Below are 56,492 nucleotides of genomic sequence, written 5' to 3' on the forward strand. Positions count from 1 at the left end.
ACACCATCACACCTACTGGCTCCCGAACTCACCGAAGAACCACTGGCTCCCCAACAGACCGAATCCGTGGCTCTACTTCACCCCGGTGAAAACACACGGTCGACCCGGCTGAGGTGGATGCCCCTCGTCGGTGCGGGCGAGCCTGGCGGCGGCCGCGTAGTACGGCCCTCAGCGATCCTCCATTGATTTGCCCGGCCGCCACATGAGTACGCGTACTCACATTTGGCCCGCACGCAACCTCCTGTCGGCGTACACCTGTATCTGACCTGTACGCCGACACCTCCGCTGTCTGGAGGGCGGGTGTCGGCCCAGCAGCAGAACCTCGATCAGCGCCCGAGTACCCTCACGCTCGCCGTGGGCCTTGCGGGCGGCCGCCCACCAGGCGTCATGGACCGGGGTGAAACGGCCTGCGGAACGGGCCTGGTCAAGCGCGGTGGCCCCGGGCAGGGCGCCGGCGGCCCCGATCGAATAGAGCAGGGGCCTTGGGTCAGGGACAACGCAGCACATGGATGACGCGTTCTGACGTGGCCCGAGCGCGCGCCATGAACACGGCGTCCCAACTCAGTCGGCCTCCATGGCGTCTGCCCGCCTCGTCAGGTCCGCCGCGATGCGATCCCAGTCGGTCCATGCAGCCACAAGTTCTCGGCAGCCTGGCGCATCAGCGCTGGCTCATCAGGTCGCTGCAGGAGCACCAACCGGTAGGACAGGTTGCGGACCCAGACCGGCAGACGACCATCGACCACGTGCGGGCAGAGCTCCCGGAGCATGGCGAGGATCGAATCCGCGTCAGCGAAAGTCAGTTCCTCGACGAAGTAGTGCTCCCGGTGGCCGAGGACGCACTCAGGTGTCGGTCCGAACTCGTTCCCGTAGAGACAGCGCGCGTGCTCCGTCAAGGTGCTGTGCATGTCTTGGAGCCTATGACGCCTTGATCCGCCGGAACGACCTTGGGCCGGTCCGGGCGATCATCTGCAGGGCGTCTCGGTGGTACTTTGACAATCGCGGGAGGGGTGGGAAAGCAGGTGGACAGAGACCGGCGGCGTGCAGCTGTCCTGGCGCTCCGCGAGCTCGGACGAAGCCACGACTACCGTGACCGGGCGGATGCCGGTCACGGCCTGGCAGGCTTCGCCGAGATGCAGGAGGCCCCCGGGCCATTGCTGGAGCTCGTGCTCGACCCCGGTGACACCTTCGTCACCCGGGTGACCGCGGAAGCCGTGCTTCGGCGAAAGGACAGGATTGGGCTGGCAGTAGTCGCCTCCGCACTGGCAGTTGCCGACTCCAATCACAGCGATTGGATCCACACCGCAGTCCTCGATGTGTTCAGCATCTTCTCCGAGGACCGGGACAACGCGATGCATCTGTGCGAGGAGATGCTGCGGGACACTGACGACCGCGTTTCCCTGGGGGCTCGTCAGCTGCACGAAATCCTGGCCGAGATCGACCCCGTTCTTCGCCCCGTGTAGCACGCGGTGGACACTGCCGTGAGAGCGCAGGTGCTCGAATCTCCACCCGGGCATCCTGCCGGGCCGGCTCCACGAGCGGACCTGCACTTCGCCGGCTGTTGATCGGGAACGCGTCGGCGCTCAGTGTGCTGGCTCGGCGCTGGTTCGTCCGGCATCGCGACGAAAGTCAGTGGCCGGCATGTCCGCACTGTTCTGGGGGCTCACCGTGCTGGAGATCACCCACTACAGCCGCCACCGCGCCCACGTGTAGCACTCCGGACAACGGCCGACGAACGCCGCAGCAGGCGGCCCGCGCAACCCACGCGCGGGCCGCCTGCCGTCTCCGCCCGGCCGCCCCGCCCACGGCCCGCCGGTACTGCGCCGGCCGCCGCGGCCCCGGGGCCGCACCCGCGCCGGACGGCTTTCCGACCGATGGCCGGACCTGGCCACCGCCGTCTGACCGTCCGGCCTCCCGCGCTGCTCTGCCGGCCTCGCGTCCGAGGCCTGTCCTTCGGACGGTAGTCGTGCGGGGGCGTGTGGTCGCGGCCGCTCCTAGCGTCGGGAGCATGACGGAGGAGAACACGGCGGTGGTGGGGGTGCGGTCGGCGCAGGAGGTGTTCGCCGCCCTGGAGGGGCTCGACGCGCGGTGCCGGCCGTTCACCGAGTACGAGCAGGGACTGCTGGAGGCGTACCGGTGGGCGGTCGGCGCGCGGATGCCCGCGCCGGTGACGACCGCCGCCATGGCAGGCCCATCGGGGCCGCGCCGGGGCGCAGCTGCTGGCCGAGTGCCAGGCCGCGGCCGTGGCGCTGCGCACCGGAGCGGCTCGGACGGAGGCGGCGCGGGTGGCGGATGCGGAGCGGATGCTGGGCTCCTACACGGCGCTGGCCCGGTTGTGTGGCCACCATGACGACCGGCCCTGAGCGGCGGCGACACCTGCCGCCGGTCCGGGCCGGTCGCACGCCAGAAGGAACCGGGTGGTGCTGGCGCCCGGTGTGCCGGTCGGCGTCGTTCACCGGGCCGTCGCGCGCATTTGCGTTGTGCACCGCCGGTGCGGGCGGTCGCGTGCCCCGGCAGCCGCGGCGCCCGATAGCCGGCGCGCGAGTCTTCCGTGTTCCGCGCGGCGCAGGGGTGCCTGGTTGCCGGCGCGGGCTGCGGTTGGTCAGTTGTGGCCGGTGCGGGTGAGGGTGTCCGTAGGGAGGCGGATGGCGGCTTCGGTGTCGGCGAGTTCGTCGTCCGTGGGCGGGGTAGCGCCGAAGGAGCGGCCGCCGGGGGCGTCCAGGGCGCGCCAGTGGAGGACGGGTGCGAGGTGTACCCCACGGTCCCAACCTGGGTGCCCACGGTTGTGTCGTCGAGCGCACCATCGCATGGCTCCACGGCTTCCGCCGCCTGCGCATCCGCTGGGAACGACGCGACGACATCCACCAGGCCTTCCTCGGCCTCGCCACCTGCCTGATCACCCACCGGCACTCCAACGCCGTTGTTAGGACCTCTTAGCCCGATGAACTGAACCGCCACCAGGGACGTTTTTGCTCGCTAGCCTGGTCCTGGCCCCGCTTCTCGGCCCGTGCTACCTGGCGCCGCGCCGACTTCAGATTCGATGTGAGCGGGTAGACGTGGTCGCCATCGCGTTCTCCGATCTCGATCGCGTGCTCCAGGTAGGGAATCGCCTCGTCGTATCGCCCGAGGGTGTAGAGGAGCTGTGCGACGTCCTTCACGGAGCTCTCGCTGCCCGCCTCGGCAGCCTTCCGGAACCAGTCGAGGGCCTCCTCGAACTCCTCTCGACAGTCTGACTTCCGTGCCCCGGCAAGTTCCCGGAACTCGGCCTGCCGCCGGATCAGGATGCCCATGTCCGCGCAGGCAGTCGGATCCCCGAGATTGGCGAGCGCATGCGTCCACTCGCGCGCTTTGGCCTCACGCTGCGTCAGCTTGTACAGCATCACTAGGAGCCTCATCGACTCTTCGTGGCCCGCTTCGGCCGCGCTGACCAGCGGGAACTCTGCCTCGCTCCATTCGCGGGCGTCGTACTTGACCTTGCCGTACCGGAAGCAGCTCTCGACGTCGTTCGACGCTACTGATCCCGGGCCGTAGTTGTGCTGTGTGACCTGGTTGTTCTGAACGCCGGCGCCCTGGTTGAACACGATGCCGCCGCGATCGGCCGCTGCGTCCTGGTGAATCTCGTGGCCCTCTTCACCGCGTGCGCTCACCTGCCGTGCACCTCATTGTGCTGAGAGCCTGACCCCTGGTTGAACACGATGCTGCCGCCGCTCGCGTTCACGGTCTGGACGACCTGGGCGCTCTCTTGCCCGCCGTGCTCTGCGCAGTCCCTGAGGATCGTGCGAAGGTCGTCAACGAGGCTGGGGTCCTGGGTGAGTGCTCGTCGGATCCTGCTGCGCCACTCTGCGGCGATCTCGTCACGCGTTTCGCCGGATTCAGTGTCCTCCACCAGACGCTGGCGCGATTCCTCGAGCTCCTCGACGACGGCGGAGGGATCGTCCGAGCGCCGCGACAGCAGCCTGGCGAACCGGTCACGGACGCCGGACCAGAGGTCACCCATCATTACACTGACAAGGGTTTGAGCGGCTGGCGTGATCAGCTGCGCGATATCGAGTTCGGCCATGTACTGCCCCTGTGTTTCGGACCGGCGGATGACTGTCTACGTGGCCATAGAGGCCTGATGCACAATCAGAAACCTATCGGGCTCCGACGGGTGGTGTAGCGGGAATGCGCGAGTTGAACGGTCCGCTGTTCACGGCCTTAAAGCCTGCATGCGCCCGCACCGAGCTGGACGACTCCGGCCCGTTGCGGGCGGGCCGCTGCTGCTCCTGGTGGTGACCGACACGTCCGGCGCTGACCACCCGCACGATGTTCACGGGAACGGAAGTCGCGGGCAGGTGCGGCGCGGCATAGTGCGTGCGTGACTGCGACTCCCGCCCGCCTGGACCTGCCCGCACGCCGACGCCGCCATGCCCGGCTGATCGCCGCCCTGACTGCAACGGTCGGGGCCTGCGCTTCGGCGGCGCAGGCGCTGTACCAGCCAGTCGCCGACGCCCCGCCCGGGCAGGAGGCGGTCGTGGTGGACCCTCTGCCGGTCGTCTACCTCGGCCACACGGCGGCCCCGCTGCTGGAGGCGGCCCGGGTCGAGGACGAGGCCCGGGGGCCGGCCGCCGTCGCGCGGGAGCGGGCCGGACGCCTTGCCGCCAGGCCCGTTGGCTCCGCAGCGGCACGGGACGGCCGGCGGCAGACCACCTGCGGCTCCGCTCCGCCTCCTTCTACAGCTCCGTCCACCCGCACGCTCGCCCGCCCCGGCCGCCGAGCGGGTGCCAGATCGGTGCGGCCGGTCCGCACTGGACCAGGTCCTCGATCCGGGCGACGCCGGCCGGGACGGCGGCCAGCATCGCGGCGACGGCCGGGTTCTCCTCGGCGGCCAGTCGCAGGTCCGCCACCGCCGAACGCACCGCGGAGGCCGCCGTGCCGGCCAGGACCACCAGTAGCCGCGGGAAGGAGCGCCAGCGCCGCTCCCATGCCCGACCTGAACCGTCCTCGCCGGGTCTGCTCCCAGACCCGGGCGCAGGCCGCCAGCTGCGCCGCGGTCTGTTCGTCGCCGGTGCCGGGGCGGTGGCGTTCGATGAACGCCCGCAGGCGGTGCCGGTCGTCGCCTCGGCCTGTGGTGTAGGCGAGGTGGGCGGTGGGCCGGTACACCCCGCCCTCGCCGGCGGGCAGTTCCGGGTGGGGGAGGAGGTCGAGTGGGCCGCAGGCCTCGCCGTGGGTGCGGGCGTCGGTGACGAAGGCGGCGTGGATCCGGCCGACGTCCAGCAGGTGCTCGCGTCCGTGCCGCACCGTCGGCTTCTCCGAGCCGGACACCGGGGAGGTCGGGCGCAGGGCTTCGGGGAAGGTGACGGCGGAGCCGGCCGCGGTGAGGTGCCAGGCCTTCGCCCGGCCGGCCTGCGGCAGGGTCACGAACTCGGCCAGGCCCTCGGCTGGAGCCGGGCCATGCGCTTCTGGGTCTGCTTGATCCCGGCTGCGCCGCCGTGCAGCTGGTGGAGCTGCTCGGCGGTCGCCAGCGCGAAGCGGTGGAGCGTCACCAGGACGTCGTGGTCGGTCTCCAGATCCCCGTACACGAAAGTGCTCCTTCATCCCGCCGTTGTGAACCGCACCGCTCGCCCGAAGACGGATCAGGACCTGGCGCGGCGGGACGGGCCGCCGGCCCGGCGCCGTCGGCGCTTCGTGGGGGGCGGGGTGTGGGGTCGCCGGGTGGTGCCATCGGTGGCGATCAGGACACGAGTCCAGTCGGTGATCAGCTCGACCAGTTTCTGGACACGTGCGGGCCCCGTGCTGTTGAAGGAGAGCACGAGCAGGGATGGCGCGCTGGCCAGCAGCACGACAAGCAGCAGCATCGCGCTCGCCAGGATGGTGGTCGTGCGAGCGGGCCCGAACAGGGCTCGCGACAGGGACACGGGCAGCATGAACATTCCTCCCGGAAACGTGCTCGGTGAACGTCCCGGCGCTGACCGGCGGGACGTTCACCGAGCCTGGGTGCCAGAGGGGCGGTTGCGGAAGGGGAACCGCTCCGGAGACATTCGGTGTACCCAAGTAGGCTGCTGCGCCAGCGGGTTGCCGACCGGGAACCCGGGTTCGTGGCCTGGCCCGGGCCACCGATGGGGAGGAACGCGGTGCAACCGGAAAACCACAGTAGCGACGTCCAGGGAGAGGAACCGGCCGGAAGCGAAATCGTCGCGACGCCGCATGCCAAAGCGCAGCGGGCCCTGAACACGCACATCGAGCAGATGCTGCAACAGGCCGGCATGAAAACGCGCTCCGAGTTCAACAAGAGGCACGGGATCCCCAAGTCCACCGCGTCCCGCTACGCCAACGGCGGGCGCACCTGGCCGTGGCGGTTCATGGAACTCCTGATGACCGATGTGGAGAAAGCCGCCGGCGGACCGCTGACGTTCGACGTCCGCGAAATCACCCTCAGTCTGTACGGCGCCGTGATGGAGGTGAGCAACAACGCCGAGTTACGCGAGATCTTCGACCTGGTGAGACAAGGCCTGGGCAAAGACGCCGCGCTGTCCCACGCCTACTACGAGATCTGGATATTGAAAAGCCATCTCGAGCGGCTGCACCGGTCCGGGCAGACGACGCCGACCGCAGCCCACCAACGACTGCGCACCGCGGAACTGGCGGCCGAGCGTCTCGGGGCCGAACGGCACCTGATCCGGGCACAGGCCGCGCAGGCAGAGCAACTGCTGCCTCGAGAACTCAGGTTTCTCGACGACCCTGACCTGCGGGTTCCCGCCCGGGAACAGGTGCCTCCGTGGTGGCCGCAGCCCGTGCCGGCCACCCCCACGGCACGGTTCCCCCAGCACGAAACGGGCCGCACCACCTGGCCCGGGTCCGCGACGGCTTCCAGGCGGGCTCCGTGGATCCTGATCGGCGTGCTGCTCGGCCTGCTCGGCGCGGCGGGAATCTGGATCACCCTGCTTCTTCACGGCATGGGTACGCCCAGTACCGTTCAGGCCGCCCCACCTACCGGACAGCCGGCTCCCTCCGGCCTCGCCACCACCGCCCCGCAGCCAGCCGTGACCACCCCGGCAACCCCGACCGGCAACCCGACCCCGTCCCTGCCCTTGTCCCAGCCCCCGGCCGCTTCGCAAGCCGATGCACCGGGATGGACAGCCCGGTACCGGGACTCGACCATCAACGTTCCGCCGCCAGAGGGGATGTGTCAGCAAGCCATCATGGACTTCAATCCGGCTCGCGGGGCCGCGTTGGACCCGGATGACGTCATGAGTGTCGTGAACTCCCCGGCGGACCTGACGATCCGGCAGCCCTGCTACACCCTCAATTCGGTCACCATGGTCTACCCGAACCTCAAGGCCTGGGGAACGTCCTCGGCGCAGGAACCCGGTCCGGACCAGTGCCGCGACAACGCCATGCGCCAGGGAATGCCCAACCCCGTGCCGCTCAGCAAAGTCACCGTCGGCTCCGCCTACTGCGCGATCACCGCGAAGGACTCGGTGGCGTGGTTCAAAGTCATAGCCAAGCCCGGCAGCGACCAGCAGGGGATGACCGTTACCGCCACCCTGTGGACCCGGAACACCTGACCGTTACTCGGTTCCGCATACAGGACCGAGTAACGGTCAACTCCGCGACCTCCGAAGCACCCGTGCCTGGGGCCGAGAGCAGGCGGGGCCCGCGCCGACGGGAAGCTGACCGACCAGCAGACCGCGCTCCTGGACGCGCTCACGCGCCATGCCGAGACCGTGATGGGCTGACCCGCCCCGCAACCAGCAGCTGACCTGACCCGCGGGGCCGCGTTTTGTGAGCTTCAAGCAGCAGCCGTTTGTCCATCGGTTTGAGCGTCGATGGGCGGTCCGCGGGGCCGTGAATGCGTGAGAAACGACGTCGCTTCGTGGGATGGCCGCCGCCCGTGAGGGCGGCGGCCATCGAGGCGGGGCCTGCAGGTGTCAGCTTGGCCAGCCGTTTCAGCCGACCCGAGTGGGTCCTCGCGTCACCTTCGCCAGAACAGGTGGTGCGTCACGCCGCTCGGGCTGGGCACGACCTCCAGGTGGAACCGGTCGAGCAGCTCGTCGGGGCACTCCCAGAGGCGTAGTCCGGACCCGAGTTTCACCGGTGAGACCGCCACGTGCATGGTGTCGACGAGGTCGGCGTCGAGGAACTGTCGGATGGTGGTGACACCGCCGCCGAGTCGGACGTCCTGGCCCTGTGCCGCTTCCCGCGCCTGTTCGAGGACCGCGGCCGGGGCGCCGTCGACGAAGTGGAAGGTGGTGTCGGAGAGCGTGAACGACGGACGCGTGTGGTGGGTCATGACGAACACCGGCGTGCGGAACGGGGGCTCCTCCCCCCACCAGCCGCGCCACTCATGGTCCTGCCAGGGCCCGCGCTGGGGCCCGAACTTGTTGCGGCCCATGATCTCGGCACCGATGTTGTGTGCGAAGTCTCGCGTGAAGTAGTCGTCGAGGCCCCGGCTTCCCCCAGGGTCGGTGCGCATGGGCCAGCTCGCCGTGGCTCCGGCCCAGGCGAACAGCCTCTCGGGATGGTCGTGGCCGAACGGACTCTCAAGACTCTGGTGCTCACCGGCACCGATTCCGTCACTCGAGACGTTGAAGTTCATGACTCTCAGCAGTTGATCCACGTGGTTCCTCGTCGGGTTGTCGCGTCACCGTGCGGCGAGCCGCCGCACATCATGACGTCGAACGGGACGCGACCGGATCGACAGCGGCCCACAACTTTTTTTCCAAGGCGCGTCAAGAAGCAGCCCTGCTGCTCGGCGGCTCAAAGACGGGTTCTCAGCTGGCGGGCTGGTGTCCCGGTTCGCCCAGCGCGAGAGCGGTCTGCTCGGCGGCTTCTCGCAGTCCTCGGTGGTGGAGGAGGGCGATGGCCCTGGGCAGCAGAAGGCTGTTCTCCGGGGCCGCGTGCGGATTGGTGTTGACGGCGTTGTACGTGAGGTGCCGGAGGCCATGGCGAAACGGCCATTCCGGGATCAGGTCCAGGTCGTGGAGGCGGCGCAGGAGTGCTGTGGCGGGGACGCCCCAGGTGTCCTTGGCGAGGGCGATGCGCTCGGGTGTGGCGTTGCGGAGCATCGCGGCCAGGACGGCGGTGCGGGGCATCAGGAAGGCGGCGGCGAACCGGGCGGCTCGACCACTGCGCTGCGCGCCGACGTCCTCGGCGCGCTCGGCGTCCTCAAGGTCGCCACTGCCGACCAGCTCCAGCGCCTGCTGCGTCCTGGCGCGGCGTTGAACAAGGCGGTTCGGCAGGCGCTGGGCGATCTCGCGCTGCACGGCCTGGTCGCCTCGGACGGCAACACCAGGGACCGGCACAAGGCCTGGCGGCTCGAAGGCGCTGCCGGGCTGGACGCGGCCGCTGCGGTGCTCGGGATGGTCCGCTCGGAGATGGGTGGCACCGCCCGGGGCGCCGGGCGCTCCGGTGCCCAGCACGCGATGGCCGTCAACGAGACGATCGCCGCGTTCGTGCGCGGCGGCAGCGCGTCCGGGGCCGCGGGCGGGGTGGGCACGGTGCGGTCCTGGTCGACCGAGACCGAGTTCCTGCTGCCGGGCGGGCGGCGCAAGGTGCGTCCGGACGGTGTGTGGCAGGCCCCGGAGATCGGGGTGCCGGTCCTCATGGTCGAGGTCGACCGCTCCACCATGGCCCCGGCCGACGTCGCCGCGAAGTTCTCCCGGTACCGCGAGCTGTTCCGCACCAAGATCCGCGACAACGACCCGGCCCTCGCCGAGAAAGAGCCGGCCGACCGGACGGTGCACTGGTGGCGTCGCGCCTACCCCGGCACCCACACCCGACCGCGACACCCGCCCGTCGCGCTGGTCGTCACCGACGCCGGGGCGGTCGCGCTGGCCAACCGCCAGGAAGCGGCGCCGACCTATCGGTGGAGACGTGGGGCGGCCGGTGGCGCAGGGAGGTCCGCGACTACAACGAGGACGGCTGGCGCGAGTACGACGACGCCGTGCCCATCATCGCCACCACCCTCGAGCTGCTGACCGAGCACGGCCCGCTCGGGCCGGTGTGGTGGCGCTACGGCCGCGCCGGACGGCACTCCCTGCTCGACGCGCTGGAGAACCCGAACAACCGCGCCGCCTACGACCAGCGCCAGAAGGCCCGGGAGAAGAAGGCCCGCCAGGAGCACCGCGATCTGATGCGGACCCTGGCCTGCGTGGACTGCGGCGACGTCCCCGAAGAGGAGAGCACCTACGAGTACGGGGGCGGCCAGTGGACCCGCCGACCCGGCGGCCGCTGCCGGCCCTGCCACCAGGAACACACCGAGGGGCTGGAACGGGAGGCCGAAGAGCGGCTGGAGGCCGCCCGGGTCGCGAACGCGTTGCTGCGCCCGTGTTGGACGTGCCGGGGCTCGATCGGCGGGAAGGAAGGCTCGGTGCTGGAGCTGGGGAGGAGGCTGGACCGGATCGGCTGGAGTGCCCGCAGTGCGAGCGGGACCGCGCCGAGAAGGATCTGGGTCGGCTGGTGCTGCCCGCTCCGACCAAGCGCGAGCAGGTCGCCGCGCTGGTTTCCGCCCCTGATGATCCGTGGGGTGGGAGGTGCGGGTGCTCCACGCGAAGCTCTACCCGCCCAGGGATCGCAGGGTGTGACGTGCGGTGTTGGGGGTGGGCTCGGCCCTCGAGTGGCGCGTTCGGGGGCCGAGCAGGGTGGGGTTCAGCCGGGGATGAGGCCGTCGTCGCTGAGCATCTGGCGGACTTCGTCGAGGCTGGCGTCGGGTGCGGGGAGGATCAGTTCGGAGGGTTCGAGGGCGTCGTCGGGCAGGGGGGTGCCCAGGCGGCGGACGGCGTCCAGGAGGGTTCCCAGGGCCTTCCGGAACCCCTCTTCGTCGCCGCTTTCCATCTCTTCCAGGAGCTCGTCGTCGAGCTGGTTGAGCTCGGGGAAGTGGCTGTCGGCGAGCTTGAATTGGCCTTCGCCCATGATGCGCGTGATCACGCTGGTCTCCCGTCTCTGAGTGGTGTTCCCGCCAGGGTGGCGGAGCACTGCCTCATCCCATCGCTCTTCCACTGGTGTGGCTGCCGTGTTCGCGCGTGGCGGACCCTCTTCACCCATACGAGCCGGATGGTGTGACCTGTTGGTGGTTGTGGGGGTGGTGGGCTTGAATCGCGGGTTGTCTGGTCCTTTGGTTGGGCCTGTTGGGGGTGGTGGTGGGGGTTGGTGGGGATGGGGTGTGGTGACTGTGTGTGGTGGTGGGTGGGGTCGGGGGTGGTGTGGGGGTGCTCGGCGGGTTGATGGGTGTTTCGCCCGGTGATCGGGCGTGGATTTCTCGTCTTTGGTTTTGCTGGTGGGTTTCCCGGTGGTGTTCTGAATTCGGGTTGGAATGGCCGGGTGTGGGGTGGTGGTGGGGGTCGGTGTTCGGTTTCTGCCGGTCATTGGGCTGGGCTGGGCTGGGCCGGGTCGGGTCGGTAGCGGTCGGGGCGCCGGGGTGGTCGTCGCCGTCGCTCGCCGCTGTCCGGGGCCGCTCGTCGACGCCCTGCTCGGTGTCGTCGGTGTCCTGCTCGCCGCCGTCCTGGCCGCCTGGCCCCGGTCCGGCTCGGTGCCGTCCTCGCCGGGCCGGTCAGGGTGCCTCGCTCGTGTCATCAAGCGTGGTGGCGGTCGGTCGTCCGGCCGCCGTCCTCGCCCCTGCCGCACCCCGCCGTCCGGGCCGCCCTCCGGGCGAAAACCCTGCGGGTCGGAGCGGGTAAGTGTGCCAGGATCGCCTGCCGTGGAGACTTGGGATGAACTGACTGTCACCGAGCAGGTGCTGGTCCGGCGCGCTGTCGCCGACTTTTCCCCGCGCGGCAGCGCGCGGCATGTCACGGCCGTGCTGCGCTGGGCGGGCTCGCCGGAGGAGCAGCCGCAGCGGGTGCCGGAGCTGGCGCAGGCGGTGCTCCGGTTGGTCGCGGGCGGGTGGTTGACGGTGCGCCGGGCCCTCGATACCAGGTTCGTCCAGAAGGACAGCCCGGAGGTGACGGGCACGGAACTGGAGCAGCTGGTCGCCGACCCGCAGACGTGGGTGTGGCCGTGGGACGAGTGGTCCGGTTTGCCGGCCCTTTCCCTGCGGGCGACCGATGAGGGGCACCGCCGCTGGGAGGCCCGGGCGTATGCTCCGGACGCCCAGCCCACCATCCATCAGGTGGACCTGACGGATGACGAGGAGCGGGTCTGGGTGTGTGCGATGGAAGCGAGCGGCTGGCTGACCGGACCGTTCGGGATCCTCGCCGATCTGCCGTCCGGGCTGGAGGGCGAGGAGCTGCGGGCGTACGTGGCGGCGGACCTCGCCCCGCTGGTCCGGCTCGTCCGCGAGGGAGCGATCGAGGTGCTGCACGTCGCGGAGCCCGCCGCCGAGGGCACCGTCGTCCCGCTGGAGGACTTGCTGGACGCCTTCAGTGACCGGGAGTTGCGCTGCGACGACCGCGACGACTGGGGCGTCGGGTTCACCTGCATCCTGATCCAGTCGCTGGCGAACGCGCTCCGCTAGTGCTCTGACCGCATAGGTTCGCCGGGTTGGCGGTGGCACCGTCCGGACCGGTTGGATGTGGGGGACATCCGAGATTCGGGGAGGCATGGTGGCGGAGCCGGTCAAGGTTCGGAGACTGACCGACCAGGAGGGCCAGCAGTTACAGCGGATTGTGCGGCGCGGCAGTACGAGTTCGGTGCGCTACCGGCGGGCGATGATGCTCCTGGCGTCGGCCGGCGGGAACCGCGTGCCGGTCATCGCCCAGCTGGTAGCGGCCGACGAGGACACGGTGCGCGATGTCATCCATCGCTTCAACGAGATCGGTCTGGCCTGCCTGGACCCTCGCTGGGCGGGAGGCCGTCCCCGCCTGCTCAGTCCTGACGACGAGGACTTCGTCGTCCAGACGGCCACCACCCGCCCGGCCAAGCTCGGGCAGCCCTTCACCCGCTGGTCGATCCGCAAGCTCGCCGCCTACCTGCGCAAGGTCCACGGCCGGGTGATCCGCATCGGCCGTGAGGCCCTGCGCTGCCTGCTCGCCCGACGCGGCGTCACCTTCCAGCGCACCAAGACGTGGAAGGAGTCCACCGACCCAGACCGGGACGCCAAGCTCGACCGGATCGAGCACATCCTGGAACGCTTCCCCGATCGCACGTTCGCGTTCGACGAGTTCGGCCCCCTCGGTATCCGCCCCACCGCAGGCTCCTGCCGGGCCAACGAGGGTCGGCCCGACCGCCTTCCGGCGACTTACCACCGCACCCACGGCGTGACCTACTTTCACGGCTGCTACTCGATAGGCGATGACACCTTGTGGGGCGTCAACCGCCGTCGCAAAGGCACCATCAACAGTCTCGCCGCGCTCCGATCGATCCGGGCTGCCCGCCCGGACGGTGCCCCGGTCTACGTGATCCTGGACAACCTGTCCGCCCACAACGGCAAGAAGATCCGCTGCTGGGCCCGCAACAACAACGTCCACCTGTGCTTCACCCCGACCAATGCCTCCTGGGCGAACCCGATCGAGGCGCATTTCGGACCGCTGCGGCAGTTCACGCTGGCGAACTCGAACCACCCCAACCACACCGTCCAGACCCGCGCGCTGCACGCCTACCTCCGTTGGCGCAACGCCAACGCCCGCCACCCCGACGTTCTCACCGCCCAGCGCCGCGAACGTGCCCGCATCCGCAGCGAGAAGGGCATGCGCTGGGCGGACGAGCACTGGCTACCGCTGCCTGACCAGTTGCCGCCGATACTTCCTCCATGGGAAGCAGCAGGAAGCCGTACTGGCGCACGTTCGGGACTCCGAAGACCCTCGTGCTCTACCGCACGCCAGACCGGTGGCGGTTCGCCATCTACTTCGAAGCACCTGGCGGCACCGCCGACGGCGCTCTCGATCATCCCGCGCCCTCATGCGAGCCCGAGACGGCACAGGCTGCACTCCACCGCAGGGCCGAAGAGCTGACCCACCGACAGCTGGAAGTCTCGTGGCAGCCCACCGATCGACCGGACTGGTGGACCGGAGTTATCACCAAGGTCGGACCAGTCTCCGATGTCGATCGCTGAGCCGCCCTCGACAAGCACGCAGCAACCCGGTGAACCTATGCGGTCACAGCACTATGCGCCGCCGCATCCCGTATTTCACGGCGGAGCGGATCCTTCAGGGAGCCGTCAACTAACTACTGCCTGATTCGGCCCTGCTCCGGCCTGTGACGTGGTAGATGGATTCCGTGGGGATGACGGAAGTAACTCTGGCAGCACTGGATGCGAAGTTGGCGGCGATGCTGCCGCACCTGGACGAGCGGCAGCGCCGCTTGTATCTGGCTTCCGAGGCCGAGGCGCTGGGCCATGGCGGAGTCGCGGCGGTGGCCCGGCTGGCAGAAGTGTCCGAGTCGACCATTGCGCGGGGACGCGACGAGCTCGCCGGCGGTGCGCCGGTGCTGGGACGGGTTCGCCGCCCCGGCGGCGGACGCAGGCCGACCGCCGTGACCCTGGCCTGGTGCCGGCACTCGAGGCCCTGATCGAGCCGCAGGAGATCGGCGACCCGGTCTCCCCACTGCGCTGGACCACAGCCTCGTTGCGTGACCTGGCACGGGAGTTGACCACTGCAGGCCATCCGGTCAGCGCCACGGCCGTGGGCAAGCTGCTGCGCTCGATGGGCTTCAGCCTCCAGGGCATGGTCAAGACTCGTGCTGGGAGCCAAGTCCCTGACCGTGACGCCCAGTTCCGGCACATCAACACCAGGGTCGAGGAGTTCCTGACTCAGGGCTTGCCGGTGGTGAGCGTGGACGCGAAGAAGAAGGAGCCGATCGGCGACTTCGCCCGGGCGGGCCGCACCTACCGCCCCAAGGGCCGGCCGATCACCGCCCCGGACCACGACTTCCTGGACCTGGACACCCCGATAGCCATTCCCTACGGCGTCTACGACCTGGGACGTGACATCGGCTGGGTCAACGTGGGCGCCGACCGCAACACCGCGGCCTTCGCGGTGGAGTCCCTGCGCCGCTGGTGGAATCGCCAGGGGCGCCTCGACTACCCCGGCGCCACCCGCCTGCTGGTCACCGCCGACTCCGGAGGAGCGAACTCGGCGGACTCCCACCTGTTCAAGACAGATCTGGCAGCCTTCGCCGACGAGTGCGGGCTGAGCGTCACGGTCATGCACTTTCCGCCGGCGACTTCGAAATGGAACAAGGTCGAACACCGGCTGTTCTCCCGGATCACCCACAGCCTGCGCGGTCAGCCGCTGACCAGCTACGAAGTGCTGCTGCAGACCATCTCGGCCACCCGCACCAGCACCGGGCTGACCTCCAGGCCGTCCTCGATGAGAACGCCTACCCCACCGGTCGGACGCTCACCAAAGCCGAGCGCACGGCGATCCTGCAGCGTGTCGAACGCGACGACTTCCACGGGGAGTGGAACTACACCCTCGCCCCACACGACCCCCAACAGGCACCGTCAGTCGAGCCGGAGCAGGCGAAGGCACCCTCGATCCCGGCCGAGGCCACCTTCCTGCTCACGCATCCGGCCCTGACCGGCATGTCCCGCGAGCAGTTCGACCGACTCGTGGAGGAACTCGAGCCCTTCCGCCGGGTGCTGGCCGAGGCCGAGCGCGAGAAGAGGAAGGGCATCAACCGGCGCGGATACAACCCCGGGGTCGGCTTCCTCGACCACCGCCACCGCGTGCTGGTCGCCGTCCTGCACCACCGCAACACAGTCACCCTGACCCTGGCCGCCCAACTGCTCGGCCGAGTACCCACGAGCCTGAACTACCACGCACACCGCACCAGGCCACTGCTCGCCTTCGCCGCCCCGGACATCGCCGCAGCCCTCGCCCATCCCCGGCGGACCCGCCCACCCCGCACGATCGAGGCCCTCCAGAACGCGATCACTGACCACGAGAGCAACATCAAATCAGGCAGTAGTTAGTTGACGGCTCCCAGGTCCCTACCTGCTGGTCGCCACTCCCGCGGAGATCGCGGACGCCGGTGCTGGCACGCTGGGAGTGCTGCGGCATCTCCTATGCCTGCGTTCAGGAGCGCGACATGGCAGCGTTCGCTCCGATCATCGAGCTGCTGGCCGACTGCCGAGATTTCCAGGAGAGGCCGGCGCGGCGGCCGTCAGTGATGATCAATCGACCAGCTGACGGCCCTGCTCGAAGAAGGCCAGCACGCCGTCCACGCCGCCGAGCTCGCGAACCGTGGCCACCGCGCCGAACGGCGCGTTCCAGTACTTCCCCTGCTGCCGGGTGTGCGGGCCGACGTAGGCATACGGCTCAGCCTGGAAGTCGTCGCCCTGGGAGACCCCGTAGTTGACCGCGGCCACGGTCACGCCGATGTCGAAGTGCTCGGGCCAGATGACCGGATCCGCCCCGGGAAACATCCGGCGCAGTGCGGCGTCGCCGACCGCGAAGCCTTGCGCGATCCAGTGCGCCGGCTGCGGATCGGCTTCGATCACGTCCTCGGGGCCGACACCGGATCCGCCCTGGTACAGCCCCGCGGGTGCACCGACCGTGACCCCGATCGCAGCCGCCAGCGCGGCGCAGGTGGTCCGTTCCAGGAAGAGGCGCTGTCCGGACGCCACCAGATCCGCACCGACGACCTGCATGTTCGGCTCGGCTCTGGTGGCGAAACCTCCGAGGGAGGCGCGCAGCCTGATCGTGCCACTGGTTCGGAACTGCGGTCCGGCCAGGACCAGCTCCGCGACCGCGTGCAAGGCGCGGCGGGTGCGTACAAGCGATTCGATGTCCATGACGGCATGCTCTCCCACCGCAGCGAGCGGCTCCCGTGCCGGCGCGTTCCCCACCGCTCACACGCCGAATCACACGCCGAACGCCTTCGGTGCGACCGGAGCGGCAGACCCTGATCCGACTGGACCCGGCGCCGAGTCGACCTCGGCGATGAGCAGGGCCACGTCGTCATCGTCGTCGTCCGCCCGCCGCAGGGCGGTCAGCAGACGGTCGCAGGTTGCTTCCAGCGGGAGCCTGGGCCCGCGGAGCAGGCCGATGAGGGCATCGAGGCGCGTGTCGATGGCCTGGTCACGGGTCTCCACCAGGCCATCGGTGTACAGCAGCAGCCGGTCACCGGGCGCCAGCTCCACGCAGGCGGACTGGAACGGGACGCCTCCGACGCCCAGCGGCGCGCCCGGGGGCAGCTCCAGCAGCACCGGGGCCCGCCCGGGGCGGTCCAGCACGGGGGGCGGATGGCCGGCCAGCGCGATGCGGCACCGCCTGTGGTGCGGGTCGTAGACGGCATAGACGCAGGTGGCGGTGGTCTCGTCGAGTTCGACGGTGACGCGGTCGAGGTGGTGCAGCACCTGAGCGGGGGCGAGGTCGAGGTCGGCCAGAGTGCGGGTGGCGGTGCGCAGCTGGCCCATCCTGGCGGCGGCGTTGATGTCATGGCCCATCACGTCGCCGACGACCAGGGCGGTCTTGTCGCCGGCCAGCGTGATGGCGTCGAACCAGTCGCCGCCGGCCAGCGCGGCGCGTCCCGCGGGCTGGTACCGGGAGGCGACCTGGAGACCGACGGGCCGCGTGGGCACGTGCGGCAGCAGGTGGCGCTGCAGGGTCAGTGCCGTGTTGCGTTGACTCTGGTACCAGCGGGCGTTGTCGATGCACACGGCGGCGCGGGCGGCAAGCTCCTCGGCCAGCACGATGTCGTCCTCGCCGAACGGCAGCGGATCGTGCACGCGCTTGAGGTCCAGGGCGCCGAGCACTTCGCCGCGGGCGATCAGCGGCACCGCCAGGTAGGAGTGCAGGCCTGCTCGGGCCAGCACGGCCGCGGCCTCGCCGTCTCGGGCGATGCCAGGCAGGTCCTCGCCCGTCACGCGGGCCACGAGCACTGGACGGCCGGTGGTCACGCACCGGGTGACCAGGCGGTCGGCGTCGTACTTGGCGATCTCCCCGACCGGATCGGCGGCGCGCAAGGCGTCGGAGGGGTAGGCCGCCGCCACGGCCAGGGCCCGCAGGGTCACCGGCCCCGCGACCGGCCCGTGTGCGGGCGGGCGTCCGCACAGGACCGAGTCGAGAACGTCGACCGCGGCGACGTCGGCGAGATCGGGAATGACGAAGTCGGCCAGTTCCTGGGCGGTCCGGCCGAGGTCGAGGGTGGTGCCGATCCTTATGGACGCCTGGGCGATCAGTGCCAGTCTCTGGCGGGCGCGGGCGGCCTCGGCGGCCGCGCGGTGCTGCTCGGTGACGTCCACCACCGAGACGGCCAGGCCCATCACCCGCCCGGCTGAGTCCTCCAGCCGGAAGTACGACGCTCGCCAGGCGTGGTCGCTGTCCGGATCGGCACGCGTGCGGCCGACCGTCAACTGATCCACCAGCGGCTTCCCGCTTGCCAGTACCCGGCGCATCGCGGACTCGACGACCCCGGTGTCGAGGAACGGCAGCGCGTCGCGGACATCGCGACCGAGGTGCTGCTCGGCCGGCAGGCCGTTGATGCGCTCCAGTGTCGGGTTGACCAGGACGTACCTCAAGTCGGTGTCCAGCACCGCCACCCCGATCGGGGACTGGGCCACCAGCCGCGCCGACAGGGCCAGATCGCGCTCGACGCCACGTAGCGTGGCCTCGTCGGTGGCGATCCCCAAGGCATAGAGGCGGCCGCGCTCGTCCTGCAACCGCATGTTGCGGAACTCCACCAGCCGGGTGCTGCCGTCCTTGTGCCGCACCGGGAACACCCCCGCCCAACGCCCGCCGCCACCCATCACCTCGGCGAACAGCTCGAGAATCAGACCCCGGTTCTCTTCGGCGACCAGCAGCTTGGCCGCGTACCGGCCAAGCGCCTCCTCGGCCCTCCAGCCGAAGAGATCCTGAGCCTGCGGGCTCCACAGGACGACCCGCCCATCCGCGTCCAACACCGATGCGGCCACACCCAGCAGGTCCAGCAGGCCACCGGGCTCGGACGCCGCAGCCCGCACCCTGCCGACCAGGGGCTGGCCCGCATCGGAGGCGCTCATTCCCGGCCTTCCTTCCGCCCGCCCGATACTGGCGGCCTCGTCCGATCCGGCCCCGTCGCTCGACCTCGCCTTCCGTCTCGGTGCCCTCTATCGTCTCTCCGCGCAGGCCCGCTGGACAGCTCAGGCAGCCCCGCCCGCCAGCAGGTGCACGATTTCCCTCATCAATGACGGGCGTGATCTCGGCTTCTCCCGCAGCCGCTTGCGGACACCGCCCGCTACATTCTGTCCCCGTCGGCGACCGCACAACGGCCGCCAGGCGGAGCGCTCTGCACGGCCCCGCGGGCGTAGGGAGCTCACCATCCGACCCTGCGGCGCCTCGCGTGCGCAGGGGCGACGCCAACGAGCCAAGCCGCCGCCCACGAGCTCCATCTGCATGAACAGGCGGGACCCGCGGTTCAAGGCACGTCAGGGCTGATCGACCGAGTGGTTGGGCCGCGGGCAAGCCCCCAGACCCCCGTGGCCCTCGGTCGGCAACAGCCCCGCCTCTGCCCTGCGGCACCGCTTCGCCCTGATAGCTGGCTTCGCGTCGCTGCCGGCGTTGGCTGCAGCGCTGGTCGGCCCTGTCCTGGGCGCGGTGCCCGCACCCCTGCTGCCCCTGGCACTTGCGCTGACTCTGCTGGTGGGTGCCGCGGCGTTCGCCACGAAGCTGCTCGGCACCTACTTCGGCCCGGTGGGCGTCCCCTTGGCCACACTCTCGCTCCTCACGGTCGCCAACTCGACGAGCGGGGCTACTACCGGGGTCGACCTGCGCCCGAGCGCCACGGATGCCGTCTCGGGCCTCCTGCCCCACTGGCGTCGGCCGCGTGGCCGTCGCTCTTGACGGAGGCAGGCTTTCACTCGCTCCGATGCGCGGGTTGGTAGTCAGCTGCGCGGAAGCAGCCGTGGAGATGGTCGTTGATCACACCCACGTTCTGCATGAACGCGTACACGCTCGTCGGGCCGACGAAGCGGTACCCCTGGGCCTTCAACTGCCTGGCGAGGTCCTCCGCCTGCGACGTCGATGTAGGCAGCTCGGCGTAGGACCGGGGAGCCCGCTTGCGGGTCCTCTCATAGGACTTCGCGAGCACCAGCAGGCTCGGCGAAGCGAACAGAATGACGTGCGCATTGCTGATGGTGGCCTCGATCTTGCTGCGGTTGCGGATGATCGAGGCGTCGTCCACCAGATGGTCGACATCGGCGTCCGTCATCGCTGCGACCTCTGCGACGTCGAAGCCCCGGAACGCTTTACGGAACGCGTCCCGCTTGTTGAATACGACCTTCCAACTGAGCCCGGCCTGGAAAACGCCGAGGGTGAGCGCTTCGAACATCGCTGACTCGTCACGAGTGCGGGTCCCCCACACCTCGTCGTGGTATCGGCTCAGCGCGGTGTCCTCGGCGCCCGCCCACGCGCAGCGCGGCTCCCCGTCGTATCCAATGATCACGTCGCTGCTCATCCGGCCCTCCAGCCTCTTGCCCTGCGCCTGATGCCAACCCCCGCCGACTCTGCTCTCCGCAACGGGACCCAGTTCCGACCGTGCCCGTCCACGAACACCCTCCGACGAAACGCAAGCCACGTCATCCCGTGCAGTCGTCAGCAGCCGACGTCACCACGCGTCCGCGGGCGCGTGAATCGGGTGCGTTTGGCGGGTCGGCGTCCCGCTGTGCCTGATGATCACGGTCGAGGTCGAGAGGATTCCCGCGCCCGGGCCCCCAGGTTCGGCGACCGGCGCCGAAGAGAGAGCGAAGCGGTTCGTCGCGCCGGTCGTGGCCACCGCAGGCACCATCGCCGTCATGCACGGCAACGTGGAGGCCCGGCCGTTCGCCTGGGACAAGCTCTGGCCAGGGCAAATCCCCGACGCCCCGGTGACTGCGGTCACCGTCCCGGACAACACCCTCCCCCTCGAAGGGCACGATCTGAACCTCGTCGAGGTCGGCCACACCGACACCGAGTAGACCAGCGTCCTGCACGTCCCCGGCCTCGGACTCGTGGTCGCCGGCGACGCGCTCTACAACGGCGCCCACATGTACATCTGCGAGTCGGCCGGAGGCGGCCTGGACGCCTGGCGCAACGCCATCAGCACCGTCGAGGCCCTCGCGCCTCGGTACATCGTCGCCGGCCACAAGAACAAGGACCTCGACGACGATGCCACCCGCGTCATCGCCGAGACCCGCCGGTATCTCGACGACGCCGAGGCGGCGCTGGAGGAGTGCTCCTCCGGGACCGAGTTCTTCAACACGATGGTCGACCGCCACTCCGACCTCCCCTACGGCAGGACCCTCCTGTGGGTCGGTGCGAAGACGATCTACGCCCTGCGCGAGCCGGGGGCCGACCCCATCGCCGCCGCTGGGGGCGGCTGGTTCTAGCAGCGATCGTCCCGTACCACGCGGCAGGTCGGCGGTGCCATCCGGAGTGCCGGGCCGGGAGCTGCCACACGACTGCACCCCACACCTGTTCGCGTGATATCGAGGAACTCGGTGTGGCGATGACGTTAGGACAGCCTTGTGGAGAGGGCCGCTTGCGGCGTGCGTCCGTGAGCAAGGGCGGAGGTTGGCATGAGCAATCGATTCGAGACGGCACCAGCGTCTCGCGGACGCGCCGAGCGGGTGCACCCCACGACGACATATCTGATCGTCCTGCCGGGCGGGGGCTACGCGTCGCATGCCCCACACGAGGCGGAGCCGATCGTTGCGTGGCTCTCCGCACTGGGCCTGTCGGCGAGCGTCTTCCGGTACCCGCTCCACGTGCGGCACCCCGAACCCCTCCTGGCTCTGAGGGCCGAGATCCTCCGCAGGCGCGCACAGGGGGCGGATCGCATCGGGGTGATCGGCTTCTCGGCCGGCGGGCATCTTGCGGGCCTGGCCGCACTCGCACCCGGCGACGATCAACGTGAGTCCGTCCAGTTCGCCGTCCTTGGCTACGCGATCACATCGATGGAGACCGAGACCTACCGACCCGCGCGGTTGATCCTGCTCGGGGAGAACCCCGCACCGCACCTGCGCCGCGCGACATCGCTCGACGCGCTGGTGACCACGGCGTCTCCGCCCTTCTTTCTCTGGCACACCGCCGAAGACAGCTACGTCCCGCCGGAGCACACCTACCGGCTCGCCTCGGCACTGGCCGCGCACGAGGTACCGCACGCCGTGCATGTCTTCGCCCACGGCCCGCACAGTCTCGGTCTCGCCCAGGGTGCCGGCGATGCCGCCACGTGGACGACGCTCGCGGCATCCTGGATCGCCGAACAGCTCCACCCTCAGGCCAACAACGCGTCCTGAGCAGCTCCCTCGCCGACAACGGCGGTCATCGCCTGGAGCACCGCGCTCGTCCCGCTGCGCGTGAACCCGGCCCTCGCCGTGTAGGCCCCCGTTCGACCCGGCACCACCGGCACAGCCGACAGACGCGCGCAGGCCTTCGAGGCCCGTCGCCGTGTCGGTGCGGACCTGCCATGCGAAAGTGCGGGCTGTCCGGTTGCCTGGTGCGGAGAGGCGCGTTCGCGACTTGCGACGGTCTATCGGGAGCCGAGGCTCAACGGCTCTTCGAAACGGCGGGGTTGAACGTCTCGCGGTAGGTGCGCGGTGGTACCCCGACGTGTGCTTTGAAGAGGGTCCGGAAGTTGGCCGGCGTGCCGAGGCCGCAGCGCCGTGCGACAGCTTCGACCGTCAGGTCGCTCGATTCCAGGAGCTCCCGTGCGAGGCCGAGCCTTGCGTCGAGCAGCCAACGCATGGGCGGCCGGCCGGTGTCGGCGTGGAAGCGACGGATGAGCGTGCGGCGGGACATGCCGGCCTGGCGCGCCAACTGGTCGACGGTGAGCGGCTGGTGCAGGTGGTGCAGGGCCCACTCGTACACCGGCGCCGGTCCGTCGGAGGCGTCCGGGGCCACCGGCAGGTCGGCGAACTGGGCCTGACCGCCGATGCGGTGTGGGCGGTGACCAGCAGGCGGGCCCGCTGGTTCGCCAGACGGGCGCCGTGATCGCGACGGATGAGATGCAGAGACAGGTCGAGGCCCGCGGCGACGCCGCCCGAGGTCAGCACCTTGCCTTCATCGACGTACAGCGCCTCCGGCTGCACCGTCACGTGCGGGTACTGCCTGGCCAGCGCTGCGGCGTACCGCCAGTGCGTGGTAGCCCGGCGGCCGTCGAGCAGGCCGGCGGCGGCGAGGGCGAACGCCCCCAAGCAGGTGGACACCATTCGGCTGCCGCGGGCCGCCGCCCCCGCGAGCGCGGCGGTGACCGCAACCGAAGGCGGGTCTGGCTCCAAGTACCCCGGGACTATGACGGTGTCCGCGGTCTCAAGGGCCTCCAACCCGTCGGCGACGGACAACACCGGGCCGCCGTGCATCGGGACCAGCCCGGGCCGTTCCGTGCACACCGTCAGCGAGTACGGCCCGTCCGGCCAGCTCCCGAAGACCTGCAACGGAATCCCGATGTCGAGTGCGAGGACGTTCTCGAGCGCCACCACGAGCACGTGGTGGTTGCCGCCCATGGGACCGGAGAGTCAGCCGTGTTCCGCCGAGCCGGTGAGCCGGAGCTTGCGCTGGGCCCGCTGGTAGAACGTGGTGTGGCCGAGTCGCACGACGCGTGCGGCGGCGGGCAGCATGGTCACCTCGACGACATCGCCCGGTGAGACGTGGCCGACCAGGAGGCCGTCGGCCTCGATGGCGAGGTCGCCGCTGTTCGGCAGGACTTCCAGGTCGAGCCGCTCGCCGCTGGAGAGGAACACGGAGCGGTTGAACGCGGCATGTGGAGCCACGGGGGTGATCAGCAGTCCCTCCGCGTTGGGGGAGACGATGGGGCCGCCGGCGGAGAAGCTGTACGCGGTGGAGCCGGTCGGCGTGGCGACGACGACCGCGTCGGCGGTGTAGGCCACGAAGGGCTCGCCCAGGACCCGTACGGCGACCGCCGCGGACTTGTGTCCCGGGCTGCGCAGGAGCACGACGTCATTGAGTGCCGTCTCCTGGGCTGCCCCGAAGCGGGCATGGACGCCGGAGCGGACTTCCACGGTGAAACGGTGGGCGTCGATGGCATCCAGTGCGGCAGGGAGTTCCGGTATGTCGACCTCGGCGAGGAAACCCAGGCGTCCGACGTTGACGCCCAGGACGGGCGCATGGCCCCCGGTCGCGAGCCGCATGGCGCGCAGCATGGTGCCGTCCCCGCCGAGGCTGATCAGCAGGTCGGCGCTCGTGGTCATCTCCTCGGCTTCGACCGGAATGGCCTTGCAGCCGATCCGGGCCACCTCCGCCGCCAGCCCCAGCACCTTCGTCCCCCGGGCCCGGCTCCAGCCGACCACGGCCTCCACGGTGGGCGCGCAGGTGCGCTCGGGGTGGAGTACCAGCCCCACCGTGCCGATGAATCCCATCCGGGGCACCTCGATGTCGGCCAGGCCACTGTTGCTCCCTCCAGTCACGCACAGCCGGTCGCCACCTTCAAGGTCACCGCCGGGCCCATCGTGATCACGCCGGGCCGCATCGCCTCCCGTCGGCACGGCTCGATCGGGTACGACGGACCGCCCGCTGCTGCTCGTCACGGAATCTCTGTGCGAGCCGGCTGGTTGGGATTGGGACAGACAGTGCCATGGCTTCGGTGTCGGTGTGCCGAACCGGCGACCGGCCGAGCCGTGATCGGGAGGCGTGTCCGATGACTGACAGCCCAATCCGGGGGATTGATCCCTCCGCGCAGCCGAGCGGAGACGGGTGTGTGGAGTGCCTGGCGGGAGACGGGCCGGGGTGGTGGTTCCACCTGCGGCGATGCGCCGCGTGCGGGCACATCGGCTGCTGCGACTCATCACCCTCGCAACACGGCACGAGGCATGCCCGAGAGGCGGGGCACCCGTTCCTGGCCAGCTTCGAGCCCGGTGAGGCGTGGTTGTGGAACGTCGAGACCGAGCAGTACTACGAGGGACCGGAACTGGCACCGCCCGCCGCGCACCCGGCCTCGCAGCCGACGCCCGGCCCGCGAGGCAAGGTCCCTGCCGACTGGCAGCTGCACCTGCACTGAGGCGCTCAGAGCGGCGGAGCCGGCAGACGCGGGTCCGTGACTCCACCCGGGCAAGCGAGGTAGTCGACGTCCCAGCCGGAGCGGACGGCTCCGGCCTGGTACGCGCTCTCGTAGAAGGCGAGTACGGTCGCTCTCGGATCGGCCTCCGTACGGGCCGCGGCGTAGCGCAGTACCGCCAGGTGGCTGTCGTTGAGCACGATCCACCGGGCCGATGCGGGCCTGAGCGGGTCTTCGGCCAGATGGGCGGGCTCGGGAGTGGTGTAGGAGTAGAAGGCCGGTTCGCCCAGGTCGGCGTCCCCGAACCAGAACCCGAAGCTGATCAGCTCCCGGGAGTACGCCTCGCGGGTCACCGGGTCCACCTGCGGTGGCTGGTCGACGACGCGTCCGGAGAACCGGGTGTGGGCGATGTCGAGCGAGTGCCAGAAGAGGTGGACGGGGCTGACCTTGCCCGAGAAGCGCGCCGCGAACTCCTCCAGCACCAGCCCGACCTGGCCCAGCACCTGCCAGTAGCGATTCGCCCAGGCGGGATCGTACGTCGAGTGCTCGAAGTCCTCGGCGAACGGCCGGGCGGAGTCGGCCAGCCGGTAGGGCTGGGGGACCTGGATCTCCACCCGGATACCCAGCGCCGCCAGCGCCTCCAAGGTCTGCCGGTAGAACGAGGCCACGGACTGGCCGAGGAGCGGGAAGGACTCCGTCCTGCCGTCCGCCGTCGCGACGACCAGCCGGTGGTCGACGAAGTCGAAGTCGATGGTGAAGATCGGGTTGCCGTCGACCTGTCCCATGGGCCGGGTGGTGATCCCACGCCCGGTGAGGTGGAACGGGACGTTCCACCAGTGGTTGCGCCGCACGCTCGCCGCCAGGCGGATCTTGCCCACCACCTGCGTGAAGCGGTGCAGCGTCTCCTTCGTGTCCCGCCACTCGGCGAGCGGCATCGGTGGGAACAGCTCCATCGAGTAGCCCTCCTGCCCGTCGGCCGCAGTTCCATGATGACCACGGTGGTCCGGACGCGCAGCGGTGGCCGGACCCAGCGGCCGACAGGGCGAGCTGGTCGCAGAGGTCGGTGGCTGCGTCGCAGGCTTCGGGGGCGGTCCTGGATCGAGAGGCGGTCGCGGCTCACCGCTGAGAGTAATAGTGTGGACGCCGTGTGTAGTTCTGCTGCCGTCGCTTGATGCCTGCGAGAAGAGGAAATCATGACCGGCAAGGCCAGCATCGTCTTCGCCCACGGACTCTGGGCCGACGGGTCGTGCTTCAGCAAGCTCATCCCCGCGCTCCAGGCCGAAGGGCACGAGGTGTCCGCCTCGCAGCACGGCCTCGACTCGCTCGCGGGCGACGTCGAATGCGTCACCCGCTCCATCGACCACGTGCCCGGCCCCGTCGTGCTCGTCGGCCACTCCTACGGCGGCACCCTCATCACCAAGGCCGGCACCCACGACCGCGTGGGCGCCCTGGTCTACCTCGCCGCACTCGCCCCCGACGAGGACGAGACCTCACAGGACCAGCAGGACAAGTTCGCGCGCACGCCCGTCTTCGACCACATCGACATCGCCGACGGCCGGATCTGGCTCCTCGAGTCCGGCGTCGGCGACTTCTGCGGCGATCTGCCAGCAGCTGAGCAGAAGCTCGTCCTCGCGACGGGCGCCGTGCCGGTCCCCGACCTGTTCACCCAGCAGGTCCCCGGCACCGCTTGGCGCACGAAGCCGAGTTGGTACGTCGTCGCGAACAACGACCGCACCGTGAACCCGGATCTGGAGCGGGCCGCCGCCGAGCGGATGGGCGCGAAGACCCACGCCGTCGACAGCAGCCACGTGCCCATGCTCTCGCACCCCGACTTCGTCCTCGACGTCATCCGCGACGCCGCGAAGACCCTTGAGGCATAGAGCCGGCGCCGCAGCAGCCCCCGCGCGGTCTGCCGCCCTTCGGCGTCATCCGGTGCGCTGGGCTGCTCCACCGTAACGCTGCGCCTGTCGACCACGATCCGGGTCGGGAGGCGCCTGTGCACGGGTCGCGTGACCGAAGGGCCGCCCATGAACACCACCGTCGCGGACCTGATGCGCCGCAACCTTCTCGACGTCTTCAATGAACCGGATGCCGAGCGCCGCAACGCGGCCATCGCGGTGACCTACGCCAAGGACGTCGTGTGGCACGAACCCGACCGCGTACACCGAAGCCGCGAGGCGCTCGCCCGCCGCGCCGCAGAGCTGCTCGCGCAGTCCCCGGACTGGGTCATGCGGCCCGACGGCCCCGTCTCCGTCAACGACGACCTCGGACACCTCGCCTTCCATTACGGCCCCGCCGGCCAGCCGCCCGCCGTGGCCGGCATGGACATCGCCCGCTGCAAGGACGGTGTCATCATCGAGCTCTACACCTTCGTCGGCGGGAGCAGCCAACCGACCTAGCGCGCGGTCTGGCCAGGACCGGCCAAGCGAAGTCCCGGCCGCCCGCCTGCCACCGTGTGAGCCCGAGCCCGTCACCCCTGGGCCGTGGGCCGAACGACGAGTATCAGGGCCTGAGGACGATCTTGCCGTGGGTGTGGCGGCGTTCGAGCTCGGGGTAGGCCTCGCGGACCTGCGCCAGCGGGTAGACGTTTGCGATCGGCACCTCGAGACGTCCGTCGGCGATCAGGCCGGCAAGCTCGGCGAGCACCTTGGCGCCCGGCCCGGCCGCGATCCCTCCGTCGGTCTTCACCCCGTGCCGCTCGGCGGCCGCGAAATCGGCGATGGTGTCGATCCGATCGGTCGCGACGCCGAGGGCGAGGGCCAACTCGACGTACCCGTCGCCGAAGGTGTCGATGAAGGCGTCCACGCCGCCGGGCGCGGCGGTCCTGATGCGGTCCGCGACGCCGTCACCGTACGCGACCGGGATCACGTCGTGGCTTCTCAGCCAGTCGTGGTTGCTCTCGCTCGCCAGGCCGATGACCGTGGCCCCGGTGCGGCGGGCGAGCTGGACGGCGAGCGAGCCGACTCCACCGGCGGCTCCGGAGATGACGACGGTCTCGCCCTCCTCGGGCTGGACGGCGTGGACCGCACCCCATGCGGTGACGCCGACGACGTACAGGCTGCCGGCCACCTCCCATGAGACCTTCTCCGGCTTGGGCGTGAGGTCACCGGCCTCGACCAGGACCAGCTCGGCCTGGGAGGCCCGCTTGTTGCTGAAGCCGATCACCTCGTCGCCGGGCGAGAGCCCGGCCGCCCCGGCTCCGACCTCTTCGATGACCCCGGCGAGGTCGCTGCCCTGTCCGGACGGGAACGTCGACGGGAACGTCTGTGCCACCGCCCCCGTTCGGATGACCGCCTCACTGGGGTTGATGCCGGCCGCTTTCACGCGTACGAGGACCTGCCCGTCCCCGGGCACCGGGCGTTCCACCTCGTCGACCCGCAGCACGTCGATCCCACCGAACTCGTCGTACCTGACCGCCCTGGGCATGATCTCTCTCCTTCGACCTGCTGAAGCCGGCAGGGCTCTGGCTACGCCCGCCGGAGTTCGAGCACGGGAATGATGCGGATTCCGGCGGTCTGGCGTGCGTACTCGGCAAAGCCGGGGTACCGCCGTGCCTGCTCGGCGTAGATGCGGTCGCGTTCGGCGCCGACAAGTTCGCGGACGGTCACCCGGTAGGTCGCGGTTCCGCGTTCGATGGTGCCCTCACCGGCGGCGATCAGGTTGCGATACCAGTCCGGGTTGGTGGGTGCTCCGCTCTTGGTTGCGAAGACGTAGACGATGTCCGGCTCGGTGTCGTGCGGGAGGTACATCATCGGGGTGACGTGCTCCCGGCCGCTCTTGCGGCCGCGGTGATGGACGAGGACCAGCGGAGCGCCCTCGAAGACCCCGCCGACCCTGCCCTCGTTTGCTCGGAACTCTGCGATGGTCTTTGCGTTCCAGTCGACTGCTTCGCTCATGTCGGACTCCTGTCGTCCACAATCCGGGCCATGCGCTGGGAGGATGAGCTGCAGGGACACAGCGGTCGGGACGTAGCCCACCCGGGCCTTCTCCAGCATCCGGCGGAACCGACGCCCCTGGCGAACCCGGGTCCCGCGCCGCGCCTCGACCGGTCCGGTCCCATCGGCGACGACGCCGCCATGCCGTCGCCCGACTCGGCTTGTGATCGAAAGCGTCCGGGCGAGGGCCCGGGGTTGCTGCTGTCGCCGAGTTCGAGCTCACGCCTGGCCGGCAGCTGCCGCACCTGGGCGAGCCGCCTTCGTGTCTGGATTCACGGGTGGGTGGAGTCGACAGCGGCGCGCGCCTGGTCGAGGTCGACGACCTCGCCGTTGAACCCGAACTGGTCCAGGTCGCCTCCCGGCGCCTCGATGCGGGCGGTGGCGGCCAGGCCGCCGGCCTTCACGGGGTCGAACCCGGCCGCGCGGATCAGCCGTCCGGCCGTCGCCGCGCCGTTCTCGTCGTCGGTGGCGTAGAAGAGCGCCGCACGCCGCGGCGCGCGGTTCGCGTTCGCGGCGAGCACCTCCGCGGTGAGGGTGCCGAACGCTTTCACGTAGTGGGCGCCTCCGGGCAGCAGGGCGGCGACCACTGACCCGGCCGATTGCCCGTCAGGCAGCGACCGCACGATCTGGCCCTTCTCGTCGAACGCGACCGGGTTCGACGGGTCGATGACGACCTTCCCTTCGAGCAGCGGTCGAACCTGCGGGATCAGCTCCCTCATGGCATCCAGCCAGACCGCGAACACGACGGTGTCCGCGCCCGTGATCGCGTCCTGCACGGAGGCGGCACGTGCGAGCGGCCCGAGCTCGTCCGCGAGCGCCTCTGCGCGCGAGGCGCCCTTCCCCGCCAGGACGACGCTTTCACCCCCGGCCACCAGGTGCCGGGCCACGACACGCCCGATGTAGCCGACGCCTACGATTGCGGTGGTCATCTCCGGCCTTCCTCTCGGTTGACGTTGAGTCAGTTCTAACTCAGATGTCCCAGATATCCCGGATGTCGTCGGGCAGCAGCTCGAGTGCCTGATATGCCCTCACCCAGTCGACCGACTCCCCGTGCTCGACGATCAGCCCGTCCTTGACCCGGAAGAAGTCGGGCGTGGTGAAGTCGGCCGCCCGGCCGCTCCCGGCGATAGTGCCGCCCCATACGCTCTGGAAGGCGGGCCGGTCGTACCCGGCGACCATGTACGTCTGCAGGGCCCGCCCGTCGGGCATCGCCCCGCAGCTGATCGCGAGCGCACTGGCGAACGCGTCGCGGCCGTCGGGTATCCAGCCGGAAGTCTTGCGGGTACTCCTCGCCGACCACGTCGACGTCCTCGGGCTTCCCGGTGGTGATCACGCCGCCGTCGAGGTGGGCGGCGGACCATGGCCCGGGACTCCTCGCGCGAGACAGGCCGTCCGGCGGCCCTGCCGAAGGCGGGGCCGACCTTCCTGGGGACCGGGCCGCTCGCCGATTCCTCGACGCCGAGGACGTGCCGGAAGGCGTTGGCGCCCTTGGGGACGGCGCCGATCGCGACCGGGGGCGCGGTAGGTATCGAGAACCTGAAAGTGCTCGACAATCTGGTCGTCGTGCGGCCGGCTGCTGGCCACGCAAGATGAGACCAGCGCCGACGCACCGAACCCGACACCTTCCGCGTACCCGTCGGGGCCGGCGATCTCGCACGCGGGAGTCCAATGGTGAGGATCCCGCCGGCTGCGCTCCTAGTTCATCACCAGGCCGCCGTCGACGGGTCAGTGTCTGGCCCGTCAGCGCGGCGGCGTCGTCGCCGACGAGCATCGCCACCACGGATGCGGTGTCGTCGGGGGTGAGCGGGCGGGGCAGCGCCTGGTGCGCCGCGACCTCCTCGAACTCCTCCGTCGGCACCACGCCGGTAGCCGGCGTGCGAGTCAGTCCTGGGGCAACAGCCGTGACGGCGATTCCGTGGCTGCCGAGCCCGGCGGCGAGGCTGTGGGTCATGCCGATCAGCGCCCCCTTGGACGCCACGTACGCGAGCATGTGCGCGCCCGCGGGACGCCAGAACGTGTTGGACACGATGAAGACCACCCTGCCGAAGCCGTTCGCGCGCATTCCCGGCGCGAACGCCTGGGTGAGCAGCAGTGCCGACTCGACGTTCACCGCCTGGACCTGACGCCACAGGTCGAGTTCGAAATCCTCGAACGGCCCGAAGGCGGCCATGGCGGCCGAGTGGACCAGAACATCGCACCTGCCGTAGCGGTCCAGCACCACCCGCGCGGCCCGGCGCACATCGTCCGGATCACCTGGATCGACCGAGACGTCGCCCGTGCGGTCGAGCACGACCACGGTGTGCTCGGCTGCGAGCCGCGCGGCGATCGCGCCGCCGATCGCCCCGGCGCCGCCGGTCACGACCGCAACCCGACGGCTCCCGACAGTCTCAGTAGATGCGGTGGACACTGCTCAGCGCTCCTCTCACTGCCGAACTCGTCGGCACCCGGGCTGCCCACCTCGGCGACCAGCCGGCACAGGGAAGTCGTCCGACTCGGGACAAGCCAAGCCCGTGCACGCGTCGTCCGACCTGGCTCTCCTCATGAGTTCCGCTCCGACAACAGATGTTCAGCAGCTTCGCCAGCACCTGGCGCTCGACGGATTTGATCGGCAGCCGCCGGTCCCCGCCGCCCGGTCGCTTCCTGTGCGTGTCGCCCTCGGCCGGGTGCGATGGTCGGCCCCGGGCTGCTAGCCCTGCTTGATCGCGGAGATGTCGAATTCCAGGACGACCTTGTCGCCGACCAGGACGCCGCCGCCTTCCAGGGCCGCGTTCCAGGTCACGCCGAACTCCTTGCGGGAGATGGTCACCGATCCTTCCAGGCCGACCCGCAGGTTGCCGTAGGGGTCGACGGCGTTGCCGGTGTACTCGAAGTCGATGGTGACCGGGAGGGTCGTGTCCTTGATCGTGAGGTCGCCGGTGACGCGGTACTCGGAGTCGGCGCGGGGCTCGACCGCGGTGGTGCGGAAGGTGATGTCGGGAAAGTTGGGGGCATCCAGGAAGTCGTTGGTGCGCAGGTGCTGGTCGCGCTGTTCGACGCCGGTGTCGATGCTCTCGGCCTTGATCACCACCTGGGCACTGGAGCGGGCCGGGTCGGTGCCGTCCAGGTGGGCGGTGCCCTCGAACTGGTGGAACGCGCCGCGGACCTTGGTCACCATGGCGTGGCGGGCGACGAATCCGATCCTGGTGTGGGCGGGGTCGAGGACGTAGTCCCCAGTGAGCTCGGAGCCGGTGACGGTCATGGCTGAGATGCCTCCGTAAGACGGGATCCAGGCGACGGTTCGCCCGGATTGTTCCGGACTCACGCTAGGGCGCGACCGCTTCCCGGACCGGCCCGACGCACGGGGCGGCTGCAGAGTGCGCCCCCGTCCAGCGATCTCGGGCCGTCGGCTTGCCACTGCCGACGCGTTCGGCGCCACCGCCAACCCCGGCCGGTGACCCGCGGTAGTGCGTGGGCCCGCCGTCCGGGCGGCGGTGCCGTGTCAGCCGAGCGCACGGTCGAGGTTGAAGGCGGCGCTGATCAGTGAGAGGTGGGTGAAGGCCTGGGGGAAGTTGCCGAGCTGTTCACCGGTCGGGCCGATCTCCTCCGCGAACAGACCGAGGTGGTTGGCGTAGGTGAGCATCTTCTCGAAGGCGAGCCGGGCCTCCTCCAGTCGGCCGGCGCGGGCCAGCGCCTCCACGTACCAGAAGGAGCAGATCGAGAAGGTGCCCTCGGGGCCGTGCAGGCCGTCGGGGCTGGTGGTCGGGTTGTAGCGGTAGACCAGCGAGTCGGAGACCAGGTCGGTGGTGAGGCCGTCCAGGGTGGAGAGCCACTTGGGGTCGGTGGGCGAGACGAACTTGGTCATCGGCATCATCAGCAGCGAGGCGTCCAGCTCGTCGTTGTCCAGGGTCTGGACGAACGCGCCTCGCCGGGCCGACCAGCCGCGCTGCATGATCTGCCGGTAGATCGCGTCACGGGACTGCCGCCAGCGGGGCAGGTCGGCCGGCAGGCCGCGGCGGTTCGCCATCCGTATCGCCCGCTCCAGCGCCACCCAGCACATCAGCCGCGAGTAGACGAAGTCCCTGCGGCCCGCGCGGGTCTCCCAGATTCCCTCGTCGGGCTGGTCCCAGTGCTCGCAGAGCCAGTCCGCGACCGCGCCGACCTCGTCCCAGCGGTCGCTGCTGATCGGCTGACCCCACTTGTCGTACAGGTAGACGGAGTCGATCAGAGCTCCGTAGATATCCAGCTGGAGCTGGCCGGTGGCGGCGTTGCCGACCCGGACCGGCGCGGAGCCGAGGTAGCCCTCCAGGTGCGGCAGCTCGTACTCGGGCAGCTCGCTGCGCCCGTCGATGCCATACATGAGCTGCAGCGGGCCGGTCGCACCGGTGCCGCGCATGATGCCGCGCTCGTCGAGGAACCCCATGAACGCCTCGGCCTCCGAGGTGAACCCCAGCCGCAGCATGGCGTAGACGCAGAAGGCGGCGTCCCGGACCCAGACGTAACGGTAGTCCCAGTTGCGCTCGCCGCCGATCCGCTCCGGCAGGCTGGTAGTCGGTGCGGCGACGATCGCCCCGGTCGGCGCGTAGGTGAGCAGCTTGAGGACCAGGGCGGAGCGGTTCACCATTTCCCGCCACCGCCCCTGGTAGCGCGAGCCGGCCAGCCAGTGACGCCAGAACCGGACGGTCGCCTCGGCCTGCTCCTGTGCCTCGGCGCGCGGACAGGATCGCGGGGCCACGTCGTCGCCGATCTGGTCGAGGGCGAAGACGTGGGACTCGCCCTCGAGGAGCTTGAAGTGCGACCACACGTCCAGGCCGTCGCTCTTCAGGGGTGCGGTGGCGGTCAGGGCGAGCGTCAGGGACGGGGAGCGGAAGACCGCCTCGTTGCCTTCGAGGTGTGTGGTGTGGGCTTCGGCGCCGTAGCCGAAGCGCGGGGCGATGCGCGCTCTGAAGGGGAGGGTTCCGCGGACGCAGAGCACCCGCCGGATCAGCCGGTGCCGCGCTGTCTCGCGCGCCTCGTCGACCACGGGCATGAAGTCCTGGATCTCCGCCACGCCGTCTGCGGCGAAGAACCGCGTGATCAGCACGTTCGTGTCGGGGAAGTAGAACTGCCTGGTGCGGGTCGTGACATCGGCGGCCAACTCGAACGACCCGCCCCGGTCGGCGTCGAGGATGGACCCGAACACACTGGGCGCGTCGAAGCGCGGGCAGCAGTACCAGTCGATGGTGCCGTCCGTGCCGACCAGGGCGGTGGTACGAAGATCGCCGATCAGGCCGTGTTCGGAGATCGGTGTGTAGCGGCAGCTGCCCGCCTGTTCGAAACCAGTCGTGTCGAACGCCATGCCGGCCTCCCTGCCGCTGCGGCGCGGGCCTGGAGATGAGCCTTGCTTTTCATGCTAGATCGCCACCCGAGGCGCGGCCCCGGCGGAGCCGCGCGGGCAGGACTCGGCAGCCGACTCGCTTCAGGCGATCCGCCGGCACTTCCCGAGGTGGGTGCGGAGGCTGCCGCCGAGCGGTCGATCGACACCTCCCTGCCGCTCACCTGCAGCCACGCCGAGCCGTGCACCTGGGCGCGCTCACCAGCGGCGCGACCCATCGCGCCGCATCCACGCCAAGGAGCCGCGGCTGGCGCGGTAGGTGGGCGTCAGGGCCAGCGCCGCAGGAGCGGACGGCGGGTCCGGTGCTGCGCCGGTCGAGAACGGGGGTGCGCGGTGGAGCCGGTCGCGGGCGGTCACCATTCGTCCGGCATCGTGATCGGCGCGAACGAGCCCCTCTCTGTCAGCCTTGAGTGAGGCGTCGGGGGAATTGGCGCCGCCTGCCCGGCGACATCGCCGGCCAGAATTCGGGCGGGCGGGGAAGCGGGCGTCGAGGGAGCGCCATCTTGCGGCGATCCTCGCCGAGGCCTCTCCCTCGTTTGCACGGGGGCGGGGGCCCGCACCCGACCCGGCCCCGACGGCGACACACCCACCCAGGGACTGTCAGACAGGCCGAAACCGGGGGCGTTCCGCCGAATCCACCGGAACCTGGTGGCGACGACCGGCCGTCGGCGTTGCGAGACCGCCGCTCGCCGTCGGGACGCCGCTGCTCACCGGCTCGGCGCGCGGCTGCTCACCCGTCGTCCGGCCGGTGGTTGTTGCCGTCCCGGCACCCGATGTCGGTGGCGGCATCGGGTCCGTCGGTCGGTCGAGGGTGACGGCCGGTCTGTGCGGTGCCGTGCCGTCGAGCGCGGGGTCAGGGGTTTGAGGGGTGGGTCTCGGTCCAGTCGACGAGCAGGCGGCGTTCGGCGAAGAGCCAGGTGCTGTCCGGCTGCTTGGCGAACACGTCGAGGTAGCGCAGGGAGGCGATCATCAGCGTTCGCCGGCCGTCGGCCTCGTAGAGGTGATGGGCGAGGGTGTAGGACTCTCCGGTGGCCTGGTCGCCGTCGAGGTCGATGGTGCTCTGGCCGTTGAAGTGGGTCGTCGCACGGTAGGTGCGCAGGTTCTCGAAGACCGGGAGGATCTGGGCGTGGCCGCGGAGGTCCTGGGTGGGCTCATCGGAACGTGCGTCCATGAAGACCAGGAATCGTGCGTCCTCGGTGAACAGGGCCAGCTGGCCCTGGGAGTCGCGGCGGTCGGCGCAGTGGGCGTAGGCGTCGAACAGTTCCCGGATGGCGAGGCGGTCGGCCGTTTCTTGAGGGGAGAGCGGGGAGTGGATGGCCACGGGATGATCCTTCGGGTGCGAGAAGAGCGGTGAATGGGGGAGGGGAGAGGCACGCTCGGCGGTGTCTGCTCGCCCACGCGCGGACACCTCACCGGCCGGGTGGCGGGCCGGTGGCAGACTGCCCGGAGCGGAGGCGGTACGTGACGGCGATCCCCCAGGGGAGTCCGAAGAGTGCCACGAGGGCCAGGGCGAGCAGCAGAGGCGGGGGACGGGTCGCACCGATCCCGAGGCAGATGAGCGCCGACACCGTGCAACCGACGGCAAGGGCTCGGTAGAGCCGGCGTTCCGCGCGCCAGGCGGTCAGGCTGCCGGCGACGAGCATCGTCGTGCACAGCACGGTTGCCGCGCCTCCGCACAGAATCCATGCGGTGGCGGCGGTGGTGCGCATGGCGTGGGCGTGTTCGACGAGGCCGACCATGGCTGCGCCCATGGCGGCGACGGCTGCGGTGAGCGGCAGGTGAGTGAGCATCCACTGTGCGGTGGCCGGTGGCGCGGGTCTGGGGGCTCGGTGGCCGGCGAAGTCGAAGTAGGTCCACCAGGCGCCGAAGCCGACCACGACGCAGACCAGGCCGACGGCGAGCGTTCGCGCGTCGACGGGTGAGTGGGCGAGTCCGTCGACGACGCCGGTCACGGTCTCGCCGAGGACGATGATGATGAGGAGCCCGAAGCGCTCGATGAGCGCGGCGGTGACGGCGAGAGCGTGCGCCGCCGCCGGTGGGGCGATGACGGCGGCGGCGAAGCCGGCCAGGTAGGCCGCGTCCAGGAGACCCCAGGACCAGACCCGGGCGCCCGCCGGGAGCAGCGCGCTCGCGGCGAGGACGGCGGCGCACGCCGCGGTGCCGGCGATGAAGAGCGTGCTGGTCCGGCGGTACTCGGGCCGGTCGCCCCGGGATCCCAGCAGCCACAGCACGGCCAGCACGGCGAACAGCACCGCGGCCGCGAGGGCGAAGGCGTCCCCGCGGGTTCCGCCGGCCTCCGGGAGGAAGGCGCCCAGCGGGACCAGTACCAGGATCTGCAGCAGGAACGTCGTGCGGCCTCGGGTGTCCTCGCGGCCGTGCAGTTCGTGATGCAGGCTGCCGTTGATCCATGCGATCCACACCAGCGTGAACACGGTGGCGTACTCGCCGAGGCCACGCCAGGTGAGCTCTTTGGCGAGGCGGTGTGCGGCCTGCGCCACCAACGCGACGACGACCAGGTCGTAGAAGAGCTCCAGCGGACCGACGACCCGCTCGCGTGGCTGCTCTCCATGTGACCTGGGTGGCTGCCACAGCAGACGCCGGACGCGGTGCAGGAGCCGCGGCGACCGATCGGGGTCGCTGCCGCCGACTGTCTCCGCGTCACCGGCGCGATCAGGCTCACTGCCCACGGTGGCGACTTCCTGGAGGCCGGCCTGCCCGAGGACGGCGAAGGCGCGAGGCGGCGACGTATCCGAGTGCTCCTTCCGGCCTGCGGCCGGCGAACGGATGGGATGCGGTCGCGCACCAGCCAGTATTGAGCATGCAGGTCACGTCCAGGACGTGTGACATGCCGCGGCGGGTCATGGTGGGCAGCGGCACGTGTTTTGCGGGTCGGACGCTTGCCCGAGGCCATCGTCACCGGTCGCTCACGGTTCCGTATCCGCGCCGAGGGCGACCCCGATGCGGGGGTGTCGTCAGTTGCGCAGGGTTTTCATGGCGGTGGCCCAGGACTCGACCTGGTCGAACAGGGTGGTGATGGCTCTGTCGTGGTGCGCGGCGGGCTTGAACAGCGAGAGGTCCTCGAAGTCGGTGAACAGGGAGAATGCCAGCTGCTGGTTGACGTGGGCGAGCTGGACCGCGCTGGCGATCGCGCGCAGGTGCTCGACCGCGCGGGTGCCGCCGGCGGTGCCGTACCCCACGAAGGCTGCGGCCTTGTTGTTCCACTCCTCGTACGCGTAGTCGATGGCGTTCTTCAGGACGCCGGGGACGGAGTGGTTGTACTCGGGGGTGACGAAGACGTATCCGTCGTACTCGGCGACTTTCGCGGCCCATGCCCTGGTGTGCTCGCCCTGGTACTGGCCCATGGAGGGCGGCAGGGGCTCGTCCATGTGCGGCAGCGGGTAGTCGAGGAGGTCGACCAGCTCGTACTCGGCGGCGGTCCGGGCCCCGGCGCGGTCGATGACCCAGTCGGCGACTGCCTTCCCGTTGCGGCCGGGGCGGGTACTGCCGAGGATCACTGCGATCTTGAGGGTGTTCATGGGAACGGTTCCTTGTGTGTCAGTCCTGGGCGGCGCGGACCGCAGGCCGAGTGGCGGGCCCGGACCGAGGGTGCTGGGCCCGTTCGACGGTGAAGGTGACCGGGGCCGGGACGCCGGCGCCCTGTCCGGTGCCGGTCGAGGTGAACCTGATCTACGGGTGGACGGCGGCGTCCGGCGGAGCAGGTGAGACCGCCTCGCGGTCGTGCCTCCGGCGGAGAAGCGCGCTGGGCCGGCCACCGCCCGGGCCCCGAGGGGAGCATCGGCACATAGGCCCGGCTCCGGTGCGTTGGCGGTCATGACGACCTCTATATCAATTGAACATTCAAGTCAAAGCGTAGACCCGATGGCCCGGCCGCTCAAGTCAGATCCCGGCCGCTGAACGACTCTTGCGCTCTGCCGGCATGTAGTACCTCGCTCGCGGTCCGAGCGAGCTCACGCCGTCGCTCTCACTTTAAAATTCAAGTCAAAATGAGTGGGCGGAATTCCTCTGGACCGTCGGTCCGGCGCGGGTCAGCGGACGGGGGAGTCGATGCGTCCGAGGATGCGCTCGGCGTCCTGGCCGAGGCGGCGCAGCCGTTCGCCGGACAGGTTGTCGATGACCAGGTGGCGAACGTAGGCAACGTGGCTGGGTGCGGCCGACTCCAGCTTGCTCATGCCGGCGGGCAGGAGGATCGCGTTCGTGAAACGCCCGTCGGCCGGGTCCGGCGCACGCTGGACGTAGCCGCGGCCTTCGAGGCGCTTCACAAGGTGGGACAGCCGGGACAGCGATGTGCTGGTGTGGTCGGCGAGGGTGCTCATCCGCAGGGTCCACCCGGGCGACTCGGACAGCATCGCCAGGGCCATGTACTCGACCATGCTCAGTCCGGTGTCCCTCTGCAACTGGGCGTCGATGGCCCAGGGAAGGCGCGTGATCAGCCGAACGACGGACATCCACGACGACAGCTCAGCAGGCGCCAGCCACAAGTCGGCATGTTCGTCCGAAGACGGCGACCCGTCGGAGGTGGTCATCTCGCGAGCGTATCAGCGCCCTGGGGCCGGTCGGCCGGTGCGCGGAGCGGCACTCTCGGCCTGCCCGCAGCCGCTCAGCGCGCGAGCCCGCGCCCGGGAGGCATCCTGGAGTGGGTCCACCGGCCGCTTCGGATCAGCGTGACGGTTAGCCCCGGGGTTCCGCAGTCGCGCCCTTTCGGGGGAGGAGGGCGACTCGGCGAAGAGAGCAGGGCCATGTTGCGCCCTGAACGTGCCTTCACCGCCTCGGACAAGCTCCCGTCAACCCCAGCGGGTCCTCGTCGACCTGATCGCGCTGCCTGTGGAGGGAGGTGCGCGCAGTGGACGTGATGGGCCGCAGCGTCCGCGGCCTGCACGTCAGCACCGGCCAGCGGCCGCTGCCACCGGGCCATTTAAAGCTGTCACTTGGGCGGGCCGGGCTCGTTGGGCACGGGACGGCACGCCGCCCCACCGGGAGCGGGCCGGACGACGATGGATGAGGTCGACGTGGCCGGCTGGCTGCAGGTGGGGTCATCGTGCCCGCCGAGTGAGAATGGTGGCCGGAAAACGATTTCTGACGGTGCGGCAACCTTTCGGCGAGCGGCGGCAACCAGGAGACGAACGCCGACGCGGACGGTACGGACCCGGGGCGTTCGCGCGGTGCACCCGAGGAGGGGACGCCGGGCTCCCTGAATCCGTACCGGTAAGGACAGCCGAGACGTGAGCAAGCGAGCGATACGCCCCAGGCACGCCAGGATCGCGGCCCTGGGCGGTACCGTCGCCCTGGTGGCCGCCGCCGCAGTCGGCGGCCTGTGGGCCAGCGCCGATGCGGCCGGACCCGCCGTGGCACCGGGCGACTACACCCTGGCCAACGCGGCGAGCGGCCTGTGCCTGGACGCTCCCGCGGCCGACGGCGCGGGCGAGGGAACGCGGTTGACCCAGGGGCCGTGCGACCGGAGCGGCGCGCGGAGCTGGCGGCTGACCGCGACGGGCGGCGGATTCCGGCTGGCGGCCGCGTGGGACGGCAGCTGCGCCGGGGTGCGGGACGGGAAGAGCGGCGCGGGTGCGGCCGTCGAGCAGGAGGCGTGCACGGACGCGGCGGCGCAGACCTGGACGGTGAAGGCGGTCGACGGCGGCTACCGCGTCGTCAACGCGGCGAGCGGGAAGTGCCTGGCCGTCAAGGACGGCTCCACCGCGACCGATGCGCCCGTGCAGCAGAACTCCTGCGACTCCGCCCCGGCGAAGCGTTGGTCCTTCACCTCGGTCGGGGCGACGCCGACGGCTTCCGCGAGCGCGTCCGCGGAACCCCGGCCGACGCCGTCCGCCTCGGCCACGAACACGACGGGTGTGATCCCGTCGTGGCCGGCACCGAAGGGTGCGGACGTACCGCTGACTGCCACCCAGAAGGTCGTCACCCTCTTCGACGGCGGGGGCCGGCGCTTCGTCGGCAGGGGGCCGCTCGGCATGGGCGACCAGTCGGAGAACCAGCCCGCGATGTTCGAACTCGCCGACGGCGCCGTCCTGCAGAACGTCATCCTGGGCGACCCGGCCGCCGACGGCGTGCACTGCGCGGGCAGCTGCACGCTGCGCAACGTCTGGTGGGAGAACGTCGGCGAGGACGCCGCCACCTTCAAGGGCACCTCCGCCGACCAGGTGATGACGGTCGACGGCGGCGGCGCGCGCGGCGCCGCGGACAAGGTCTTCCAGCACAACGGGCCCGGCACCTTCGTGATCAAGAACTTCCGGGTCGAGGGCTTCGGCAAGCTCTACCGCTCGTGCGGCAACTGCAAGACCCAGTACCAGCGGCACGTCGTGATCGACAACGTGATCGCCACCGCCCCCGGGAAGAAGATCGTGGGCATCAACGCGAACCTCGGCGACACCGCCACCATCACCCGCCTCACCGTCGCCGGCGACTCCGCCCACCGGATCACGGTCTGCCAGCGCTACACCGGCGTCACCAGCGGCGAGCCCAAGGAGGCCGGCGACGGCCCCGACGGCCGCAGCTGCCGCTACACCGCGGCCGACGTCACCTACCGCCCGTAGAGTCCCGGCCCCGGTCCGGTGCGGTCCGCCGCCGCACCGGGCCGGTCAGAAGGTCAGTGGGTGCGGGCGAAGTCGCCCCAGACGGAGCTGGTGTCGGTGTCGGCGCGGTACGTGTCGTCCTTGGCGTCTCGGCCGCCCGTCGCGTGGTTGTACTGCCCGGCGAAGACGTGCTGGCCGGCGGGGACGGTACGGCCGGGCTTGAGGGTCCAGCGGTAGACCAGGAAGGCGCCCTCCTGTCCGGCCGTCACGTCGAACGCGTCGGCGGGCTGGGTCTGCCACTGGCCGGTGTCCTGGACCCCGGCCGTCAGGGCGATCCGCAACTCGACGGTGAGCGCGGTCAGCGGCTGGGTCGTCTTCAGGGTGAGGTTGCTCTGCGTCCAGTACGTGGTGCTGTGCGGGTCGACGGAGCCGTCCGACCAGAGCGGGCCGTCCTCGGGGTGCCGGTTCCGGCAGACCTCGTCGCCCTCCTCGTCGCACAAGCACGCGCCGCACGCGGCGCACAACTCCCAGCTGTCCTCGCAGCGCCGCGGCGGGTAGGCCATCTCCTCCCCACACCAACCGCACTCACGGATGTCGTGGATATCGCCCTGCTGCTGATTCGTCACGGACGAAACGTAGCCGACAAGATCATCTGTAGTGCTTTAGCCGCCGCTGCGGCCCGCTCACCGGTCTGCTTGCCGTGCCTGCCGTTCGGGGCGGCCGCCCGCTGCGCCCCGCCTGCCTGTCTGCCGCGCTGCCGTTCGGGCCGGGGGCAAGCTGACCGATCAGCAGAACGCGCTCCTGGACGCCCTCCACCGGCACGCCGAGACCGTTACCGGCTGACCTGCCCCGCAAGACCCCGCCGTCCCGTCCCATCTCGGGCCGGGACGGCCGTCCGCACCTGGTTCCCGACGTCCGGAGGTACCATGCGATGACCGACACCACCCGCCCCGACCCCTGCCACCGCACCCGAGCGGCTGGAGCTGGCCGCCTCCCGGAGCTGGCCCGCACCCGCCGACCGGGACCTGGGCCGCCCGGTCCTCGACTCCCCACTGGTGCACGGCGCGGTGTGGCTGCGCTGGACCGGCCACGACGGCATCCGCACCCTCCACCAGGGCGCCGGCCTCGCCCGCGGCTGGACCGAGCGCGACGTCGAGGACCTCGACGGCTGGGTGGCCCTGGTCGACGGGCGGGTCGTCCACCCGGAGCGGCCTGGACGGCGCGCTGCAGCCCGTCGTGCACGCCGCGGCGTGGCAGGCCGGATCGACTCTGCACGCCGCCCTCGCCCAGCACCCCACCCAAGACCGGCACCGACTCCTACCGCCTCGCCAGCACCCGTGCCCGGGCCGAAGCATCCAGCACGGCCAGCTGACGGCCGCGGTTCCCAGCTCGCCTGCTCGCCGCCCGGAAGACGGCGGGCAGGCTCCTCATCGCAAGCTCGTGGAGTGAGCCCAGACTTGCTGGACTGTTCGGTAGTCGATCACACGTATGTCTTCCTGCCGGAGGATGTCACGGGCCTGCGGCGATGTCAGGAACTCGTAGTCCGTCCGGCGCACGAGCCATCCATCGTCGATGGCCCGCGACTTCACATCGCCCAGACCGGCATGGACCGCCCATTCGCTGAGCCCAGGAGGCAGGTTGCGCAGCAGCTGAGCGTATCGGTCCCCCTTGTCGTGGATGGCGAGGGAGAAGCTGTCCACGAAGCCCACCTCGCGGGCACGGGCTGCGCACCGCCTACGCCGGGCAGGGGCTACTCCCCTTTCAGGCGGATCAACATGCCGTGCAGGACCTGGGTGGCCCACCCCGCTTGAGGTTCCCGGCCGTACGGCCGACGGTGGAGAGGCCATGATCCGTCGCCCGCGGCGCCCGAACGGCTCGGGGCAGGTCGTCCGCAGGCATCGGACGACGACGACCCAAGGGGAACCATGCCGTTCATCCAAGCCAGCCATCGTCGTCGTATCCGTGCCGCGGCAGCGGTCACTACGGCGGCGCTTCTGGCAGCAGGCTGCTCCTCCTCCGCGCCTGGCGGTGGTGCGTCGTCCAAGGCGAGCTCACCGTCCGCTGCTATCGCGATGCTGCGGCAGCGCCTCGCCGCCTTGCAGAAGCCGCTTGGACCCGACGAGGCTCAGCGTGCCTTCGAGGGCGTGTCGGCAGCGATGACGGGAATCAGCGAGGACTCCCTCAGCATCGAGCTGGTGAACTGGCAGCTGCAGCAGTTGAGCACCCCGCAGGGCCGGAAGACCTATCTGGCCAACAACGCCGTCCTCAACGGGCACATCCTGCCTGCCGGTGGTTCCTCGGCGCCCGCCGCGCCGACGCTCGGTGCGGCGGCCCCATCCGGCCACGGCCGGGGGGAACAGCCCGCGGCGTACCGCGACACGCCGAACGCTGGCGCAGGCCTGTCCTTCTATTTCGTCAACGGTGTCCTCAACGACGCTGTCTCGGCGGGGGAGGGTAAAGGCCTGCTGGAGAGCTCACTCACTCAGATGCTGGGCTTTCCTGTGAACGTCAATCTGATCTTCAACGCGTCCGGTGCCGACATCGCGTGGTACACCTACAACGCCTGCCAGCATGCACAGGCCGTCACCGCCAACCACCCCGTTCCAGAGACCGAGCAACTGGTGAAGGCCGTCTGCGTGCTCAGCGCTGCCGGTGCGGTCGCGCTGCCACAGAGGATGATTGCCGACGTCGGCAAGCTGTTCATGCAGAAGACACTGGACCCGAACTTCGCGTCCGATCCGGTGAACGCGATGCTGCTGGACTCCGTGCACAAGGATCTCCAGAGCGGGAAGCGCGTTGTGCTGATCTCGCATAGCGAGGGCGGTCTCTATCTGCGCAACGCGCTGTCCAGGATCGGTGCGGGGGCGCCGGTCGGGGCGGTCTTCATCGCCCCGCCGTTCGGCACCGGCCAGGAACTGAACACCAACCCCACACGCTATGTCATGTTCAACTGGGACTGGCTCCTGATGGAGATCGCCAATGTGCCCGGTGGACAGATCTCCCATGTCGACCCCACAGTCGAGGCCGCTGCGCCGCAGGTCGTCTACGACGGTAGCGTCAAGTCGCGCTTCGACATCCACTACCTGGCCAACTACCTGTACTGCGGCTCGGCTTCCGCCAAGCAGATCGGCGACCGTACGCGGGAGGTGGTGGACTACGTCAACTCGGTCCCCGCCTCCCGGGGTGCCGCACGCCCGCCGCTGCCCGGGGAGTCCGGTGTGGCGGCGCCCCACGGTGACGGCCTGCTGCCGCAGCAGACGGAGATCTGTGCGGTGCCTCAGCCGTCGAGTGAGACGCCGACGACGCAAACTCCGAGTGAGACGCCGACGACGCAAACCCCGAGTGAGACGTCCTCCAGCCCGTCCTACTACGTCTTCATCCTCACCAACGTCGCCGATCCAGGGAACATCCTCGTCGGCACCCCCGACGACGTCACCGGCAAACGCACCTGCGACTTCATCGACGGCGGCAAATGCGCCGACCAGGGCGGCGCTGACGTCCCCTTGCAGTTCACCGCAAAGCTGGGCCCGTACCCGACCCTCCAAGTCGCCCAGGCCGCATACTGCGCGAACGCCACCAACCCGCACGCCGGCCCAGGGGGCGCCGGCACCAAGGTTGACATCTTCGGCGGCAGTTACTGGGCTGACAACATCAACTTCAGCTGCCCGACCACACCGTGACAGACAGGTAAGCGCTCCACTTCATCGAGCACGAAGTCAAGGAGAGCAACACCCTGACCGTCTCCTTCCCCGGCCACCTCTGACATCCCCGCACTGCGCCGGACGGTGTCCGGCCGGCGCAATGCGGTGGGCGCGTCGTGGCACACACGACCGCATCCGGCGGCAGGGGTGTTGCAAAGTCCGGTGATCTCGTGAGTTCGCTGGTCAGGCGATGCCCAGGAGGTCGAGCGGGCGGGTGAAGGGCTCGTAGGAGGCGTGGCGGAGGCCGGCAGCGATGTTGCGGTGCCCGGCGGTGCGGAGGGCGTTGATCGCAAGGTTCCGCAGGGTTGCCATGTTCTCCGGGCCGTGACCCTTGCGGATCTTGGAGGCGTCCTCGGCGAAGGTGGTGTCGCGGATGAAGTGGAGCCGGTTCTCGATGGTCCACTGCGATCTGGCGAGTCGGCCGAGCTGCTCGGGCGAGGCTTCCTGCGAGGTCAGGTCGGTGATCGCGTAGACGGTCTGGCGGCTGCACTTGCCGGTGGTGAGGTCGGTGCGGTGTCGCAGGATGCGCGCGGCTTGAACAGCGTGGGGGAAGTCCAGGCCAAGGCCGGTGACGGTGAGGGCTCTGGTCACGCGGGTCTCCCTGCGGCCGTGAGCCCGACACTCGGCGAGGGCTGGCTGGCGGCCTCCTGGGACGACCCGCAGGCCGAGGACGTCCACCAGCTGCTCCACCGGGGCCGGCCGATCGGCTGGACCGCGCCGCTGCCGGACAGCCCGTGGGCCAGGCCGGGCACATCGCCGCCGAGTGCCGGGATGAGCGGGCCGCTGTGATCCTGACCGACCGAGCCAGCGGGGCCCGCACCCACCGCACCGTCGCGACGCCCTGGACGCCCTCCAGCGCGCCCACACCAACCGGCTCCGCGCCCAGCGCGCGGTGGCCGGCGTGCCGCGCCTGGCCCTCAAGCGCCCGACCGGCTGGAGCACACCCAGCGCCCGCGGCCTGGGCGCACCGAACCGCTCCCCGCTCGGCGACGGCCTCTTCCTGCTCACCTGGCCCGACCACCCGGGCGTCCAGGAACTCCAGCAGGCCGGCCACCCCGTCGGCAGGATCGAGGAGTACGACGTCCAGCGCGGCACCTGGACCGCCCTGATCGACAGCAGCCTCGTCGCCAACGCCGCCAGCGGCGAACCCCTGCGCTGCCCCGACGCCGACACGGCCCTCGCCCTGCTGCGCCGCGCTGATCACCGAGATCGGCGCGCTCGTGCCCGGAGACCGTGCCGATCGGGTCTTGGCGCCGTTACCTGAGCGAAGGGTATTGGTTCGAGGCAGCGCAGGAGTATCACCGTGACACATCGCCGTACCGTCAGGCATCCGGCGCCGCCGGGCGTCGACACCCTCCGGTTCACCCCGCGGGGCGCTCTGGACGCCATCGCGGACCCGAGGTTGCGCGGGATGGCCGCCGAGGTCATTGCCACCGGCCTGGTCGAGGAGATCGGCATCGAGTTCGGCACCGTCACACACGCTGTCGACAGGGACGGGGCTCGTGCCGTCGCCGGGACGCTGACGGCCGAGCTGGCCGCCTTCGGTATCCCGTGCCCGGCGGCCGTGGTCCGTGATGTGGCCCCGATGTGCTCTGTGCTGTTGCCGGACCTGGACCGAGATCTCCTGCTGGCTCTTAGCCGGGCCTGGACGTTCTTCGCCTACGTCGACGACGTTTGCGCGCGTGACCGTGTGGAGTTCGAGGCCATCCTGCAGGCCGGGATGCTGCCCGAACGGGGCTCGTCATCGCCCAACGCCCGGTACGCCCGGTACATGTTCGACGACCTGGGCCGGTTCTGCGACGCCACGTTCCTCGCCACCTACAAGATGTTCTTCTACAACGCGATGACGGGTGTCCTGATGGAAGGCGAGTTCACCGCGGACGCGTGCGACGACATCGACACCGAGTCCGTCCGGGTGCGCTCGGGCCACTGCGAACTCTTCTCCACCGCGCTCCAGTTCGCCGCCCCCTGTTTGGACAGCCGCAGCAACCGGCGGTTCTGGGCGGCGGCGCTGAGCCCCAGCGTCGACTTCCTCAACGACTTCAACGACCTGCTGTCGTTCTACAAGGAGGCGGTCGACGGAGACGACTTCCTGGCCAGCCGGATCTATCGCCACGCCATGACACGCAAGATCTCCTACCTCGACGCCTACCGCGAAACCCTCGCCGGAGCACGGGCCACCCACCGCCGCCTCCACCGGCTGGCCGGCGACGAGCAGCGTCCCCACCTCGACCGCTTCATGACCGGCTACGTGCACTGGCACCATCACAGCTCCCGCTACCGCTGGCGGGACGTCTACCCCACGCTCGCGCCGGTCACGTGAGCGGCTGCTCAAGGACCTCAGTCAGCCGAGGGTGATCCGGGTGGTGGGCTCACAGTGGGTGTACCTGCCCGCCGGGTACGGCTCCTGGAAGGGCGCCTGCACCCGGTTGCGGAACCGGGCGATCGACGGGCCACCCGGGCGCTGTCAGGGGATGTCAGCCGGGTGGCGGCAGGGTGTCAGCCGGTTGCCGGGGCTGTGAGAACGCTGCCGGTGAGATGTCAGCACGGCCCCGCAACCTTGGTCGCAGAACCTGCCGGGCACGCTCCCAAGCAGCGCGCGGCGCGCCTATGGACAGGCCGCGCGGGCTCCGCGCGCACCGCACCGCGGGTGCGGCTCCCGCACCGCACCGCAAAGGACGGTTGGCGCGAGTACGACGACGCCGTGCCCATCGTGGCCGCCACCCTTCAGCTGCTGGCCGAGCACGGTTCCCCTCCCGCGCCCGACTGGCACAGGCATGCCACCGACCGTCGCACCCGCGTCTTGCAGCGCCCGCGTGCGGACGGACCGGTTTCCCTGGGTTCATCGGCCGACGCCGGACTCTTGACACCCTTCGCCGCTGGCTGCGCCTGTGCTCCTCGTTGCGTGGACGCCCGCCATGTTCACGCGCAAGCCCCGGGTACTGCCACGCCGTTGCCTGTCGCTTCGGCGCGCCCGGGACGCTGTCCGTGCCGTGTCCGCCGCTGTGGCGGTCTGCCCGCGCCGCTACCGTCCGACGGCGCCGACAGGGTGTCAGGGAGTCAGGGGGCCCAGGGGCTGCGGTCGCCGATCACGCCGATCCGGAACCCGAGCCAGGGATAGACGTGGCTGAAGAAGGGATTGTCCTGTGGTTCCAGACCGACGGCGGACGGCCACATCTGGTAGGCCGGAGCGTTGGAGACTCCTCCGTGCTGCCGGCGCCAGACCCGGGCGGAGTCGCCACCGGCGGGTGCGGGGGTGATGGTGTCGGTCCACTCGACCGCGTTGCCGCCCTGGTCGAGGGTGCCCCACGGGGAGGTGGTCCGGGCCTGGCCGACGGTGCTGAGGCTGCCCTGGTAGAACGCGCGGTAGGCGAGGGGGTCCAGTCCGAAGGGGTTGACGGTCGAGCAGACGGCCGGTTGCACCTGGCCGGGGCACCAGCTCGGGGCGGGCTGGTTGGTGGCGTGGTAGGAGGCGAGCGGCTGGGCGGCGGCGTTCGTGACGTCGCCCGTGGCGGGGTCGAGGACGGTGGGTGACGGTGCGCTCGCGTCGCCGTCGCCAAAGACGCCGGGGTTGGTCGGATACTTCCAGTAGGAGTAGGTGCCGCCGCCGTTGGGGTCGTAGTAGGCGGCCTTGATCCACTCGTCCTGACTGGGCACCACGAAGCCGGAGTCGTGGGCGCGGGTGGCGTCGGGCCGAGCGAGGTCGTACATCCCGCGTTCGGTCTGCGTCGATAGCTCCACCTGGTAGGTGACGTACTCGAAGCCGCCGCTGGTGTCGGTCCGCCTGGAGACCAGACGTCCGTTGTAGAGGGAGTTGACGAAGCGGGCCGCCCTGAGGAAGTCGGCGAAGCCGTACGGCTTATCCGCCCACTCGGGGTAGGCCACGGAGTAGTGGTGGCCGGCGGCCGCGGTGGGCGAGAACTTGATCGGGCCGTACTTGGGCCAGGCCGCCGCGCTCTCGCTCCGGTCGTACAGGTCGTGCGGATCGCGCCCGCGGCGGTCGACCGTGTTCAGGAAGGCCACCCACTGGCCCACGGTGACCTCGAGCTGTCCGATCTCGTAGGGGGCGCCGACGCTACCGACCGTCAGGCAGTCCGTCGAGTCCGGTGGCGCGTCGGCGCAGGACTGGTAGATCGCGTCGGTGAACGGCACCACGGCGACCGACGGGTTCCCGGGTGCCCCGACTCTCGCGGTCCTCAGAGTGACCACCGCGCCCCGGCCGCCCCCGGGTGTGCCGGCTTCCGCCCGGGCAGCGATCGCGGACGGTGAGAGCAGCACCGACACCGCACAGGCTGCGAGGGCGGCCCTGGTGAGCGGGGTGCGGCTGGAGACAACGTGCATGGTCATTCCCTTTCGGCCATGGCAGACCACCCAGGCCAGGGGCCGGCGCTCGGGGATGGTGCGTCATCACGCTAGGCCACCAACAACTCTCCGCAGTCGAAGCATCGCGGAGTGAAAGGTGGAAACCATCTCCCTCACCCGATCGGCGTCCCGGCCGCTCCATCGTTCATGACGGGCCGCTTCCCGACCCGTCGGGCCGTACCCGGGCGATCAGGAGGGCGACGTCGTCGTGGTCGCCGGGGTGGCCGAGCTCGCGCAGGAGCCGCTCGGCTCTGCGCCGGCCGGGGCCGAGCCCGCTCTGGACGTGGCGTCGTTGAAGGTCCTGCGCGCTCCCGTGGTGCGCCGTCTGCTCGCCATGCGTACCGAGGGCCGGCTCACCCGCGCGCATGTCCGCACCACGGCACAGTGCCTGGCGGTCCCCGACCGCACGGTGTGGCGGTGGCCTCCACCCCGAGGGCGGGTGGAGGCCACCGGGCTGGCTGGACTCGGGCCGGTGGGGGAGTGACTACGGTCCCGCGGTCGCGGTCGCGGTCGCGGGCGGGGGTTGCGGTGGCTTCGCCGCCTGCACGGACGGCGTCGATGACAACTGGCTGCGCCAGGGCAGCGCGGACGCCGACCACCCCGGTGCCGGCGTCTGCGCTACTACTCCCACGGCGGCAGCTGCTCCCCCGCCGACAATGGACGCAGCTCTGACAGGGCGAAGCACGCCTCGTCGGGTCCTGCACGGCCAGCGTGTCCCCGCCACGGGGGAGCCGGTTCAGCTGGGTCATCCCCGGCTGAGCTGGCGTGCCACTGGGGCCGCTCACTCTCCCCAGGGGGCTGCAGTGGTGGAGAGTTCCAGGCCGGTCACGCCGTCGGCCCGGCGTTCGCGAAGCAGTCCACCGCCGAACGAGTAGCGGGGAGCGGCGGCGCGCTGGGCGATCTCGCGTTGCATGGCCTGGTCGCCTCGGACGGCAATACCCGGGATCGGCACAAGACGTGGCGGCTGGAGGGCGCTGCCGGGCTGGATGCGGCCGCTGCGGTGCTCGGGATGGTCCGCTCGGAGATGGGAGGTACGGCTCGGGGCGCCGGACGTACTGGTGCCCAGCACGCGATGGCGGTCAACGAGACGATCGCCGCGTTCGTCCTGGGCGGCAGCGCGCCCGGGGCCGCGGGCGGGGTCGGCACGGTGCGGTCCTGGTCGACCGAGACCGAGTTCCCGCTGCCGGGCGGGCGGCGCAAGGTGCGTCCGGACGGTGTGTGGCAGGCCCCGGAGGTCGGGGTGCCGGTGCTGATGGTCGAGGTCGACCGCTCCACCATGGCCCCGGCCGACGTCGCCGCGAAGTTCCCCCGGTACCGCGAGCTGTTCCGCACCACGGTCCGCGACAACGACCCGGCCCTCGCCGAGAAAGAGCCGGCCGACCGGACGGTGCACTGGTGGCGCCGCGCCTACCCCGGCACCCACACCCGCGCCGGGTACCCGCCCGTCGCCCTGGTCGTCACCGACGCCGGACCGGTCGCGCTGACCAACCGCCAGGAAGCGATCGGGGACCTGTCCGCCGGCTGCTGGCGCGGCCGCTGGCGCAGGGAGGTCCGCGACTACAACGACGACGGCTGGCGCGAATACGACGACGCCGTGCCCATCATCGCGACCACCCTTCAGCTGCTGGCCGAGCACGGCCCGCTCGGGCCGGTGTGGTGGCGCTACGGCCGCTCGGGCCGGCACTCCCTCATCGAGGCGCTGGAGAACCCGAACAACCGGGCCGCCTACGACCTGCGCCAGGCCGCCCGCGAGGACGAGGAGCACAAGGCCCACCAGGAGCTGACGGACTCCCTGGTCTGCATCGACTGCGGCGACGTTCCCGAGGAGGAGAGCACCTGGGAGTACGGCCGCCAGGGACAGGTCGAGTGGACCCGCCGCCAAGGCGGCCGCTGCTGGCCCTGCGACCAGGACCGCGAGGAGCGGATGGAACGGGAGGCCGAAGAGCGGCTGGAGGCCGCCCGCACGGCCAACGCCGCGCTGCGCCCGTGCTGGACGTGCCGGGGCTCGATCGGGGGGAAGGAGGGCTCGAAGCTGGCCCGGGACGAACGCGCCGCCACGCCGAAGAGGACCGACGCTCCGCCACGGGCTCGGCGCGCTACGGCCTCGTGGGCCCGGTCCAGCCGGTGGGGACGTGGCCGAGGCGGACACGCTGGGGGTGGCGGCCGACGGCGACCGATGCGGTCTTGCGGCCGGTCGCGAAGTCGATGGCGGTGACCTGGTCCGCGCCGCTCTCCGAGATCAGGCAGGACTTGCCGTCCCCGCTCACCGTCGCCCAATACGGTTTGGACGCGGGCACCAGCGGCCCCTCCTGGAGGGTGGCGCGGTCGACCACCGTCGCGTAGTCGTCCACGGTGCCCGCGACGCAGATCCGGTCGCCCGACGGGCTCGTCGACAGGCCGTGGTGGCGGGAGTCGTTGGGCCAGGTGGTGCGGTCGGTACTGGCGGCCGGGTCGACCGGGAGGGTCTTCACCCGGGTGATCCGGTCGGCGGCCACGTCGTACTCCAGGAATCCGTTGAAGAAGGACACCTGGAAGTAGAGCCGGGTGCCGTCCGGGGAGAAGACGGCGGGCCGGACGGCGTTGGAGAGGCCGCCGAGGCCGGCGTCGTCGAGGCGCTTGCGCATGTCGATCTCGCGGATCGGGGTGAGGGTGGCCGCGTCGACGACGGTGATGTGCCGGTCGCCCTTCGTCCAGTCCAGCCAGGGCGCGTCCAGGGCGGTTTCGACGTTGCCGATGGACATGTTCCACAGCTGCCGGCCGCCGTCGGTGAAGATGTTCTCGTGCGGCTTGTCCCCGGTGTGGAACGAGCCGAGTTCGGCGCCGGTGCGGACGTCCAGGACGTGCACGGTGTTGGCGGTGGAGGCGGAGACCGCCACTCGGGTGCCGTCGGGCGAGAGCGCCATGTGGTCGGCGCGGTAACCCGCCACCGGGAAGCGCCAGTTGACCCGCCCGGTGGCGAGGTCGAGGGAGACCACGTCGGCGAAGCTGGGCCGGGAGACGACCACGGCGGTGCCGTCCGGCGTGCTGTACATGTCGTCGACGAACTGGTCGTGGCCCTCACCGGGGCCGAGCCGGATGCCGAGGAAGTAGCCGAGCTTGACGGGGTTGAGGTAGATCTCGGCGAGCCGCTGGTCCTTGTCGGGGATGACGTCAATCCGTCCGACCTTGCTGAGGGCGCCGGAGGATTCGATCACGTCGGCGGTGCCGTCCCAGTTGTTGCCGACGAACATCACCTCCCGTAGCGCCGTGGTGGCTCCGGGGGCGGCGCTGCTGGTGGCGGCGGCCGGGGCGAGCAGGCCGAGCGCGACCGCGAGGGTGCAAAGGGATCGGACGCCGAGTCGGCGCCGGGGACCTGTCCTGGACATCGTCGCTCCTTCGTGGGGGTGGCACGACGGGTTGTGAGACGGTCTGTCAGCTTGCGCCATTCAACGGTAGGGAGGGGGCCGGTCCGCTGGCAAGACGTCGGCGGCGGACGCGTTCGCGGCGGGGCCGTCCGCCCGTCGCCGCCTGCCGGTCCGCCGGTCTCCCGCCCACCGCACGGAAACCGTGAAACCCCCTGGTTTTCCCTGGAGGGCCAAGGTTGCTCAGGCGACCTCCGCTCCGTAGCGCGCCCGGTCGTAACGGCCTGCGGCCAGGTCCTCGTTGGAGACCGAGGCGTCGGCGGGGCTGCCCGGCGCCCCGGCCGCAGCCTGCACATCGTCCAGCAGGTCTCCACGGTGCTGTCACGTTAACGGGTGCTTGATCATCTGATGCTGTATCGGGGTGTGATGGGGCCGGTCTCGGGGCTTGGGTCAGGCTGCGGCGGGCAGGCCGGTGTTCCCGGTGACGTGGTCCCAGATGGTGAAGCGGATGGTCATCTCAAGCCGGTATTCGGCGGCGGTGCGCAGATGTCGTCGGGTGCGGAAGTGGGGTGAGATGCCGCTGAACGCGGACAGGAACCGCTGTGCCGCACCCATGGAGCGGAAGCCTTTCATCGCGCGCTCGCGCTGCCTTGTCGGCTGGTGGGAGTTCTCGGCCCGGTTGTTCAGCCCCTTGTGCGAGCGGCGCTCGACCGAGGGCATGAGCTCGCGGTGGGCGACAGCGTAGGAGCGGAGCTTGTCGGTGACCAGCACCCGCGGGACCCGGCGCTGCTTCTTCATCAGCTTGGCCATGAAGCGCTTGGCGGCCTTCGCGTCCCGGCGGGACTGGACCAGGATGTCCAGGACGTTGCCGTACTGGTCGACGGCCCGCCACAGGTACTGCCGTACCCCGTTGATCTTGATGAAGACCTCGTCGAGATGCCATTTGTCGCCCGCCGTGGGCCGTCGGCGGCGCAGCCCGTCCGCGTAGGCCTGGCCGAACTTGGCGCACCAGCGGCGCACCGTCTCGTGCGAGACGATCACGCCGCGCTGCAGCATCAGCTCCTCGACCTCCCGGAACGAGAGCGGGAAGTGGAAGTACAGCCACACGCAGTGGGAGATGACCTCGACCGGGTACCGGTGCCTCGTGTACGCCGGTGACACGACACCCACGACAGGCCCTCCCAGCCACGACCGCCCCGAAGATCATCCCACTTCTCGGTCAACGTGACAGCGCCCTCCGAGCCGTTCACGCAGGGCGTCGAGCAGCGTCGTGCGCGTGTCGACGGTCAGCCGACGCGGGGCCCCGTCGACCTGCACGGTGATTTCCGTTTTCATCGCACGAGAGTCCCCTGCCCCGGCCGCGCTCACACGGCGCACGGCGCCGGGTTTCGGCGGCCGGTCACGGCTCGCGGACGCACTCGATCAGGTAGTCGCCGGTGGCCGGGTCGATCGTGACGCCGTGGGTCTCGCTGCGGAACCCGGGGAACTGCCGGTCGAACTCCTCCAGCGCCCCCAGGTAGCGCAGCAGTGGACCGTCGGGCCCGCCGACCGCCTCGCCCGGCATCAGCACCGGGATCCCGGGCGGCGTGACGGTGACCATCGCGGCCGCGACCCGGCCGGCGGCCCGCGCCAGCGGCAGCCGCTCGGTGCCGCCCCGGATCAGCTGCTGGTAGCAGTGCTGGGGCGGCGCGACCGGCTCGGGCAGCTCACGGAACGCCGTGTCGAGGGCGTCGATCAGCTCGGCCCCGGTGAGGTGTTCGTGCATCTGCCGGCAGAGCTGCCCGAGCGTCAGGCCCGCGTAACGGTGGGGGTACTGCTCGACGAGGTCGCGCAGGACGCGGTCGACCGGGGCGTCGCCGTCGTGCAGCGCCTTGAAGTCCATCAGCGCGTCCATCAGGGTGCCCCACTTGCCCTTGGTGATGCCCATGGAGAAGAGGAGGAGGGTACTGTAGCTGTCGGTCTTCTCGACGACGATGCCGCGGCCGGCCAGGTAGGCGGTCAGGATCCGGGCCGGAACGCCCCAGTCCGCCGTCTGACCGGTGGCCGTGACACCGGGGCAGGTGAGCGTGACCTTGACCGGGTCGAGCAGGCAGTACCCCTCGGTGAGATCGGGGAAGCCGTGCCAGTCCGCCCCCGGTTCCAGGTGCCAGCAGCTCGGCTCCCGGCTCAGCAGCGCGGCCGGGGCGTCGGCGAAGTCGAAGCGCTCACCGGTGGCCGGGTCGGTGACGGTGTCCGGCTGCCAGACGCCGAAGAACCACGCGGGCCGGTCGCCGGCGGCGGCGATCCGCCGTGCCGTCCGTACGACGGCCTGGCGGAACCTGATGGCCTCGGTGACGGCCTCGTCGATCAGCCACTGCCCCTGCGGGCCGTCCATCATGGCGGTGGCGACATCGAGCGAGGCGATCCCGGGGTAGAACGGCGAGGTGGTGCCGTGCATCATGAAGGCCTCGTTGAACCGCTCGTGCTCGACCGGTGCCCGGGGGGCCGACCGCACGTGGACCATCGCGCTCTGCGAGAGGGCGGCAAGCAGCTTGTGCGTCGACTGGGTGGAGAAGACCGTGGGCCGCAGCGGGTCGTCGAAGGTCTCCGGGCCGACCGCCATGCCGTAGCGGCCTTCGTACAGGGGGTGGAAACGGGCGTAGGCGAACCACGCCTCGTCGAAGTGCAGCCGGGGCGTACTGGGTGCGAGCGCGCGGGCCGTCCGGACGGTGTCGTAACAGAGGCCGTCGTAGGTCGAGTTGGTGATCACGGCATACTGCGCCTGGGCGTCGACGGCGTCGGCGGCCAGCGGGTTGGCCGCGATCCGGGCGCGCACCGCCGCGGGATCCGTCCCGGTCGGCGGCAGGGGCCCGGCGAGTCCGTACCCGTTGCGGGTGGGCACCAGGTAGACCGGGCGGGCGCCGGAGATCACCAGCCCGTGCAGCACCGACTTGTGGCAGTTGCGGTCCACCAGCGCGATCTCGTCCCGGGTGACGCTGTAGTGGCCCACCATCCGGTCGGCGGTGGAGTCGCCGTGCAGCACGAAGTAGGTGCGGTCGGCCCCGAAGACCCGGGCCGCGTTGCGCTCGGCCTCGCCGATCGGGCCGTTGTGCTCGAACAGGGAACCGAGCTCGCCGACCGAGATCGACAGGTCGGTGCGGAACAGGCGCTCGCCGTAGTAGTCGAAGAACGCCCGCCCGGCCGGGGACTTGAGGAACGCGACGCCGCCCGAGTGGGCGGGGGTGTGCCAGGAGTACTCGTGCGCGTCGTCGAACCCGCGCAGCGCTTTGAAGAATGGCGGCAGGATGTCGCTGTGGTAGGCCCGCGCGGCGGCTTCGACCCGGCCGGCGACGAAGGCCGGGGTGTCCTCCAGGGGCCAGATGTACCCCGTCACCACCTCCGAGACCCACAGCGGCAGTGCCTCGAACTCCCGCTCCGAGTCGTCCGACATGACGAGGAAGGAGGGGAGGTCCTTGAAGCGCCGCCCGATCGTCCGCAGCACGGCGGCGCCACCGTCCCGGGCACCGCCCGGCCCGGGGCCGGCGCCGGAGTCGGGCCCGGCTCCGGGCGGGAGCTCCCAGGCGACGACGGCGGCGGCGATCCCCGCCTCGGTCTGCAGCACGGCCCGGGCGTCGCGGGCGCTGGCGGCCCAGCGCAGCTCGAAGCCCCGGTTCTCCAACTCCTTTCCCACCCGGCGGAGTTGTTCGCCGGCGGCTCCCGACCGGACCGGCCCCTCGGGCAAAGCCAGCAGGATCTCGCTCTTCCCCATCGCTCAGCACACCTTCCCAGACCACGAACCCGTCGATGCCGGCCCAGTGTCCGCGCGACCGGGCGCGTGCCACCGGCCTTTGCCACTCGGTTCCCCCGATCGGGTGGCGCACCGGTCGTGCCCCCGTCGAGTGCGAGCGGGCGTGCGGCGGAGTGGGCTACGGAGTGGGCTGCGCAGTGGCGTCCGCACGCGCACGCCGTCGCGCTACCGGACGGGAACGCTGGAGGAACCGGGGCTCAGGCGCCTTCGGGCGGGGCCGGTCAGTGGCCGGGTTCGGGTTTGTCCGACTCCTTCGGGTCGATGCCGGTGCGGGTCTTGGGCGAGTACGACCCCGACGGGCGGCCGGAGGGGCCTTTCGGGCCGTGGTCGCGTCGGTTCTCGGAAGGCCCCTGGTCCTCACCGCGCGAGCCTTCGCTGTGCACGGTGTTCCCGGGCACCTCGCGGTGCTCCTCGGCGGCGGGTTCGCGCCCCGGGCCGGGCTCGGGAGCGTAGGTGTCGGGATGGAAGGAGCGGTGGGCGCTGTCGTTCGGTTCCTGGTGCTCGGCGTCGATGTCGCCCGACCAGCCGTGCTGGCGCCCCTGGTGGCGGCTGGCCTGCCCTTCGTCCATGGAGTGGTGGGCTGCCGGCTTCTTGGAGGTCATGGTGTCCCGTCCTCGCGTCTGGAAGCTGTGGAAGCTGTTGTCCTGCG

The 56,492-nt window shown here is 70.6% G+C and carries 51 protein-coding genes and 5 pseudogenes; 20 read left to right on the forward strand and 36 right to left on the reverse strand.

What is annotated here, in order from left to right; all coding sequences use genetic code 11:
• Window positions 1–593 precede the first annotated feature (593 nt).
• Window positions 594–905 (reverse strand): hypothetical protein, encoded by a 312-nt coding sequence (locus tag ACZ51D_RS36750; protein WP_465664706.1) that lies wholly within the window; start codon window positions 903–905, stop codon window positions 594–596.
• 102 nt (window positions 906–1,007) lie between these two features.
• Between ACZ51D_RS36750 and ACZ51D_RS36755 the strand changes: the two genes are divergently transcribed.
• Together ACZ51D_RS36755 and ACZ51D_RS36760 are read left to right on the forward strand one after the other, a co-directional pair.
• Window positions 1,008–1,460 carry a hypothetical protein gene (locus ACZ51D_RS36755; protein ID WP_465664707.1) on the forward strand — a complete coding sequence of 151 codons (453 nt, stop codon included), beginning with the start codon at window positions 1,008–1,010 and terminating at the stop codon, window positions 1,458–1,460.
• A gap of 1,282 nt (window positions 1,461–2,742) precedes the next feature.
• A pseudogene (locus tag ACZ51D_RS36760) lies at window positions 2,743–2,934 on the forward strand (transposase); the annotation flags it as partial.
• Here ACZ51D_RS36760 and ACZ51D_RS36765 read toward each other — a convergent pair.
• The 5 genes from ACZ51D_RS36765 to ACZ51D_RS36785 form a co-directional block, all read right to left on the reverse strand.
• Window positions 2,931–3,644: a tetratricopeptide repeat protein gene (locus ACZ51D_RS36765; RefSeq protein ID WP_465625113.1), complete on the reverse strand. Its 714-nt coding sequence runs from the start codon at window positions 3,642–3,644 to the stop codon at window positions 2,931–2,933. The pseudogene ACZ51D_RS36760 and the gene ACZ51D_RS36765 overlap by 4 nt on opposite strands.
• Window positions 3,641–4,057, reverse strand: coding sequence for a hypothetical protein (locus ACZ51D_RS36770; RefSeq protein ID WP_465664708.1), 417 nt, complete (start codon window positions 4,055–4,057; stop codon window positions 3,641–3,643). Before ACZ51D_RS36770 ends, ACZ51D_RS36765 begins: the two co-directional genes overlap by 4 nt.
• A gap of 652 nt (window positions 4,058–4,709) precedes the next feature.
• Window positions 4,710–4,883: a hypothetical protein gene (locus ACZ51D_RS36775; protein ID WP_465664709.1), complete on the reverse strand. Its 174-nt coding sequence runs from the start codon at window positions 4,881–4,883 to the stop codon at window positions 4,710–4,712.
• A 510-nt stretch (window positions 4,884–5,393) separates the two neighbouring features.
• Window positions 5,394–5,558, reverse strand: a complete 165-nt coding sequence (locus ACZ51D_RS36780) for a hypothetical protein (RefSeq protein WP_465625108.1) — start codon at window positions 5,556–5,558, stop codon at window positions 5,394–5,396.
• Between the two features lie 54 nt (window positions 5,559–5,612).
• Complete coding sequence (locus ACZ51D_RS36785; RefSeq protein ID WP_465625106.1) at window positions 5,613–5,903, reverse strand: hypothetical protein; 291 nt, start codon at window positions 5,901–5,903, stop codon at window positions 5,613–5,615.
• Between the two features lie 207 nt (window positions 5,904–6,110).
• Here ACZ51D_RS36785 and ACZ51D_RS36790 point away from each other — a divergent pair, with 207 nt between their 5' ends.
• Window positions 6,111–7,544, forward strand: coding sequence for a hypothetical protein (locus ACZ51D_RS36790; RefSeq protein ID WP_465664710.1), 1,434 nt, complete (start codon window positions 6,111–6,113; stop codon window positions 7,542–7,544).
• Window positions 7,545–7,951: 407 nt separating this feature from the next.
• On the opposite strand, the gene ACZ51D_RS36795 is transcribed toward ACZ51D_RS36790, so the two are convergent.
• Window positions 7,952–8,596 (reverse strand): dihydrofolate reductase family protein, encoded by a 645-nt coding sequence (locus ACZ51D_RS36795; protein WP_465625102.1) that lies wholly within the window; start codon window positions 8,594–8,596, stop codon window positions 7,952–7,954.
• A gap of 154 nt (window positions 8,597–8,750) precedes the next feature.
• Window positions 8,751–9,242: an ImmA/IrrE family metallo-endopeptidase gene (locus ACZ51D_RS36800; RefSeq protein ID WP_465664739.1), complete on the reverse strand. Its 492-nt coding sequence runs from the start codon at window positions 9,240–9,242 to the stop codon at window positions 8,751–8,753.
• Here ACZ51D_RS36800 and ACZ51D_RS36805 point away from each other — a divergent pair.
• Complete coding sequence (locus ACZ51D_RS36805; RefSeq protein ID WP_465664736.1) at window positions 9,180–9,956, forward strand: replication-relaxation family protein; 777 nt, start codon at window positions 9,180–9,182, stop codon at window positions 9,954–9,956. The genes ACZ51D_RS36800 and ACZ51D_RS36805 overlap by 63 nt on opposite strands.
• Window positions 9,957–10,626: 670 nt before the next feature.
• Here the strand turns inward: ACZ51D_RS36805 and pspAA are convergent.
• Window positions 10,627–10,905 carry a PspA-associated protein PspAA gene (pspAA, locus tag ACZ51D_RS36810; RefSeq protein WP_465625198.1) on the reverse strand — a complete coding sequence of 93 codons (279 nt, stop codon included), beginning with the start codon at window positions 10,903–10,905 and terminating at the stop codon, window positions 10,627–10,629.
• Window positions 10,906–11,674: 769 nt separating this feature from the next.
• Between pspAA and ACZ51D_RS36815 the strand changes: the two genes are divergently transcribed.
• From ACZ51D_RS36815 to ACZ51D_RS36830, 4 genes and pseudogenes are all read left to right on the forward strand, one after another.
• Window positions 11,675–12,430 carry a hypothetical protein gene (locus tag ACZ51D_RS36815; RefSeq protein ID WP_465664711.1) on the forward strand — a complete coding sequence of 252 codons (756 nt, stop codon included), beginning with the start codon at window positions 11,675–11,677 and terminating at the stop codon, window positions 12,428–12,430.
• Between the two features lie 88 nt (window positions 12,431–12,518).
• Window positions 12,519–13,639: pseudogene (locus ACZ51D_RS36820) on the forward strand (IS630 family transposase).
• 24 nt (window positions 13,640–13,663) lie between these two features.
• Window positions 13,664–13,966: a hypothetical protein gene (locus tag ACZ51D_RS36825; protein ID WP_465664712.1), complete on the forward strand. Its 303-nt coding sequence runs from the start codon at window positions 13,664–13,666 to the stop codon at window positions 13,964–13,966.
• Window positions 13,967–14,136: 170 nt separating this feature from the next.
• Window positions 14,137–15,826 (forward strand): annotated as a pseudogene (locus tag ACZ51D_RS36830) (ISAzo13 family transposase).
• Window positions 15,827–16,027: 201 nt separating this feature from the next.
• On the opposite strand, the gene ACZ51D_RS36835 reads toward ACZ51D_RS36830, so the two are convergent.
• The 3 genes from ACZ51D_RS36835 to ACZ51D_RS36845 form a co-directional block, all read right to left on the reverse strand.
• The gene (locus ACZ51D_RS36835; RefSeq protein ID WP_465664713.1) at window positions 16,028–16,702 is read right to left on the reverse strand and encodes a hypothetical protein; all 675 of its coding nucleotides are present in this window, start codon (window positions 16,700–16,702) and stop codon (window positions 16,028–16,030) included.
• 15 nt (window positions 16,703–16,717) lie between these two features.
• Window positions 16,718–18,856: a SpoIIE family protein phosphatase gene (locus ACZ51D_RS36840; RefSeq protein ID WP_465625094.1), complete on the reverse strand. Its 2,139-nt coding sequence runs from the start codon at window positions 18,854–18,856 to the stop codon at window positions 16,718–16,720.
• An 833-nt stretch (window positions 18,857–19,689) separates the two neighbouring features.
• The gene (locus ACZ51D_RS36845; RefSeq protein WP_465664714.1) at window positions 19,690–20,289 is read right to left on the reverse strand and encodes a DNA-3-methyladenine glycosylase I; all 600 of its coding nucleotides are present in this window, start codon (window positions 20,287–20,289) and stop codon (window positions 19,690–19,692) included.
• A 214-nt stretch (window positions 20,290–20,503) separates the two neighbouring features.
• Here ACZ51D_RS36845 and ACZ51D_RS36850 point away from each other — a divergent pair, with 214 nt between their 5' ends.
• The 3 genes from ACZ51D_RS36850 to ACZ51D_RS36860 all read left to right on the forward strand — a co-directional run bounded on the left by ACZ51D_RS36850 (window position 20,504) and on the right by ACZ51D_RS36860 (window position 22,108).
• Window positions 20,504–20,788 carry an MBL fold metallo-hydrolase gene (locus tag ACZ51D_RS36850; protein ID WP_465664715.1) on the forward strand — a complete coding sequence of 95 codons (285 nt, stop codon included), beginning with the start codon at window positions 20,504–20,506 and terminating at the stop codon, window positions 20,786–20,788.
• A 33-nt stretch (window positions 20,789–20,821) separates the two neighbouring features.
• Window positions 20,822–21,199, forward strand: a complete 378-nt coding sequence (locus tag ACZ51D_RS36855) for a hypothetical protein (protein WP_465664716.1) — start codon at window positions 20,822–20,824, stop codon at window positions 21,197–21,199.
• Between the two features lie 189 nt (window positions 21,200–21,388).
• Entirely contained in the window at window positions 21,389–22,108 is a 720-nt protein-coding gene (locus ACZ51D_RS36860; protein WP_465625088.1) for an alpha/beta hydrolase, read from the forward strand.
• Between the two features lie 250 nt (window positions 22,109–22,358).
• On the opposite strand, the pseudogene ACZ51D_RS36865 reads toward ACZ51D_RS36860, so the two are convergent.
• Window positions 22,359–23,314 (reverse strand): annotated as a pseudogene (locus ACZ51D_RS36865) (GlxA family transcriptional regulator).
• A gap of 12 nt (window positions 23,315–23,326) precedes the next feature.
• Complete coding sequence (locus ACZ51D_RS36870) at window positions 23,327–24,235, reverse strand: NAD(+)/NADH kinase (protein ID WP_465664717.1); 909 nt, start codon at window positions 24,233–24,235, stop codon at window positions 23,327–23,329.
• Between the two features lie 230 nt (window positions 24,236–24,465).
• Between ACZ51D_RS36870 and ACZ51D_RS36875 the strand changes: the two genes are divergently transcribed.
• Entirely contained in the window at window positions 24,466–24,825 is a 360-nt protein-coding gene (locus ACZ51D_RS36875; RefSeq protein ID WP_465625084.1) for a UBP-type zinc finger domain-containing protein, read from the forward strand.
• Window positions 24,826–24,830: 5 nt separating this feature from the next.
• Here ACZ51D_RS36875 and ACZ51D_RS36880 read toward each other — a convergent pair whose 3' ends face one another.
• Entirely contained in the window at window positions 24,831–25,775 is a 945-nt protein-coding gene (locus ACZ51D_RS36880) for a DUF5996 family protein (RefSeq protein ID WP_465664718.1), read from the reverse strand.
• A 240-nt stretch (window positions 25,776–26,015) separates the two neighbouring features.
• Here ACZ51D_RS36880 and ACZ51D_RS36885 point away from each other — a divergent pair, with 240 nt between their 5' ends.
• Both ACZ51D_RS36885 and ACZ51D_RS36890 read left to right on the forward strand, forming a co-directional pair.
• Window positions 26,016–26,702: an alpha/beta fold hydrolase gene (locus tag ACZ51D_RS36885; protein ID WP_465625080.1), complete on the forward strand. Its 687-nt coding sequence runs from the start codon at window positions 26,016–26,018 to the stop codon at window positions 26,700–26,702.
• Between the two features lie 147 nt (window positions 26,703–26,849).
• Complete coding sequence (locus ACZ51D_RS36890) at window positions 26,850–27,221, forward strand: nuclear transport factor 2 family protein (protein ID WP_465664719.1); 372 nt, start codon at window positions 26,850–26,852, stop codon at window positions 27,219–27,221.
• Between the two features lie 103 nt (window positions 27,222–27,324).
• Here the strand turns inward: ACZ51D_RS36890 and ACZ51D_RS36895 are convergent, their stop codons facing one another.
• The 11 genes and pseudogenes from ACZ51D_RS36895 to ACZ51D_RS36945 form a co-directional block, all read right to left on the reverse strand.
• Window positions 27,325–28,248 (reverse strand): NADP-dependent oxidoreductase, encoded by a 924-nt coding sequence (locus ACZ51D_RS36895; protein ID WP_465664720.1) that lies wholly within the window; start codon window positions 28,246–28,248, stop codon window positions 27,325–27,327.
• Window positions 28,249–28,289: 41 nt separating this feature from the next.
• Window positions 28,290–28,718 carry a nitroreductase family deazaflavin-dependent oxidoreductase gene (locus ACZ51D_RS36900; protein ID WP_465664721.1) on the reverse strand — a complete coding sequence of 143 codons (429 nt, stop codon included), beginning with the start codon at window positions 28,716–28,718 and terminating at the stop codon, window positions 28,290–28,292.
• A gap of 311 nt (window positions 28,719–29,029) precedes the next feature.
• Window positions 29,030–29,686 carry an NADPH-dependent F420 reductase gene (locus ACZ51D_RS36905; RefSeq protein ID WP_465664722.1) on the reverse strand — a complete coding sequence of 219 codons (657 nt, stop codon included), beginning with the start codon at window positions 29,684–29,686 and terminating at the stop codon, window positions 29,030–29,032.
• Window positions 29,687–29,726: 40 nt separating this feature from the next.
• Window positions 29,727–30,020 carry an ester cyclase gene (locus ACZ51D_RS36910; RefSeq protein ID WP_465664737.1) on the reverse strand — a complete coding sequence of 98 codons (294 nt, stop codon included), beginning with the start codon at window positions 30,018–30,020 and terminating at the stop codon, window positions 29,727–29,729.
• A 523-nt stretch (window positions 30,021–30,543) separates the two neighbouring features.
• Window positions 30,544–31,164, reverse strand: a pseudogene (locus tag ACZ51D_RS36915) (SDR family NAD(P)-dependent oxidoreductase); the annotation flags it as partial.
• Between the two features lie 279 nt (window positions 31,165–31,443).
• Window positions 31,444–31,995: a YceI family protein gene (locus ACZ51D_RS36920; protein WP_465626687.1), complete on the reverse strand. Its 552-nt coding sequence runs from the start codon at window positions 31,993–31,995 to the stop codon at window positions 31,444–31,446.
• 240 nt (window positions 31,996–32,235) lie between these two features.
• A complete protein-coding gene (locus ACZ51D_RS36925; RefSeq protein WP_465626685.1) occupies window positions 32,236–34,071 on the reverse strand; it encodes a glycoside hydrolase family 15 protein in 1,836 nt (611 codons plus the stop codon).
• 889 nt (window positions 34,072–34,960) lie between these two features.
• Complete coding sequence (locus ACZ51D_RS36930) at window positions 34,961–35,428, reverse strand: nuclear transport factor 2 family protein (protein ID WP_465664723.1); 468 nt, start codon at window positions 35,426–35,428, stop codon at window positions 34,961–34,963.
• An 88-nt stretch (window positions 35,429–35,516) separates the two neighbouring features.
• A complete protein-coding gene (locus ACZ51D_RS36935) occupies window positions 35,517–36,794 on the reverse strand; it encodes a low temperature requirement protein A (protein WP_465664724.1) in 1,278 nt (425 codons plus the stop codon).
• Between the two features lie 285 nt (window positions 36,795–37,079).
• Window positions 37,080–37,643 (reverse strand): NADPH-dependent FMN reductase, encoded by a 564-nt coding sequence (locus ACZ51D_RS36940; protein WP_465626679.1) that lies wholly within the window; start codon window positions 37,641–37,643, stop codon window positions 37,080–37,082.
• A gap of 510 nt (window positions 37,644–38,153) precedes the next feature.
• A complete protein-coding gene (locus ACZ51D_RS36945) occupies window positions 38,154–38,651 on the reverse strand; it encodes a MarR family winged helix-turn-helix transcriptional regulator (protein WP_465664725.1) in 498 nt (165 codons plus the stop codon).
• Window positions 38,652–39,347: 696 nt separating this feature from the next.
• Between ACZ51D_RS36945 and ACZ51D_RS36950 the strand changes: the two genes are divergently transcribed.
• Entirely contained in the window at window positions 39,348–40,673 is a 1,326-nt protein-coding gene (locus tag ACZ51D_RS36950; protein WP_465626675.1) for a pectate lyase, read from the forward strand.
• A 53-nt stretch (window positions 40,674–40,726) separates the two neighbouring features.
• Here the strand turns inward: ACZ51D_RS36950 and ACZ51D_RS36955 are convergent, their stop codons facing one another.
• Both ACZ51D_RS36955 and ACZ51D_RS36960 read right to left on the reverse strand, forming a co-directional pair.
• Window positions 40,727–41,278 carry a hypothetical protein gene (locus ACZ51D_RS36955; protein WP_465626673.1) on the reverse strand — a complete coding sequence of 184 codons (552 nt, stop codon included), beginning with the start codon at window positions 41,276–41,278 and terminating at the stop codon, window positions 40,727–40,729.
• Between the two features lie 801 nt (window positions 41,279–42,079).
• Window positions 42,080–42,352, reverse strand: a complete 273-nt coding sequence (locus tag ACZ51D_RS36960) for a hypothetical protein (protein ID WP_465626671.1) — start codon at window positions 42,350–42,352, stop codon at window positions 42,080–42,082.
• A 225-nt stretch (window positions 42,353–42,577) separates the two neighbouring features.
• On the opposite strand from ACZ51D_RS36960, the gene ACZ51D_RS36965 reads away from it, so the two are divergent.
• On the forward strand, window positions 42,578–44,332 hold the full coding sequence (locus ACZ51D_RS36965; protein WP_465626669.1) for a lipase family protein: 1,755 nt from the start codon (window positions 42,578–42,580) through the stop codon (window positions 44,330–44,332).
• Window positions 44,333–44,536: 204 nt separating this feature from the next.
• Here ACZ51D_RS36965 and ACZ51D_RS36970 read toward each other — a convergent pair whose 3' ends face one another.
• On the reverse strand, window positions 44,537–44,944 hold the full coding sequence (locus ACZ51D_RS36970) for a transposase (RefSeq protein ID WP_465626667.1): 408 nt from the start codon (window positions 44,942–44,944) through the stop codon (window positions 44,537–44,539).
• Window positions 44,945–44,962: 18 nt separating this feature from the next.
• Here ACZ51D_RS36970 and ACZ51D_RS36975 point away from each other — a divergent pair, with 18 nt between their 5' ends.
• The 3 genes from ACZ51D_RS36975 (at window position 44,963) to ACZ51D_RS36985 (ending at window position 46,676) form a co-directional block, all read left to right on the forward strand.
• On the forward strand, window positions 44,963–45,142 hold the full coding sequence (locus ACZ51D_RS36975; protein ID WP_465664726.1) for a hypothetical protein: 180 nt from the start codon (window positions 44,963–44,965) through the stop codon (window positions 45,140–45,142).
• 112 nt (window positions 45,143–45,254) lie between these two features.
• Window positions 45,255–45,617 carry a hypothetical protein gene (locus ACZ51D_RS36980; RefSeq protein ID WP_465626663.1) on the forward strand — a complete coding sequence of 121 codons (363 nt, stop codon included), beginning with the start codon at window positions 45,255–45,257 and terminating at the stop codon, window positions 45,615–45,617.
• 39 nt (window positions 45,618–45,656) lie between these two features.
• Window positions 45,657–46,676: a hypothetical protein gene (locus tag ACZ51D_RS36985; protein WP_465664727.1), complete on the forward strand. Its 1,020-nt coding sequence runs from the start codon at window positions 45,657–45,659 to the stop codon at window positions 46,674–46,676.
• A 737-nt stretch (window positions 46,677–47,413) separates the two neighbouring features.
• Here the strand turns inward: ACZ51D_RS36985 and ACZ51D_RS36990 are convergent.
• The 3 genes from ACZ51D_RS36990 to ACZ51D_RS37000 form a co-directional block, all read right to left on the reverse strand.
• Entirely contained in the window at window positions 47,414–48,694 is a 1,281-nt protein-coding gene (locus ACZ51D_RS36990) for a hypothetical protein (protein ID WP_465664728.1), read from the reverse strand.
• A gap of 166 nt (window positions 48,695–48,860) precedes the next feature.
• Complete coding sequence (locus ACZ51D_RS36995; RefSeq protein WP_465626235.1) at window positions 48,861–49,082, reverse strand: hypothetical protein; 222 nt, start codon at window positions 49,080–49,082, stop codon at window positions 48,861–48,863.
• Between the two features lie 414 nt (window positions 49,083–49,496).
• Window positions 49,497–49,628: a hypothetical protein gene (locus ACZ51D_RS37000; protein ID WP_465626233.1), complete on the reverse strand. Its 132-nt coding sequence runs from the start codon at window positions 49,626–49,628 to the stop codon at window positions 49,497–49,499.
• On the opposite strand from ACZ51D_RS37000, the gene ACZ51D_RS37005 reads away from it, so the two are divergent.
• Complete coding sequence (locus ACZ51D_RS37005; RefSeq protein WP_465664729.1) at window positions 49,623–50,930, forward strand: replication-relaxation family protein; 1,308 nt, start codon at window positions 49,623–49,625, stop codon at window positions 50,928–50,930. The two genes, ACZ51D_RS37000 and ACZ51D_RS37005, sit on opposite strands and share 6 nt — an antisense overlap.
• On the opposite strand, the gene ACZ51D_RS37010 is transcribed toward ACZ51D_RS37005, so the two are convergent.
• The 4 genes from ACZ51D_RS37010 to ACZ51D_RS37025 all read right to left on the reverse strand — a co-directional run bounded on the left by ACZ51D_RS37010 (window position 50,812) and on the right by ACZ51D_RS37025 (window position 56,445).
• Window positions 50,812–52,080, reverse strand: coding sequence for a YncE family protein (locus ACZ51D_RS37010; protein WP_465664730.1), 1,269 nt, complete (start codon window positions 52,078–52,080; stop codon window positions 50,812–50,814). The genes ACZ51D_RS37005 and ACZ51D_RS37010 overlap by 119 nt on opposite strands.
• A gap of 426 nt (window positions 52,081–52,506) precedes the next feature.
• On the reverse strand, window positions 52,507–53,226 hold the full coding sequence (locus tag ACZ51D_RS37015; RefSeq protein ID WP_465626227.1) for an IS6 family transposase: 720 nt from the start codon (window positions 53,224–53,226) through the stop codon (window positions 52,507–52,509).
• 229 nt (window positions 53,227–53,455) lie between these two features.
• A complete protein-coding gene (locus tag ACZ51D_RS37020) occupies window positions 53,456–55,804 on the reverse strand; it encodes an Orn/Lys/Arg family decarboxylase (protein WP_465626225.1) in 2,349 nt (782 codons plus the stop codon).
• A gap of 260 nt (window positions 55,805–56,064) precedes the next feature.
• The gene (locus ACZ51D_RS37025; protein ID WP_465626223.1) at window positions 56,065–56,445 is read right to left on the reverse strand and encodes a hypothetical protein; all 381 of its coding nucleotides are present in this window, start codon (window positions 56,443–56,445) and stop codon (window positions 56,065–56,067) included.
• Window positions 56,446–56,492: the final 47 nt, after the last annotated feature.

It is taken from the genome of Kitasatospora sp. NPDC033851, from assembly GCF_055576085.1.

Coding starts and splice junctions, on each gene's coding strand:
- ACZ51D_RS37000 (WP_465626233.1), bottom strand. CDS start 49,628: ATGCAACGCGAGATCGCCCAGCGCGCCGCCGCTCCCCGCTACTCGTTC.
- ACZ51D_RS37020 (WP_465626225.1), bottom strand. CDS start 55,804: ATGGGGAAGAGCGAGATCCTGCTGGCTTTGCCCGAGGGGCCGGTCCGG.
- ACZ51D_RS36825 (WP_465664712.1), top strand. CDS start 13,664: ATGGGAAGCAGCAGGAAGCCGTACTGGCGCACGTTCGGGACTCCGAAG.
- ACZ51D_RS36850 (WP_465664715.1), top strand. CDS start 20,504: ATGATCACGGTCGAGGTCGAGAGGATTCCCGCGCCCGGGCCCCCAGGT.
- ACZ51D_RS36845 (WP_465664714.1), bottom strand. CDS start 20,289: ATGAGCAGCGACGTGATCATTGGATACGACGGGGAGCCGCGCTGCGCG.
- ACZ51D_RS36900 (WP_465664721.1), bottom strand. CDS start 28,718: ATGAGCGAAGCAGTCGACTGGAACGCAAAGACCATCGCAGAGTTCCGA.
- ACZ51D_RS36880 (WP_465664718.1), bottom strand. CDS start 25,775: ATGGAGCTGTTCCCACCGATGCCGCTCGCCGAGTGGCGGGACACGAAG.
- ACZ51D_RS36785 (WP_465625106.1), bottom strand. CDS start 5,903: ATGCTGCCCGTGTCCCTGTCGCGAGCCCTGTTCGGGCCCGCTCGCACG.
- ACZ51D_RS36840 (WP_465625094.1), bottom strand. CDS start 18,856: ATGAGCGCCTCCGATGCGGGCCAGCCCCTGGTCGGCAGGGTGCGGGCT.
- ACZ51D_RS36995 (WP_465626235.1), bottom strand. CDS start 49,082: ATGCGCGCGGGTGAGCCGGCCCTCGGTACGCATGGCGAGCAGACGGCG.
- ACZ51D_RS36990 (WP_465664728.1), bottom strand. CDS start 48,694: ATGCACGTTGTCTCCAGCCGCACCCCGCTCACCAGGGCCGCCCTCGCA.
- ACZ51D_RS36895 (WP_465664720.1), bottom strand. CDS start 28,248: ATGCCCAGGGCGGTCAGGTACGACGAGTTCGGTGGGATCGACGTGCTG.
- ACZ51D_RS36890 (WP_465664719.1), top strand. CDS start 26,850: ATGAACACCACCGTCGCGGACCTGATGCGCCGCAACCTTCTCGACGTC.
- ACZ51D_RS36940 (WP_465626679.1), bottom strand. CDS start 37,643: ATGAACACCCTCAAGATCGCAGTGATCCTCGGCAGTACCCGCCCCGGC.
- ACZ51D_RS36920 (WP_465626687.1), bottom strand. CDS start 31,995: ATGACCGTCACCGGCTCCGAGCTCACTGGGGACTACGTCCTCGACCCC.
- ACZ51D_RS36750 (WP_465664706.1), bottom strand. CDS start 905: ATGCACAGCACCTTGACGGAGCACGCGCGCTGTCTCTACGGGAACGAG.
- ACZ51D_RS36965 (WP_465626669.1), top strand. CDS start 42,578: ATGCCGTTCATCCAAGCCAGCCATCGTCGTCGTATCCGTGCCGCGGCA.
- ACZ51D_RS36860 (WP_465625088.1), top strand. CDS start 21,389: ATGAGCAATCGATTCGAGACGGCACCAGCGTCTCGCGGACGCGCCGAG.
- ACZ51D_RS36905 (WP_465664722.1), bottom strand. CDS start 29,686: ATGACCACCGCAATCGTAGGCGTCGGCTACATCGGGCGTGTCGTGGCC.
- ACZ51D_RS37010 (WP_465664730.1), bottom strand. CDS start 52,080: ATGTCCAGGACAGGTCCCCGGCGCCGACTCGGCGTCCGATCCCTTTGC.
- ACZ51D_RS36925 (WP_465626685.1), bottom strand. CDS start 34,071: ATGGCGTTCGACACGACTGGTTTCGAACAGGCGGGCAGCTGCCGCTAC.
- ACZ51D_RS36945 (WP_465664725.1), bottom strand. CDS start 38,651: ATGACCACCTCCGACGGGTCGCCGTCTTCGGACGAACATGCCGACTTG.
- ACZ51D_RS36875 (WP_465625084.1), top strand. CDS start 24,466: ATGACTGACAGCCCAATCCGGGGGATTGATCCCTCCGCGCAGCCGAGC.
- ACZ51D_RS37025 (WP_465626223.1), bottom strand. CDS start 56,445: ATGACCTCCAAGAAGCCGGCAGCCCACCACTCCATGGACGAAGGGCAG.
- ACZ51D_RS36885 (WP_465625080.1), top strand. CDS start 26,016: ATGACCGGCAAGGCCAGCATCGTCTTCGCCCACGGACTCTGGGCCGAC.
- ACZ51D_RS36770 (WP_465664708.1), bottom strand. CDS start 4,057: ATGGCCGAACTCGATATCGCGCAGCTGATCACGCCAGCCGCTCAAACC.